At 70.0% G+C, this 45,444-nt stretch carries 39 protein-coding genes and 1 tRNA gene (1 of these 40 running past the window's edge); 26 read left to right on the forward strand and 14 right to left on the reverse strand.

Translation table 11 applies throughout. The annotated features are described in order from the left end of the window. Nucleotides 1-1,952, forward strand: partial view of an ATP-binding cassette domain-containing protein gene (locus ON31_RS33015; RefSeq protein ID WP_039819154.1) — the 3' portion only. It extends 430 nt beyond the left edge of the window; the window shows 1,952 of its 2,382 coding nt (coding positions 431-2,382); the start codon falls outside the window, past its left edge; the stop codon is at nucleotides 1,950-1,952. Between the two features lie 138 nt (nucleotides 1,953-2,090). Here the strand turns inward: ON31_RS33015 and ON31_RS36380 are convergent, their stop codons facing one another. Beyond that, nucleotides 2,091-2,537 (reverse strand): hypothetical protein, encoded by a 447-nt coding sequence (locus ON31_RS36380; protein ID WP_039819155.1) that lies wholly within the window; start codon nucleotides 2,535-2,537, stop codon nucleotides 2,091-2,093. Between the two features lie 424 nt (nucleotides 2,538-2,961). Here ON31_RS36380 and ON31_RS33025 point away from each other — a divergent pair, with 424 nt between their 5' ends. Then, nucleotides 2,962-4,209, forward strand: a complete 1,248-nt coding sequence (locus tag ON31_RS33025) for a TMEM143 family protein (protein ID WP_051038230.1) — start codon at nucleotides 2,962-2,964, stop codon at nucleotides 4,207-4,209. 25 nt (nucleotides 4,210-4,234) lie between these two features. On the opposite strand, the gene ON31_RS33030 is transcribed toward ON31_RS33025, so the two are convergent. From ON31_RS33030 to ON31_RS33045, 4 genes are all read right to left on the reverse strand, one after another. Then, nucleotides 4,235-4,654: a VOC family protein gene (locus ON31_RS33030; protein ID WP_039819156.1), complete on the reverse strand. Its 420-nt coding sequence runs from the start codon at nucleotides 4,652-4,654 to the stop codon at nucleotides 4,235-4,237. Nucleotides 4,655-4,720: 66 nt separating this feature from the next. Next, nucleotides 4,721-5,407, reverse strand: coding sequence for a potassium channel family protein (locus tag ON31_RS33035; RefSeq protein ID WP_228808283.1), 687 nt, complete (start codon nucleotides 5,405-5,407; stop codon nucleotides 4,721-4,723). Beyond that, nucleotides 5,400-6,779, reverse strand: coding sequence for a TrkH family potassium uptake protein (locus ON31_RS33040; RefSeq protein ID WP_039819158.1), 1,380 nt, complete (start codon nucleotides 6,777-6,779; stop codon nucleotides 5,400-5,402). The genes ON31_RS33035 and ON31_RS33040 overlap by 8 nt, the downstream gene beginning before the upstream one ends. 175 nt (nucleotides 6,780-6,954) lie before the next feature. Further along, nucleotides 6,955-7,542, reverse strand: coding sequence for a helix-turn-helix domain-containing protein (locus ON31_RS33045; protein WP_039819159.1), 588 nt, complete (start codon nucleotides 7,540-7,542; stop codon nucleotides 6,955-6,957). An 82-nt stretch (nucleotides 7,543-7,624) separates the two neighbouring features. On the opposite strand from ON31_RS33045, the gene ON31_RS33050 reads away from it, so the two are divergent. Beyond that, the gene (locus tag ON31_RS33050) at nucleotides 7,625-8,569 is read left to right on the forward strand and encodes an NAD(P)/FAD-dependent oxidoreductase (RefSeq protein WP_039819192.1); all 945 of its coding nucleotides are present in this window, start codon (nucleotides 7,625-7,627) and stop codon (nucleotides 8,567-8,569) included. Between the two features lie 240 nt (nucleotides 8,570-8,809). Here the strand turns inward: ON31_RS33050 and ON31_RS33055 are convergent, their stop codons facing one another. Next, nucleotides 8,810-9,442, reverse strand: coding sequence for a DUF8175 domain-containg protein (locus ON31_RS33055; protein ID WP_255222356.1), 633 nt, complete (start codon nucleotides 9,440-9,442; stop codon nucleotides 8,810-8,812). 336 nt (nucleotides 9,443-9,778) lie between these two features. On the opposite strand from ON31_RS33055, the gene ON31_RS33060 reads away from it, so the two are divergent. From ON31_RS33060 to ON31_RS33110, 11 genes are all read left to right on the forward strand, one after another. After that, entirely contained in the window at nucleotides 9,779-11,116 is a 1,338-nt protein-coding gene (locus tag ON31_RS33060) for a hypothetical protein (RefSeq protein ID WP_147287134.1), read from the forward strand. A 28-nt stretch (nucleotides 11,117-11,144) separates the two neighbouring features. Then, nucleotides 11,145-11,951, forward strand: coding sequence for a DUF8176 domain-containing protein (locus ON31_RS35130; RefSeq protein ID WP_147287132.1), 807 nt, complete (start codon nucleotides 11,145-11,147; stop codon nucleotides 11,949-11,951). 6 nt (nucleotides 11,952-11,957) lie between these two features. Then, complete coding sequence (locus ON31_RS33070) at nucleotides 11,958-12,785, forward strand: MinD/ParA family ATP-binding protein (protein ID WP_039819161.1); 828 nt, start codon at nucleotides 11,958-11,960, stop codon at nucleotides 12,783-12,785. After that, nucleotides 12,782-13,408, forward strand: coding sequence for a hypothetical protein (locus tag ON31_RS33075; protein ID WP_147287131.1), 627 nt, complete (start codon nucleotides 12,782-12,784; stop codon nucleotides 13,406-13,408). The genes ON31_RS33070 and ON31_RS33075 overlap by 4 nt, the downstream gene beginning before the upstream one ends. A gap of 44 nt (nucleotides 13,409-13,452) precedes the next feature. Next, nucleotides 13,453-15,111, forward strand: a complete 1,659-nt coding sequence (locus ON31_RS33080) for a cutinase family protein (RefSeq protein ID WP_255222357.1) — start codon at nucleotides 13,453-13,455, stop codon at nucleotides 15,109-15,111. Beyond that, nucleotides 15,108-17,414, forward strand: a complete 2,307-nt coding sequence (locus tag ON31_RS35135) for a DUF8176 domain-containing protein (RefSeq protein ID WP_051038233.1) — start codon at nucleotides 15,108-15,110, stop codon at nucleotides 17,412-17,414. The genes ON31_RS33080 and ON31_RS35135 overlap by 4 nt, the downstream gene beginning before the upstream one ends. Before the next feature lie 114 nt (nucleotides 17,415-17,528). Next, a tRNA-Gly gene (locus ON31_RS33090) sits at nucleotides 17,529-17,601 on the forward strand. A gap of 161 nt (nucleotides 17,602-17,762) precedes the next feature. After that, nucleotides 17,763-18,044 carry a hypothetical protein gene (locus ON31_RS33095; RefSeq protein ID WP_029924149.1) on the forward strand — a complete coding sequence of 94 codons (282 nt, stop codon included), beginning with the start codon at nucleotides 17,763-17,765 and terminating at the stop codon, nucleotides 18,042-18,044. Between the two features lie 127 nt (nucleotides 18,045-18,171). Further along, on the forward strand, nucleotides 18,172-19,341 hold the full coding sequence (locus ON31_RS33100; protein ID WP_244961268.1) for a hypothetical protein: 1,170 nt from the start codon (nucleotides 18,172-18,174) through the stop codon (nucleotides 19,339-19,341). A gap of 107 nt (nucleotides 19,342-19,448) precedes the next feature. After that, entirely contained in the window at nucleotides 19,449-20,264 is an 816-nt protein-coding gene (locus tag ON31_RS35140; RefSeq protein ID WP_051038234.1) for a hypothetical protein, read from the forward strand. Next, nucleotides 20,264-24,865 carry a cation-translocating P-type ATPase gene (locus ON31_RS33110; protein ID WP_051038235.1) on the forward strand — a complete coding sequence of 1,534 codons (4,602 nt, stop codon included), beginning with the start codon at nucleotides 20,264-20,266 and terminating at the stop codon, nucleotides 24,863-24,865. The genes ON31_RS35140 and ON31_RS33110 overlap by 1 nt, the downstream gene beginning before the upstream one ends. A 22-nt stretch (nucleotides 24,866-24,887) precedes the next feature. Here the strand turns inward: ON31_RS33110 and ON31_RS33115 are convergent, their stop codons facing one another. Next, a complete protein-coding gene (locus ON31_RS33115) occupies nucleotides 24,888-25,853 on the reverse strand; it encodes a hypothetical protein (protein WP_244961269.1) in 966 nt (321 codons plus the stop codon). 274 nt (nucleotides 25,854-26,127) lie between these two features. On the opposite strand from ON31_RS33115, the gene ON31_RS33120 reads away from it, so the two are divergent. Next, complete coding sequence (locus tag ON31_RS33120; RefSeq protein ID WP_039819164.1) at nucleotides 26,128-26,670, forward strand: GNAT family N-acetyltransferase; 543 nt, start codon at nucleotides 26,128-26,130, stop codon at nucleotides 26,668-26,670. Between the two features lie 197 nt (nucleotides 26,671-26,867). Here the strand turns inward: ON31_RS33120 and ON31_RS33125 are convergent, their stop codons facing one another. Further along, complete coding sequence (locus ON31_RS33125) at nucleotides 26,868-28,505, reverse strand: TlrC/CarA/OleB/SrmB family ABC-F type ribosomal protection protein (RefSeq protein ID WP_039819165.1); 1,638 nt, start codon at nucleotides 28,503-28,505, stop codon at nucleotides 26,868-26,870. A 254-nt stretch (nucleotides 28,506-28,759) separates the two neighbouring features. On the opposite strand from ON31_RS33125, the gene ON31_RS33130 reads away from it, so the two are divergent. The 3 genes from ON31_RS33130 (at nucleotide 28,760) to ON31_RS33140 (ending at nucleotide 31,033) form a co-directional block, all read left to right on the forward strand. Next, the gene (locus tag ON31_RS33130; RefSeq protein WP_039819198.1) at nucleotides 28,760-29,647 is read left to right on the forward strand and encodes an ABC transporter ATP-binding protein; all 888 of its coding nucleotides are present in this window, start codon (nucleotides 28,760-28,762) and stop codon (nucleotides 29,645-29,647) included. Nucleotides 29,648-29,683: 36 nt separating this feature from the next. Further along, nucleotides 29,684-30,463 (forward strand): DUF2705 family protein, encoded by a 780-nt coding sequence (locus ON31_RS33135; protein ID WP_039819166.1) that lies wholly within the window; start codon nucleotides 29,684-29,686, stop codon nucleotides 30,461-30,463. Between the two features lie 72 nt (nucleotides 30,464-30,535). Then, complete coding sequence (locus tag ON31_RS33140; RefSeq protein ID WP_051038236.1) at nucleotides 30,536-31,033, forward strand: GbsR/MarR family transcriptional regulator; 498 nt, start codon at nucleotides 30,536-30,538, stop codon at nucleotides 31,031-31,033. 15 nt (nucleotides 31,034-31,048) lie between these two features. On the opposite strand, the gene ON31_RS33145 is transcribed toward ON31_RS33140, so the two are convergent. Further along, nucleotides 31,049-31,693, reverse strand: coding sequence for a TetR/AcrR family transcriptional regulator (locus ON31_RS33145; protein ID WP_029924139.1), 645 nt, complete (start codon nucleotides 31,691-31,693; stop codon nucleotides 31,049-31,051). A 159-nt stretch (nucleotides 31,694-31,852) separates the two neighbouring features. Here ON31_RS33145 and ON31_RS33150 point away from each other — a divergent pair, with 159 nt between their 5' ends. Continuing rightward, nucleotides 31,853-32,806, forward strand: a complete 954-nt coding sequence (locus ON31_RS33150; RefSeq protein ID WP_039819167.1) for an oxygenase MpaB family protein — start codon at nucleotides 31,853-31,855, stop codon at nucleotides 32,804-32,806. 78 nt (nucleotides 32,807-32,884) lie between these two features. Here ON31_RS33150 and ON31_RS33155 read toward each other — a convergent pair whose 3' ends face one another. Beyond that, nucleotides 32,885-33,691: a tyrosine-protein phosphatase gene (locus ON31_RS33155; protein ID WP_039819168.1), complete on the reverse strand. Its 807-nt coding sequence runs from the start codon at nucleotides 33,689-33,691 to the stop codon at nucleotides 32,885-32,887. Between the two features lie 90 nt (nucleotides 33,692-33,781). Beyond that, nucleotides 33,782-34,804 (reverse strand): cell division protein ZapE, encoded by a 1,023-nt coding sequence (gene zapE, locus ON31_RS33160; RefSeq protein ID WP_039819170.1) that lies wholly within the window; start codon nucleotides 34,802-34,804, stop codon nucleotides 33,782-33,784. A 53-nt stretch (nucleotides 34,805-34,857) separates the two neighbouring features. Here zapE and ON31_RS33165 point away from each other — a divergent pair, with 53 nt between their 5' ends. From ON31_RS33165 to msrB, 4 genes are all read left to right on the forward strand, one after another. After that, complete coding sequence (locus tag ON31_RS33165; protein WP_306306440.1) at nucleotides 34,858-35,613, forward strand: pyrimidine reductase family protein; 756 nt, start codon at nucleotides 34,858-34,860, stop codon at nucleotides 35,611-35,613. 94 nt (nucleotides 35,614-35,707) lie between these two features. After that, nucleotides 35,708-37,267, forward strand: coding sequence for an alpha/beta hydrolase (locus ON31_RS33170; protein ID WP_039819173.1), 1,560 nt, complete (start codon nucleotides 35,708-35,710; stop codon nucleotides 37,265-37,267). A 145-nt stretch (nucleotides 37,268-37,412) separates the two neighbouring features. Then, nucleotides 37,413-38,702: a glycosyltransferase family 87 protein gene (locus tag ON31_RS33175; RefSeq protein ID WP_051038237.1), complete on the forward strand. Its 1,290-nt coding sequence runs from the start codon at nucleotides 37,413-37,415 to the stop codon at nucleotides 38,700-38,702. Between the two features lie 39 nt (nucleotides 38,703-38,741). Next, complete coding sequence (msrB, locus tag ON31_RS33180) at nucleotides 38,742-39,176, forward strand: peptide-methionine (R)-S-oxide reductase MsrB (protein WP_029924133.1); 435 nt, start codon at nucleotides 38,742-38,744, stop codon at nucleotides 39,174-39,176. Between the two features lie 228 nt (nucleotides 39,177-39,404). Here the strand turns inward: msrB and hemQ are convergent, their stop codons facing one another. After that, entirely contained in the window at nucleotides 39,405-40,100 is a 696-nt protein-coding gene (gene hemQ / locus ON31_RS33185) for a hydrogen peroxide-dependent heme synthase (RefSeq protein ID WP_039819174.1), read from the reverse strand. Nucleotides 40,101-40,547: 447 nt separating this feature from the next. On the opposite strand from hemQ, the gene ON31_RS33190 reads away from it, so the two are divergent. Both ON31_RS33190 and ON31_RS33195 read left to right on the forward strand, forming a co-directional pair. Beyond that, on the forward strand, nucleotides 40,548-41,030 hold the full coding sequence (locus tag ON31_RS33190) for a cation:proton antiporter regulatory subunit (RefSeq protein WP_029924131.1): 483 nt from the start codon (nucleotides 40,548-40,550) through the stop codon (nucleotides 41,028-41,030). A gap of 6 nt (nucleotides 41,031-41,036) precedes the next feature. Then, nucleotides 41,037-42,263, forward strand: coding sequence for a cation:proton antiporter (locus ON31_RS33195; RefSeq protein ID WP_051038238.1), 1,227 nt, complete (start codon nucleotides 41,037-41,039; stop codon nucleotides 42,261-42,263). Nucleotides 42,264-42,290: 27 nt separating this feature from the next. On the opposite strand, the gene ON31_RS33200 is transcribed toward ON31_RS33195, so the two are convergent. Beyond that, nucleotides 42,291-43,928, reverse strand: a complete 1,638-nt coding sequence (locus ON31_RS33200) for a cation:proton antiporter (RefSeq protein WP_306306441.1) — start codon at nucleotides 43,926-43,928, stop codon at nucleotides 42,291-42,293. After that, entirely contained in the window at nucleotides 43,925-44,203 is a 279-nt protein-coding gene (locus ON31_RS38725) for a cation:proton antiporter regulatory subunit (protein ID WP_029924128.1), read from the reverse strand. Before ON31_RS38725 ends, ON31_RS33200 begins: the two co-directional genes overlap by 4 nt. 175 nt (nucleotides 44,204-44,378) lie before the next feature. On the opposite strand from ON31_RS38725, the gene ON31_RS33210 reads away from it, so the two are divergent. Further along, nucleotides 44,379-45,389, forward strand: coding sequence for a sensor histidine kinase (locus ON31_RS33210; protein WP_051038239.1), 1,011 nt, complete (start codon nucleotides 44,379-44,381; stop codon nucleotides 45,387-45,389). Nucleotides 45,390-45,444: the final 55 nt, after the last annotated feature.

Here is a 45,444-nt window from a genome sequence, read left to right on the forward strand (position 1 = left end):
TCAATGTGGCCTCCATCAGCGGGGCGGGCGCGGTCACGGTGGAGAAGGGCGGCCAGAAGGTCCGGGAGCGGCGCAGCTTCAGCATCACCGGCGGGATGTGCCCGCGCTGTGAGGGGCGCGGGTCGGTCAACGACATCGACCTGACCCAGCTCTACGACGACAGCAAATCGCTCAACGGGGGCGCGCTGACCGTGCCGGGCTACAGCATGGACGGCTGGTACGGCCGCATCTTCAGCGGCTCCGGATTCTTCGATATGGACAAGCCGATCAAGAAGTTCACCAAACGTGAACTCAACGATCTGCTCTACAAGGAGCCCACCAAGATCAAGGTCGAGGGCATCAACCTCACCTACGAGGGCATCATCACCAAGATGCGCAAGACCATGCTGGCCAAGGACGTCGACTCCTTGCAGTCGCATGTGCGCGCGTTCGTGGAACGGGCGGTGACCTTCCAGACCTGTCCGGACTGCGACGGCACCCGGCTCAGCGCCGAGGCGCGCTCGTCGAAGATCGGCAAGGTCAATATCGCCGACGCGTGCGCCATGCAGATCAGCGATCTGGCCGAATGGGTCGGCGGACTGCGGGAACCGTCGGTGCAGCCGCTGCTGGACGCGCTGCGGCACACGCTCGACTCGTTCGTGGAGATCGGGCTCGGCTATCTGTCGCTGAACCGGCCCTCGGGCACGCTGTCGGGCGGTGAGGCGCAGCGCGTCAAGATGATCCGCCACCTCGGCTCCTCGCTCACCGATGTCACCTATGTGTTCGACGAACCCACCGCCGGACTGCATCCGCACGATATCCAGCGCATGAACGATCTGCTGCTGCGACTGCGGGACAAGGGTAATACGGTCCTGGTCGTCGAGCACAAGCCGGAGACCATCGCCATCGGCGACCATGTGGTGGACCTCGGTCCGGGCGCGGGCGCGGCGGGCGGCGCCATCTGCTTCGAGGGCACCGTCGACAAGCTGCGCACCAGCGGGACCATCACCGGGCGGCACTTCGACGACCGCGCCACGCTCAAGAGCGAGGTACGGGAACCGAACGGGGCGTGGAAGATTCGCCATGCCAAGACCAACAATCTGCGCGATGTCTCCGTCGATGTCCCGCTCGGTGTGCTGTGCGTGGTCACCGGCGTGGCCGGATCCGGCAAGAGTTCGCTGATCCACGGCTCCATACCCGGTTCCGACGGCGTGGTGGCGGTGGACCAGACGCCCATTCGCGGCTCGCGGCGCAGCAATCCGGCCACCTACACCGGGCTGCTCGAGCCGATCCGCAAGGCGTTCGCGAAGGCCAACGGGGTCAAGCCCGCGCTGTTCAGCTCCAATTCCGAAGGCGCGTGCCCTAATTGCAACGGCGCGGGCGTCGTCTACTCCGATCTGGGCATCATGGCCGGGGTCGCCACCACCTGTGAGGTGTGCGAGGGCAAGCGGTTCATGGCGGAGGTGCTGGAATACACCCTGGGCGGCAAGGACATCAGCGAGGTGCTGGCCATGCCGGTGACCGAGGCCGTGGAGTTCTTCGGCGACGGTGAGGCCAAAACCCCTGCCGCGCATGCGATCCTGCGACGGCTCGCCGATGTCGGGCTCGGCTATCTGACCATCGGGCAGCCGCTGACCACGCTGTCCGGCGGTGAGCGGCAGCGCCTCAAGCTGGCCACCCACATGGCCGACAAGGGCGGGGTGTACGTCCTCGACGAGCCCACCACCGGCCTGCATCTCGCCGATGTGGAGCAGCTGCTCGGACTGCTCGACAAGCTGGTGGAATCCGGCAAGTCGGTGATCGTCATCGAGCATCACCAAGCCGTGATGGCGCACGCCGACTGGATCATCGACCTCGGACCGGGCGCGGGCCACGACGGCGGCACGATCGTCTTCGAGGGCACGCCCGCCGATCTGGTGGCCGACCGCTCCACACTGACCGGTCAGCACCTCGCGGAGTACGTGGGGGCCTGACTCGCCAGGCCAGCTCCGCACCGATCGCACGCCCGAACTCACCAGCGACACCGAGCCGAGCAGGCGGACGGTGAGCTGGGCATGGAGCTGGCCGCTCGGTGCGCCGCCGAACTCGGATTCGATATTCGAGAGGTGGTGCTACGCCTGTCGTTCCGCATTCTGGAGCGGGACCGAGCGGGCGCGCCACCATCGCACCAGCATGGTGGATCCGGTGACGAGGAGAGCTGCCAGCGGGATCAGCGGCAGGTAGGAGACCCATACGATGGGGTCCTCCGGGGCGAGGGCGACGAAGGTGGCGAGCACCGTCACCGTGAAAACGACCGCCGACCAGCGGTGCGCCTGCCGCACCCGCTGTCCCCGCACCCAGCCGACCGGGCGCGGCGCGGCACCGCGACGGGCGCTCGTATACGACGACACCAGCAGGTACAGACCGGAGAACGCCAGTACGGCGAGCGGCGCCAGCGGCAGGTAGGACAGCCATTCGGGGCCGCCCACCGCCAATCCGATCACGGTGACGACGGTGGTCGCCACGAAGGTGACGGCCAGCCACCGGTGCGCCTGCCTGATCCGGATATTCCTGGTCATGGTGGTCTCCTCTCCGTTCGAGCCACGCCGCCGCGGCACTCGCGGGCGGATGTTCCGGAGTCGACGCTAGCTACGGCCCGGAGAGCGGCGCTTCTCGATTCCTGACCGATTGCGGCGGCGGTCGCGGCGCAGGTCGTCACCGCCGTCACGGCGCGGGATCGGGCGCGAGCCGAGCGGGTTCGCCGCCGAGAACGGACACCGCGGGCGTCCACGACAGCTGTTCGGGCACCGGCGCGCCGGAGACGGGGCGAGATTCCGCACAACGGGCGGCGACGCGGCACACCGCCCGCACCCCAGACGGACCCGACGGGTGCGCACACCCGGTGCGCTCGAAGCCGTTTCGCGGTCACCGGTCCCGCACGGGCGGCGGCGGCCGCCCCCTAGGGTTGAAGCCGACGGGTGCGCCCGCCGAGAGGAGTTGCCGATGGAACACTTTCTGCCGTTTCGCAAGAGCGCGGTCATCTCGCTGTGCGCCGACGAGGTGCCCGAGACCGAGCGGGAGTCCTTCCTGGAGTTCGCACGATTACTGGCGGCCCTGGTCCACTACTCGTTCCACGAGCGCGGCGATGCGGTGCTCGACGCGTATCAGCTGGTCGATCCGGCCGAGGATATGCGGGTGATCCGGACCGCGACCCCGCCGGAGCGGGCGGCGGCGCGGCAGCGGGTGGAGCGGGAGCTCATCGCACTGGCGGAGGCGGCCAATTTCACGCGCATCGACGAAGCCGAGATCGAGCGGGCCTTCGCCGAACAGTCGCTGGTGAAGGTGCGGCTGGAGGTGGAGGACGAGAATATCGACACGGTGCTGTTCTTCCGGCGCGGCGAGACACGCAAAACCGAACGGGTGAAGTCGCTGTACGGGTTGCGGCGGCGCACCGTCGAATTCACCAGCTACGCCAAGGTGCTGGTGTATATCGCGTTCACCGAGCGCGAGCAGGCCGACGACGGGCAGCCCGCCGGCGGTGTGCTGTTGAAACTGTTCCAGGATGTGCCGCGCAATGATCTGGAGATGCTGTATCCGAGCGTGCGCGTGCGTATGCGGCCGCTGGACAAACTGCTCATCGGGGTGCCCGCGGTGGTTTCCGGGATCATCGTCGTGGTCACCAAGCTGATCGCCTCGATGGGGCTGCTGGTGCTGCTGCTGGCCTTCTGGCTCGGACTCCGCGACGAATCGGTCACGCTGGATCAGACCGCGCTGGTCACGCTCGGGGCCGGACTGGCGGCCTTCGGCGGGTATCTGGTGCGCCAGTTCTCGAAGTTCAAGAACCGCAAGATCAAGCTCATGAAGACGCTGTCGGAGCACCTCTACTTCCGCAATCTGGACAATGACGCGGGCGTCTTCCACCACCTGCTGGGGGCGGCGGAGGAATCGGAGGTCAAGGAGGCGCTGCTCGCCTATCACTTCCTGCGCACCGCCGAGCACCCGCTGACCGCGGCGGAACTGGACCGGCGCATCGAGGAGTGGTTCCGCAAGCACTGGCGGACCACCTTCGACTACGAGGTCTCCGACGGGCTGCGCAAACTGCGGGAACTGGAGTTGCTCACCGAGGGCGAGGGTGGAGCCCTCGGGGTGGTGTCACTGCCGGAGGCGAAACAGCGGTTGGATCATCGCTGGGACAATCTGTTTCGCTTCCACACGCCAGCGTCGGGCACACCGGGCGCACAGAACCGATAGGCCCCGGAGACCATGGCCGCGGTGTTCAGGCCACGCAGAACTCGTTGCCCTCGGGGTCGGCCATGGTGACCCAGGAGAACGGCCCCTGCCGTCCCTCGTGCAGCGGCTTCGCGCCGAGTTCGGTCAGCCGCTCCACCTCGGCCGCCCGCCGCTCGTCCCCCACCCGGATATCCAGATGTAGTCGGTTCTTCACCGTCTTGGCCTCGGGCACGAGCTGGAACAGCACCCGGGGCCGCTCCGGATGCCGGATGGCCGTCCCGATCTTCCAGACCAGCTTTCCCCGATGCGTCGTGGTGTCGTCCTCCGAGGCGTGCCCCTGCGCGACCATGGTGCGAATGAAGTCCTCGTCCTGGGGTTCGACCTCCCACCCCAGCGCCTCCGCCCACCAGTCGGCCTGGGTGTGCGGATCGGCGCAGTCGACGACCACCTGAAATTCGTATCCCATGGGCCGTACCCTAGCGCCGGGCACCGACAGCCCCGATTTCTTCGGACGGCTCGGCCGTGGAAACGCTCAGACGAGGTCCGCGAACGATTCGACATCGGCGATGCTGCCGGACACGATGAGCTGATCGCCGTCCATCACCACGGTATCCGGCGTGGCATAGGTGAATTCGCCGCCGCGCCGCTTGATGGCGACGACCGTCACGTCGAACTGCTGCCGCAGACCGCTCTCGGTAAGCGTCATCCCGATCGCCGCGCGCGGAGCAGTGGTGCGCACCATGGCGTAGTCCTCGTCGAATTCGATGTAGTCGAGCATGCGCCCGGTCACCAGGTGCGCGATGCGTTCGCCCATATCGAATTCCGGCAGCACCACGTGATGCGCGCCGATGCGCTCGAGGATGCGGCCGTGCTGGCGGCTGGTGGCCTTGGCCCAGATGCGTGGGATCTTGAAGTCGACGAGCAGGGAGGTGGTGAGAATGCTCGCTTCCAGATCGGTGCCGATGCCGACCACCGCGTGTGGGAAGTCCGGTACGCCTAGCTGTTCCAGCGCGGCTATATCGGTGGTGTCGGCGACCGCGACGTGGGTGAGTTCGTCGGAGTAGTTCTGCACCAGGCGAGGATCGGAGTCGATGGCCAGCACCTCGGAGCCGTGCACGACCAGTTCGCGAGCCAGTGAGCCGCCGAACCGGCCCAACCCGATGACGACCACCCTGGTACCGGGGTGTTTGGGGGCCTTGGTGAATGGTGTCCTAGCCAACGATGGGTCGCTCCTCCGGTAGCTCGTAGCGGCGTTCGTGCTCGCGCAGCGCGAGGGCGGACGCCAGGGTGATCGGACCGACACGGCCGATGAACATGAGGCCGATCAGCAGCAGATGCCCGGTGGTCGGCAGATCGGCGGTGATGCCGGTGGACAGGCCTACGGTGCCGAACGCCGAGGTCACCTCGAACAGCACGTCGTCGAGGGGCAGATGCGACAGCCGCAGCAGCGTCATGGTCGAGATCAGAACGACGCCGAGACTCAGCAGCGCCACGGTGATCGCCTGCCGCTGCACGGTCGCGGCCAGCCGCCGCCCCATCACGTGTACGGTCGGCTGGCCGCGCACCTCGGCGTACACCACGAACGCCAGTAGCGCGAAGGTGGTCACCTTGATCCCGCCCGCCGTGCCCGCGCTGCCGCCGCCGATGAACATCAGAGCGTCATTGACAAGCAGCGTGGTGGGGTGCAGGGCACCGACATCCACGGAGTTGAAGCCCGCGGTACGCGGGGACGCGCCGTGAAACACCCCCGCGAGCAGTTTGCCCGGCAGCGCCAGTGGGCCGAGGGTTCGAGGGTTGGTCCATTCCAGTGCTGTCACCAGCACGACACCGACGGCGAGTAGACCGGCGTAGGTCAGCACGGTGATCTTGGTGTGCAGCGACCATCCCGGGATTCGGACGCCCCGCAGCCGCGAGCGCATCGCCCGCGACACCTCGAACACCACCGGGAAGCCGATGCCGCCGAGAACGAACGCGATCATGATCGGCACGATGATCCAGCCGTCGGTGGCGACGCCGACCAGACTGTCGGGGTGCAGCCCGAATCCGGCGTTGTTGTAAGCCGAGATCGAGTGGAACACACCCCAATACAGGGCGGAGGCGAAGGAGTCACCCGTGGTCGCCAGGCGTCGCGCGGTCAGCACCACTGCAACGATCACCTCGATCGACAGGCTCATGGCGAGAACGCCGACCACGACCCGCTTCGTCTCGCCGAGACGCAGCGTCTTGGTCTCGGCTTGGGCGATGAGCTGCATGCGCAGACCCATGCGGCGGGCGACCAGCAGACCGAGCAGCGAGGCCGCGGTCATGATGCCGAGCCCACCGATCTGGATGAGCGCGAGCACCACCGCCTCGCCGAAGCCCGACCAGTAGGTCGCGGTGTCGACCACCACCAGGCCGGTCACGCAGACCGCCGAGGTGGAGGTGAACAATGCCGTCTCCGGTGCCGTCCACGACCCCGATTCGGACGAGATCGGCAGCATCAGAAGCAACATGCCGAGCAGGTTGACCGCGGTGAAACCGACCACCGTCAGGCGGGCCGGATGGCCGAGCGGACCGAGTCGCCGGACCACCGGCAATGCCGTGCGCCCCATAGTGTCAGCGCAACGCGCCCGGCGGCGAACAGACGCTCATTTCCACACGGCCTCCTCCGACATGTCCGGCCTCGCCGGATGCGGTCGGCCGCGAAGAAGTTTATACGCGGTATCGACGGCCCTCGCGCACGACGGCTCCGCGTGGCGCGACTCCCGGAATACGAGCGGGACCAGCCTACTTCGACTCAGCTTTCGGACTCACCCGCAGGTGCGCGCGTTCGCCCTGTTTGCCGAAGAGGCTGAGGAATTCGACCGGATTGTCGTCGGCCGGACCGAACCAGTGCGGGACGCGGGTGTCGAATTCGGCCGCCTCACCGGGGAGCATGACGAAATCGTGTTCGGCGAGGATGACGCGCAGGCGGCCATTGAGTACGTAGAGCCATTCGTAGCCCTCGTGGGTCTTGGGATCCGGATCGCCGCGGTGAGCATCGGGGGCGAGCACGAGCTTGTACGCCTGCACGCCGCCGGGGCGGCGGGTCAGCGGAATCATGGTCATGCCGTGCTGGGTGACCGGACGCAGGTGGACGCGCGGATCGCCGGTGGGTGGGGCGCCGACCAGTTCGTCCAGGGTGACGCGGTGGGCCTTGGCCAGGGGCAGCAGCAGTTCGAGTGTGGGGCGGCGGGCACCGGATTCCAGGCGGGACAGGGTGCTCACCGAGATGCCGGTGGTGGCGGAGAGACCGGTGAGGGTGACATCGCGCTGTTTACGCAGGGCGCGCAGGCGGGGGCCGACCGCTTCCAGGGCCTGATCCAGGTCTTCCATGCCTCCAGTTTGCCATAACGGCAAAGGAGCTTGCCGAAATCGCGGGTTCGGGCGCATGGTCGTCGGCGAGGAGGTGGTCTGGATGACCGAATGGACCGGAAACTATGACGCGGTGGTGATCGGCGGCGGGGCCGCGGGACTGAACGGGGCGCTCATGCTGGCGCGCTCGCGGCGGTCGGTGCTGGTGGTCGACTCGGGAGCGCCGCGCAATGCCCCCGCCCACGCGGTGCACGGGCTGTTCGCGCGCGACGGCGTGCCGCCGCGGGAGCTGCTGCGGCGCGGCCGCGACGAGGTACGCGGCTACGGCGGCGAGATCGTCGACGACGAGGTTACGGCGGTGGCGCGCGTCGACGACGGTCTCGCGGTGACGCTGCGCGACGGCGGGACGGTGCGGGCGCGGCGACTGCTGGTGACCACCGGACTGGTCGACGAACTGCCCGAGATCGCGGGACTGCGCGAACGCTGGGGGCGCGAGGTGGTGCACTGCCCCTACTGCCACGGCTGGGAGGTGCGCGATCAGCCCATCGGTGTCATCGCCACCGGACCGATGTCGGTGCACGGCGCACTGCTGTTCCGGCAGTTGAGCGCCGATGTGGTGTTTCTCGCCAACGATCTGCCGTTGAGCGCGGACCAGCGGGAGGACTTGGCGGCGCGGGGAATCGAGGTCGTCGAGGGGGCGGTGGCCGCACTCGAGATCACCCAGGACCGGCTGACCGGTGTGCGGCTGGCCGATGGCACGCTCATCCCCCGCACCACGGTGGCGGTCGCCTCGCGCATGGTGGCGCGCGCCGAATTCCTCGCGGGCCTGGGCCTGACCGCGGTCGCCCACCCCTCCGGCATGGGCGAGCACATCCCCGCCGACCCGACCGGCCGCACCGAGGTGCCGGGCGTCTGGGCCGCGGGCAATGTCACCGACCTGTCCGCCCAGGTCGGCAGCGCCGCCGCCGCGGGCGCCATGGCCGGTGCGCAGATCAACGCCGATCTGGTGGCCGAGGAGGTCCGCGCAGCCGTGGCCGCCCGCGTCTGACTCGTCGCGGAGGAACGCGGGTCGGACCGCGCCCGGACGGTGCCGCCGCCGTTCGGGCGCGGCGCCCGTGTCCGAACGGCGCGCATCGGCTGGAGATGCGGGTGGTGCACGCGGGACGGACCACCCGATGCGAACCGGCGGGCGTGGAGTCGGCGCGCCGTGGTCGGCATTCCGGGTACGCGACATTGCCGGTGCGCATGTATGCCAGCCGAGTCGCGGCGGCGCAAGTGAGACAGCCGACTAGTCGGGTTGCGGCAATCGCACGGCATCGGCGGGGATGTCCGGGACCGCTTCCACCACCACGGATTTCAGGGCCGGATCGGGCAGGAGCAAACGCCAGTCGCCGTGGGACCAGACGACTGTCTGAGTGTTTGCCGCAATGCTGTTGTCCGAGTAGATGCTGTACACGAGCAACTGCGCGCGATCCTCGGCGTAGGCGGTGAACTTGTAGGCGGCGATGCGGGGAGCCAGTTCCGCGGAGGCGGGTTGGGTGACCGAGATCCGGGCGCGGGCCAGCACCCATTCGTCCTTGCCGGGGCCGGGTACGAGGGTCTGCGCGGCGATCTTCGACCAGGTGGCGTCGGGGGCCAGGGAGATGCGGACGGTGTGGTGGATGGCGGCCAACGCCGCACCCTGCGGGGTGTGCGAATAGCCCAGGGCGGCCTCGGCTACGCGGGTGGGACCGTCCTTGCCGCCGAAGGGAAGTCGCACACCCTGCCAGGTCTCCCAGTGGATGTCGGCCGGTGGCCGGTTCGGGTCGGGGGGCGCCGAGGTGGGTGCGGAGGATGGGGTGTCGGAGAGGCCGCAGGCGGCGGCGGTGACCAGTGTCAGCAGGAGCAGCGCCGTTCGCTGGCGGATTGCTGATAGGCGCACGAGCCTCCCCTTCGCGGATCGGGGCGCTGATGAAAGGTGTTGCGGGGCACGGCTGCCGCGCACTCCCGCCGATCTTATTGTGGCGGATTCGGAGGATGTCGGCTATTCAAGGGAATTCATACCGACTCGTCCGTATTCAGTTGCCGGACCTCAGTTTCGGGTACCATCATCCCGGCAAAACATCATCGCAGGTGACGGGGACTCATCGCGGGGTAATTGCGGCGGGAACCCGATATGTCACCCGGGGTGGTGACGGCCGACCGCAGTGGGCGTCCAGAGGGTTTGGTGTGGGATGTGCGGTCGGTGCGACACCCGCCGCGAACAAGGGGATCCGGAATGACCGCTAGACGCACGTTGACCGCTCTCTCCGTCCTACCCGTGGTCCTCGCCGCGGGACACGGCGTGGCCGGGGCGGCGCCGGGACAACCCGGGCTCGCGGTGCCCGGTGAGGGACAACCGGGACTGACCCAGCCGCCCCAGGCCCCCGCGACACCGCCGACACCCAGCCCGGCCGACTGGATTCCGGACCCGCCCCCACCCCCGGCCCGGCCCCGGCCGCAGCAGCAGGTGCAGCCGAATATCGACACCCTGGTGCAGCCACCGGGCCAGCGCGAACAGCCCTCCGAACCCGAGGCCGAGCCCGCGCAGCCCGCACCGGAAACGCCGTACATTCCGGAGAATCCGCACCAGTTGCGACTCGGCACCGGCATCGTCGACCTGCCCGAATGGGTGGACGTGCGGACGCGCGACAAGGCGCAGGCGTACGCGGACTGGGCGGAATGGCAGATCGCCGCCGCCTACGACGGCATGGGTTTCTCGCGTGAGGAATCCGACCGCATGGCCGCCACCAGCTCGATGGGCGCACTGCTCGGCGCCGGTACGGCGGGCGCACTCGCCCCGGCCGTGCTGGTGCCGATCGGCTGCGGTGTCGGCGCGGCCGTCGGCGCTCTGGCCGGTGCCGCGATCGGCGGCATCCCCACCGCCGGAGTCGGCGCCCCGGCCGGTGCGATCGTCGGCGGTATCGCGGGATGCGTCGGCGGCGGATCGCTCGGCGGCATGGTGAGCGTCCCCCTGGTGGTCGGCGGCGGAGCGCTGGCGGCCCTCGCGGGTGGCGCCCTGAGCGGCGGCGACTCGACCAAACCACAGCCCCCGCTGCCCATCGACCAGCCGGTGGCGACCCAGGTCGCGGCCCCCACCCCGGCACCCCTCATCCACATCCCCGGCGTGCTGACCGTCGCCGCACCGGTCATCCCCGGCATCACCCCCGCTGCCGCACCCGCCGCGCCGGGCGCACAGCCCGCACCTGCTCCGCTCATCGACATCCCCGGCGTCGCGACGATCGCCGCACCGGTCATCCCCGGCATCACCCCCGCTGCCGCACCCGCACCGGCGCCCGCCCCGATCGCGGAGGCCGCACCCGCTCCGATCGCGGAGCCAGCTCCCGTGTGGGAGCCCGCGCCGGTCGCGGCTCCCCAGTACGCGGAGCCCGTCGCGCAGGTGACCGCGCAGGTGGTGGAAACGGCCGCGGCGGTGGAGGAGTCCGGGCCGGTGGGCGCGGCGGTGGTCGGTGGGTTGCGGGATGCGGTGGCGGCCATGCCGCCGCTGGCTCCGGAGCTCGGGCCCGCCGCCGATGTCATCAATGGTGTGGTGTCGGCCTTCCACGCGCCGCGCTGAGTGACGACGACCGATTGGAGTGATGTCGGTGTCCGAGCGGCGTGACCCCTCGATGCCGCGGGCGACGATGCCCGCCCTGTCCCCGGAGAACGCGGGAGCGGATCACCCGGCGAGTCCGGAAGCGGCCCCGTGGTCCCGGTGGCTCGAGACCGATGACGGTGTCCGCGGCGACGTGCGCCGCGCACCGGACCCGGACGACTACGACGGCGAGGATCTGTCGTCGGATCTGCGGGCCGAGGACCCGATGGCCCCGCTCGTCGAGGAGGCGCGGCGGCGCAGCCTCGCCACCCGCCGCCGACAGCGGATGATCATGCGCTCGGCCCTGGCGGCCGCGGCGCTGGCCCTGGTCACCGTGGTCGCGGCCGGAGCCTGGCTGTTCACCGGCAACGAAACGCCTACGGCCGCACCGCCGTCCACACCCCCGGAACCGCCCGCGGCGGCACCGGCCGCCGACGCCACCGACAGCTGGTGCCAGCCGTCGGTCACCCCCGAGCGGGTGGTCGGCGCGGGTGCGGGCGATGCCACCACCGCGCCCGGTGTCATCCTGCGCCTCGAATACGCCTGGTACGTACAGCGGGACCCCGCCGCCGTGCGCGCCCTGCTCGCCCCGGACGCCCGGGTGGCCCCGGAGAGCGCCACCCGCGAGGCCATCGCCGCGGTCCCGGCCGGCACCCGGCACTGCGTCACCGTCTCCCCGCTGCCCGCCGGGCGCTGGCTGGTCGGCGTGGACGAGCGGCATCCCGATGGTGAGCAGGCGTCCTGGCAGCAGATCGTCACCACCGCGCACCGTGACGGACGAGTGCTCATCACCGCGATCGTCGCCGCGGAAGGGTAGTGCCCCATGACCTCCGAGGCGGTGGAGCTGTCGGTCACGGCGACGCCCGGCGCGCCGACCGACCCGGTTCCACTGCGCGGCGGGCAGGGGCGCCTGGTGCGCGCCGCCCTGCCGTCGGTGCTGGTGCTCGGCACGACGGGCTCCTCCGGCGCGTCCACCACCGCGCTCGGACTGGCCGCCGCGGCGGTGGCCGAGAGCGACGGACAGGTGTGGCCGATCGTGGTCGACGCCACCCTCGGCGGCGGTGATGTGGGTCTGCGCGGCTGTGACGCCGCCGCACCCGTGAGCACCCTGCAGGATTGGCTGAACACCCCGCATCCCGAACTCGCCTCCACCGTGCTCGCCTGCACCGGCCACACCGCCACCGGAGTGCGAGTGCTGCCCCGCGGCCCGGACCCGCTGCCGCGCCGGGAAACCCTGGTGTCGGTGACACGCCACCTCGAGACGGCCGGGCTGCTCGCGGTGCTGGACGCGGGCGCGCCGGTCACCAGCCGCCTGGCCGCACCGCTGCTCTCCGACCCCCGGGTGGGGCTGGTGATCACCGTCGCCGCCCGGCCCGACGCGGTGAACCGGCTGCGACCGGCGCTGCGCTGGCTCGACGAGCAGTACAGCGAGTTCCTCATCGGCGACGCGGTGATCGTGCTGACCGAACAGGTGCAGGGCGCGGGAAAAGCGTCCATCGACCATGTGCGCACCTATCTCGGCAAGTGGGTGCGGGAAGTGGTAACGGTGCCGTTCGACGGGCATCTGGCCGCGGGCGACGTGATCTCGTGGCACCGGCTGGCGGCCCCGACGCGTGACGCGTATCTGCGACTGCTGGGGGTGCTGCGGTGAACGACTGGCCGCCCGTACCCATGTGGCACCGCTCGGTGCCGGTCCCGCCGGGACGTCCCCCGCTGGTGTGGCTGGTCGGCGTGCACGGCGGCGCCGGGGTGACCAGTCTGGCCGCCAGTATGAGCTGGGCCGGTGATGCGGGGCGGCGCTGGCCGGGCCGCATCGGGCTGCTGCACGATATGGATTCGCCGCTGGTGGTGCTCGTCGCGCGCACCCATATGAGCGGTGTCAACGCTCTCGAATACGCGCTGCTCTCGCATCAGAACGACGCGACGCCGGCGGGCAGCCGACTCGTCGGAGTGGTCACGGTGGCCGATTCCGCTCGCCCGCTGCCGGAGTCGGTGGCACGCCGACGGCAGGTGGTGGAGGCGCGCGCGGTCGATATGGGCGCGCGGGCGTGGCGGCTGAACTGGATCGAGCCGTGGCGCGAACTCGAACCGCACCGCATGCCGGTCTGGGATCCGGCCGCCGTGCGCAATCCGGTGGACGAGGGCGACGCGACACGCACTCCCCCGCAACCGGTTCGGCATCTCGCCGAACAGATCTTCCTGGCCGCGCGCGCGGCGGGAATAGCTCTCACCGCGCCCGAGGCGCAGCAGACCGGACACCGCGACACCGGCTGAACACCGGTGCGGCACCCACCGCCGAATACGAGGAGGATCGAACATTGCTGTCCTGGGCAAGAATTCGACACTCGGCTGTCCTCGCGACCGCCGTCAGCGTCATCGCGGCGGTGGGGATCGGCGGCGCGTCCGCCGCCCCGACGGACCAACAACCACCCATCGAGACCTGCCCGGCGCTGTTCGCGCTCGGCATCCAGGGCACCGGGCAGTCGTCTCCCGACGCCGCGGTGACCACCGATACCGGCATGCTGTCCACCGTCTTCCGGCCCATGCTGGCCGCCGCGCCCGACGACGGTCTGGTCGCCCGCGCGTACGTGCCCTACGACTCGTCGTTCGGCGGCGCCACCTCGGCCAACGAGACGCCGTACGCGCAATCGGTGAGCGGCGGGCTCGGCACCCTGAAATCCATGGCGCGCTCGGTACTCGACCGCTGCGAGCACACCCGCATCGCCGTCACCGGGTATTCCCAAGGGGCGCATGTGGCCTCGCTGTTCGCCCAGGAGGTGGGCGCGGGGCGGGGCGCGATCCCGGCGGACAAGGTGGCGGCGGTGGCGCTGTTCGGCGACCCCACCCGCAATCCGGGTGCGCCGCTGTTCCCCGGATCGCCGGGCAAGGTGACGCCCGACGCGGTGCCCGGCACCGGTGGGGAGGCGCTGTCGCGGATCACCGCGCAGCCCGCGCAGGTGGCCTACGGCGGCGGGATCGGACCGGAACGGGATGTGGCGGCCAACTTCGGCGCACTCACCGGGCGGGTGGCGAGCTTCTGCACCGCCGGTGATCTCGCCTGCGATGTGCCCGAGGACGCGGCGCTGCTGAAGGTGGTCGCCAATATCGCGGGGCAGGTGAAGCTTTCGGGCGGTGATCCGATCGGGTCGCTCATGTCCATCGGGCAGGCACTGGCGTTCACCTCCATCAAGACCGTGACCAATGTGGTGAACAACGATATTTCGGGCACCTCGCTGAGCAATCTGCGGATCTCCCCACAGAAGTCCATTTCCCAGCGACTGGCCGAAGCGTCCGATCCACGCAATCAGGTGAACATCCCGGACGCCTTCCAGGCACTGCTGAAGCTCGGGACCATCGCCATCAACACCGTGGTGACCGTCGTGCGCACCGTGCTGACGCCGGGCAATATCGCCGAGATCGCCACCGCCGGACTGGCCAATCCGCTGGCGGGGCTGGCGGTGCTGGGCACCAAGGTGGTCGGCGCGGTCACCCAGCTGGTGCCGCCGACCACCATCGACAACCTGGTCACCGAGGCGTTCGAGGCGGTGGTGGAGAACCTGCAGGACAACAAGGACCTGTTCGACGCCAACACCTGGGTGCGGTACTGGCAGACCGCGCAGAAGCACGACTACTCCAACCCGCAGGGCAGCGACTTCGGCGACAGCCCGGCGCAATTCGTGGGCCAGTGGTTCGCGGCGCTCGCCCACGACCTCGCCGGAGTGCACGACTACGGCAGCGCCCCCAAGGGCGGCAGCGACCGGCCCGAGGGCGGTTTCGACTTCGCGCCCAGCACCACGAGCGCGCCGTCCACCGCCCCCGACGGCCAGTTCCCGCTCGGCGGTCCGAGCGACGCGACCACGCCGCCGAGCACCAGCCCCGCGCCGCTCTTCGCGCCCACCACCGCCCCGACCACGAACCCCGCCGGCTCCGGCGGCTTCCCCCTCGCCTCCCCCGCGCAACCACAGGTCATCCCATGAGCACCACCGACACCTCCCCCGCCGACGGCGGGTACTCCGGCAGCTGGGCCGACTGGATCGGCGAAAGCCTCGGCGCGACACCGACTCCGGACCGCCACGGCCCCCGCCGCGAGCGCGGCGCGTCCGCACGCCGCCGCCGACGCGACAGCCAGGCCGCCGAATTCGCGGACGCGCGGGGCGGATACGGCGATGACGGGTTCGACGAAGCAGCGGCCGAGGACGGCGAACCCGCGGCCGACCGCTACTTCCGGCCGGACGACGAATACGACTTCGACGACGAGGACGACTACGCCGACCTACCCGGCTGGGACGACCGCCTGGCGGGCCTGGCACGACAGCGCGCCCGCCTCGTAGACGTCGAGGACGACGACCTCGAGCCTGATCCCGGCGACGGTGCCGACTCCACTGCCGACCGACCCGACGCGAGAACGCACGGGTCCACCACGGCGAGCACCCGCCAGCCGGGCACCGCATTCCGGGATCGCGTGCCGAAGGCGGCGTGCGACGGGGAGACAACCGGTGGACCGAGCGAATACTCCAGCGGTACCGATGATGACGTGGCTCCAAACGCGCACCCGGGCAGCCACGACGCGAACGCGAGCACCCGCGGCAAGCAGGATGACGAGGGTGACCGCGACGGCGGTGGTGCCCCGAACACGCGATCGACAGGCGGCGGCCGGTCCGGCGCGAAGTCGACCGCCACGGCGGGATCCGCGGCGTGGCGGCGGGATCGGACGGCCCGGCCGCACCCGTTCCCCTCATCGGATCCGCACTGGATGCCCGAACCACCGACCGCACCTCCCGCCGTGGCGCATGCGCGCTCCGGCGGTACCGCACGGGCGCACGGGGATTCGGCCGACCGGGAGACCGACACCGGCTCGCGGCCAGCCGCGCACTCGACCGCGGCATTCCGGCAGGACGCCCGGGCGAACCAGGACGCCGGATCACCCGCGCGCGATACTCCAGGTACAGACCCCACCCGCGGCGCGACACCGCGGTCCGATCACGGCCCCACCGGCCGTCCGGACCACAGTGCGGAACGGCGATCGGGCCACGAGGTGAACGCGCGGTCCAACCGTGGCAGGACCACCGCACCGGACTACGACAGGACCGCGCGAGCCGACCACGGCGGAGCCCGGCGATCAGACCACGACAGGACCGCACTACCGGACGACGAGAGGGCCGCACGATCGGTCGGCGACATCACCGCCGGATCGGCGCACGGCACAGACGCTCGGCCGGACCACGACCCCGCCATTCCTCCGGAGCATGACGTCCCGGACCGCGACCCCGACGTCGGAGTTGGGTACGCCGCGGGCGCGACGCAGGACTACGACAACGAAATCCGATCGGGAAGAGGCTCAGCCCCTCGGCCGGGGGATGATCCGGATACACGGTCGGGATACGGCGCGGACGCATATCCGGAAGACGGAACGGGCGCACGGGGATACGACGCGGGCACTCCGTCGGCATACGACGAGGGGGCGCACTCGGCATACCGCCCGGGCACCCGGTCGGCGAATGGACCGAGCGTGCGGTCGGGGTACGGGCCGAGTACGCGGGCCGAGGTCGCCGCGCGGTCGCGGGCGGAGGCGGCGGCGGCCCTGGCTCGGCTGCACCGGAACTCCGGGGGCACGCGGCGGCGGGTGGGGGCGGATCGGGAGCCGTGGTCGGTGCGGGAGCGGATGTGGGATGCGCGGGAGCGGTGGGCCGCGCCGTTGCTCGGGATGCTGGGGGTGTGTGCGGTGGTGGCGGCGGTGCTCGTGCAGGTGAACAAGTCGGGTGAGCCGACGTCCGCCGCGGCGGCGCCGACCGTGGTGCCCGCGACATCGGCGGCTCCGGATGACTCGGCGGCTCCCGAATCACCGGCGGCGGGGAACGGTGCGACCACGCCGGTGGGCGCAGCCACGCCCGAATGTCCGGCGGAGGTCAAGGGTGAGCATGTGCGCGGGAACGGTCCGGGCGGCACCCGGACGGGTCCGGACGCGATTCTGGCGTTGCAGCACGCCTACTACGTGGCGCGGTCGGGGGCGCTGGCCCGGGAACTGGTGGCGGCCGATGCGGCGGTGCCGTCGGCGGCCGACATCCAGGCCGGGATCGACACCATTCCGCCGCTGACCACGCACTGCGTGCAGATCGCACCGGGTGCGTTCGCCGGCCAGTACATCGTGATCGTCACCGAGTTCCGGCCGGACGATTCCCGGCGGATCTGGAGTCCGCAACTGGTCATGACCACCACGGATGCGGACCGCACGGTCATCAACGCCATCATCCCGCTCCCCGACGACGCCACGCCACGCTGAGGGCTGCGCACACGCGCCGGGGGCGCTCCGATCCGGGCGTTTTGGAGTTTCGCCCGGGTGTGGGCTAATGTTCTCTCTCGCACGCCGCAGGGCAAACGCCCCGGTGAGCGAGATGCGGATGTAGCGCAGCTGGTAGCGCATCACCTTGCCAAGGTGAGGGTCGCGGGTTCGAATCCCGTCATCCGCTCCCCCGAGAGCCCCGACACGATCACTCGTGCCGGGGCTTTCGTCATCATCCCCGGATCCGACATTCCGGACATCCCGACACCCCGTGAAAGCCGGTCGCGCACAGTAGATCTCGGGCACATTCACAGCCACTTCGCGACGGATTCGCGGTACCTTCGGAGGGTGACGATCATCAGCGCCCTGGCCGACACCGTGCTCGCCCAGATCGGGAATCCGACTCCCGAGACGCCGCCCGCGGCGGACAAACTCATGAAGCTGGTGCGGTACTTCACCTGGTTCGTGCTGCTGTCCGGCGTACTGGGCATCACCTACGCGGGCGGTCGGTTCGCCTGGGAGAAATGGACCGGTGGCGGACTGGCGTCGCCGAAGATGGTGGCCGGAGCCATGATCGGCGGCATCATCGCCACCAGTGCGGGCACCATCATGAACGCCGCCATCGGCTGATCCGGGACGGATGACCGGACACGGTCCCCGGTCGGCACGGATTGTCGGTGCCCGACGCTAATCTCGTCGAACAGACTGGCGAACAGGTGTCGACAGCACGGACAGTGGGGCCGCGGTGACGAGAAGTGTGAGGAGTGCGAGCGGACTGCTCGACAGCCGGGACAGCGTGACCTTCGGGCTCGAGGACGTCAACGAGGTCGTCGCGGTCATGGTGGACGAACAGGCCGAGGAACGGCCGCGCGACCGGGAACTCGTCACCTGTCGGCTGGGACTCGACGGGGAGAGCCCGGAAACGCTGACCCTGTTGGGCGCGCGGCTCGGGGTGTCGCGGGATCGGGCGCGGCAGTTGTACACCCGCGCCGTCGGGCAGATGGTGCGGCGGGTGCAGGGCACCGGACATCCGGATACGGCCGTCTTCGCCGAACGGTATCCGGTGGGCCTGGGTGACGAGCGGCTGGTGCGCACCCTGCTGGCCGAAACCTATGCCACCGACAGCGATATCGCCGCGCAGGACTGGGCGTATCTGAAGCTGCGGCTGGCCGGGCACGATCTCCAGGATTCGAAACGGCTGGCCGGATTCGTCTTTCAGCGCATCGCGGGCTGGCAGCAGAAGGGGCGCTGGCATCTGCTGCCCGCCGCCAAACCCGAGGAGGTGCCGGCCGGGATCTGGAATCCGTGGCTGCGGCGCGTGGAGTGGGCCGACGGCACGCCCGAGGAGCTACCCGACGGCCCGGCGCGGCGCCTGGACTTCGACGACGACGGACGCGGGACCATGTTCGCCGAGAAACTCGGACGCGAGGTGACCTTCGATACCGGCCTGCAGGCGCGGCTGCTGCGCATGCTGGACGGGAGTGAACGCGTCGAGGAGTTCCAGGAGTATCCCGGCGCGGTCGAGTACGAACTCGACGGAGCCCAGCGGGTGCACCACCCGAGTGTGGCGGTGCGCTTCGCCGACGGGCGGGTGGTGCTCATCGACGTGATTCCGCTCGGGCACGCGGCGGTACACGCCAACCGGGCCAAGGCGACGGCCGGGCGCGGGTACGCGCACGCGCGCGGCTGGGGTTGGCTGGTGTGGACGGGCAGTCAATCCGGGGTCGCCGACCTCATGCGGCGGCAGGTCGACGCGCGCACCGAGAACATTCTCCGCAACCGGCTCGCCGACGGACCGGTCGACTGGGTGGAACTACGCCGGATCCGGGAGGAAACCGGCATGGAACTCCTGGATTTCGCCGCCCTGGTGCTGAAGCACGGATGGCGTTGGGACCGTGGGCCGTTCCGGCTGAGCCGCGAATCCTGATCTTCCGCCGGCACGTTTGCCTTCCCGTTCCCGGGCTACGTCCATGACATCGTCACCAACCATCCTCGGGATCAGTCATGGGTATCGCATCGGGTACGACGAAGGTAGTGAGCAACACGGCCGCCGCGGCCACCTCGGCGGTGACCGCCACGGTCGGTACGGTCGGCGGCGCGGTGGTGGGAGCCACCACCGGCGCGGCGCGCGGCGCGGTCCAGGGGGCGTACTCCGGCGCGAAATCAGGCGTCAGCACGCCCACCGCGGTCGCCCTCGGAGCGACCGCCGCGGGCGTGATCGGACTCGTCGAATGGCCGCTGGCCCTCGGCGCGAGCACCGTCGCGGGCGCTGTCTACCTGGTGAACCGCGCCCGGCGGCACGACGATTCGGGTCGACCGCGGCACCGCGAGCACGCTGGCCCGACCACCGGCAGGCAACACGACAGCGCCGCCTCGACCCGACGCCGCACGTCGACCGGCACGGAGAAGGGCAGTGGCGGCAGCTCCTCGGACGAAGTCATGACCGGCACGACGACCGCCCGCCGACGCACGATCCCGTCCGCCGCGGAGACAACGTCCGAGCGCGAGGCAACGGCCGCTAGCGAAACCGACCAGACCGCCGGTACCCGGCGCAAGTCGGGTACGCGCAAGAGCAAGACCGGCACCAGCACGCGAACCACCGGCATCAAGCACACCCGGCGGGACGACGCGGCGGCGCTGGACGAAGGCGCGGATGCGGAGGGCAGCGCGGCCGCGGCGAGTAAGCCCGAGGGAGCGGCGAATCGGTCCGCCGGTGCCGAAGGCGCGCGCCGGAAGTCGTCCACGACACCGACGCCGCGCAAGCGTTCCACGACCGGCAAGTCCACCACCGGCAAGTCCACCGCCGCCAAGTCCACCACCCGCAAGTCCACGACGGAGACCGCACGCTGATGCCCGGACTGCGCTCGATCGCCACCGCACCGCTGCGGATTCCCGTGCTCGGAGCCGCCGCCGCGGTCACCCTGGTGGGCCGTCCCGCCGCCGCGGCGGCCCGGGGGACCCGCCACCTGCTGGAACCGATACTGCCCGACGCGGTGAACGAGTTCACCGACGATGTCACCCGAGAGTTCGAGGCCCTGTTCGACCCGCGCCCACGGCAGCGGCAACGACATGTGGCCATCCGGGACAACCGGATACACGCCGAGGTCCGGGGGCTGCACTCCGAGCAGACCGACCGCGTCGCGAAGGCGGTGTCCGAACGTCTCGACCGCACCGACGGGGTGCACTGGCACCGGGTGAACGAGGCGCTCGGGCGGGTGACGGTCGCCGTGGACCGGGAAAAGCTCACCACGGCGCGGCTGGAGGAGATCCTCGTCGACGCCGAACGCGCCGCCGGAACCGATAGCGCGGCCTGGAGCCAGGTCGTCGACGACACCTCCGAACGCGAACCCGTACTGGCCGCGGCCGTCCAGTTGGCCGGTGATCTCGTCGGCATCGGGGTGGCGGTGGCGCGCTCGGCGCTGCCCGGCTCCACCCCGGCGCAACTGCTGCGCGCGGGCGTCTCGCTCGCCGACGGCCAGCCATCGGCACGCGCGCTGCTGGAACGACACCTCGGCCGCGACCGCACCGACACCCTGCTCACCACCGGCAGCGCGCTCGGGCAGGCGCTGGACGGGCACCTCGCCAGCCTCGTCGCCGACAGCCTGCAACGCACCGTGCGGCTGGTCGAAGCCGCCGCGCGGTACGCGCAGTGGCAGCGCTGGGACGATCTGATCGCCGGGCCGGACCAACCCGGCGTCCACCACTACCGGCCGCCCGAACTCCGGCCGGTGCCGCTGCCTCCCGGTCCCGTCGAGCGCTGCACCGAGCAGGTGTCGACGGGGTCGGCCCTGGTGTCCTTCACCTCCCTCGCCGGAAGCCGGGGCATGTCGGACGCGGCGGACGCGCTCGCCGCGGGCGTGCCCAAGGCGGCGCGGGCCAGCCGCGAGACCTTCGCGGGCACCCTGGCCACGGTCATGGCCGTGCAGGGGGTGCTGACCATCGACCCGGTGCTCTGGCGGCGGCTCGACCGAGCCTCCGCCCTGGTGGTGGACCGCCATGCGGTGCGCGGTGACCGGCCGGTCGTGCTATCGGCCGATACCGGCAACCCCGACTGGTCCACCGAGCATGTCTGGAGCGCCGCGCAGCGGCTGCTCTGGCGCGACGGCCCCGACCTGCCCATTCCCCCGCCGCGCTCGCGCCATCGCGAACAGCTCACCCTCGTGCCGGAGCAGGGGGCGCCGGGCGAAGATCCCGACGCGGGGCCGATCGGGAAGCACGCGGACACCGATGAGGGCGAACCGGTCTGGTACGAGTTGCGCGACGGGGACAGCGTCGCGGGCCGGGTACTGGTCGGCTGGGAACTGCACCCCGAGGCGATCGGACTGCTGGCCGCCGCACGCAAGGCCGGATTGCGGGTGGTGCTCGTCGGCGACGAGTCGACGGCCGAATTACGACGCAGCGCGGACGAATTCGTGACCGCGGGGGGCTCGGCAACCGCCCTGGTGCGGCGGTTGCAGCGGCAGGGTCACGTAGTCGCCATGCTGAGCGGCAATGCGCACAAGGCATTGGCCGCGGCGGATCTCGGGATCGGACTGGCGCACGGGAACGGCACCCGGTCGCGGGTGCCCTGGCAGGCCGGAGTGGTGTGCCCGAATCTGGCGTGTGCGCGGCGGATCATCGCCGCGGCCGGACCCGCGCGCGCCGCCAGCGAACGCGGGCGGGTGCTGACCCTGTCGGCCTCCACCCTCAGCGGCCTGCTGCTCGCCTCCGGCCCCACCCGGAGGCGCCCGGTGGCGGCCACCGCACCGATTTCGTCGGCGACCCTGCTCGGCTTCGCCACCGGACTGCTTTCGGGCCGCCGCGCCGGGCGCACCGACCAGATCACGCCGGTACCGCTGGTGCCCTGGCACGCCCTGGAACCCGATGAGGTGCTGGCCCGGCTGCCCGCACCCGAACCCCGACAGCCGCGGCACGGAGCCGTCACCACCGAGGCACTGAAGGCGGCGCGCTGGCTGGCGCGTCCCACGGAGACCGTCGCCGATCTGGCGCAGCAGGTGCGCCGGGAGCTCGCGGATCCGCTGACCCCGCTGCTCGCCGTGGGCGCGGTCGCCTCCGCGCTGCTGGGCTCGCCCACCGACGCGGTGCTGGTGGGGTCGGTGCTCGGCCTCAATGCCGTGGTGTCGGCGTTGCAGCGCCGCCGTGCCGGACAGTCCCTGCACCGGCTGCTGGTCGGTGAACGCCTGCTCGCCCGCCTCGTCACCGAGGATGGTGAAACCAGCACTCCCGCCGACGAATTGCGGCCCGGCGACGTGATCGCGCTGCGCTCGGGCGATGTGGTGCCCGCCGACGCCCGGCTGCTGGAGACCGACGGTCTGGAAATGGACGAGTCCGGGCTCACCGGCGAATCGGTGACCGTCGACAAGCAGGTCGGCGCGACTCCCGGTGCGGCCCTGGGGGATCGGTCCTGCATGGTGTTCGAGGGCGGTGTCGTGGTGAACGGCAGCGCCCGCGCGGTGGTGGTGGCGGTCGGCTCCGCCACCGAATCCGGCCGCGCCCTCGCCGTGGCGGGTCCGCCGCGCACCGCCGGGGTGCAGGCGCATCTGCGCTCCCTGTCCGAGCGGGTGCTGCCGCTCACCCTGGGCGGCGGCAGTCTGGTCACCGCGACCAGTTTCCTGCGCGGCCTGCCGCTGCGGCCCGCGCTCGCCGACGGGCTCGCGGTGGCCGTGGCGGCGGTGCCGGAGGGACTGCCGCTGGTCGCCACCGTCGCCCAGCTCTCGGCCACGCGCCGGCTGTCGCGGCGCGGCGTGCTGGTGCGCTCCAGCCGCACCATCGAGGCGCTGGGTCGGCTGGACACCGTCTGCTTCGACAAGACCGGCACCCTGACCGCCGGGAAACTGCATCTGGCCGCGCTCGCCGATCTCGAGGAGTCGTGGGAGACCGACCAGGCCGGGGACACCCCGCAGGCCCGGCGGCTGCTGCGCGCGGCGGCCCGCGCCTGCCCGCACACCGAGGACGGCCCGCTGGTGCACGCCACCGACCGTGCGGTGGTGGCGGCCGCGGATGCCACCCTCGGGCCGGACGCGGCGCACACCTGGGACCCCATCGAGGAGATCCCGTTCGAGAGCAATCGCGGCTACGCGGCGGCGGTCGGACACACCGCCCACCACATCCGGCTCTCGGTCAAGGGTGCGCCCGAAGTGCTGCTGCCGCGCTGCACCCAGGTGCTGCGCGCCAACGGCAGCAGCGGCGGACGGCGTCGGGTCGAGTTCACCGCCGACGAACGGTCCGCCGCCGAGGCCCGCATCCAGCGGCTCGCCGAACGCGGCCTGCGCGTCCTGGTGGTGGCGCGACGCGACTTCCCGCGCACCCCCGACGATGTGGCCGACGAGATCGAACAGCTGACCCTGCTCGGCTTCATCGGACTGGCCGACACCCCGCGCCCGCAAACTCGCGACCTGGTGCGGCAATTGGACCGCACCGGCATCAGCGTGCGCATGATCACCGGCGACCACCCGGTCACCGCCCGCGCCGTGGCCGCACAGCTCGGCATTCCCGCCGACACCGTGGCCACCGGGGCCGATCTCGACCAGCTGGACGAGGACGCCCAGGCCGAACTCATCGACCGCGCCACCGTCTTCGCCCGAGTGAGCCCGGAACACAAGGTGCGCATCGTGACCGCGCTGCAGCGGCGCGATCATGTGGTGGCCATGACCGGGGACGGCAGCAATGACGCCGCCGCCATCCGCACCGCCGATATCGGCATCGGCCTCGCCGCCCGCGGCTCGGTCGCGGCCCGCGAGGCCGCCGACCTCATCATCACCGGCTCCGATGAGGACCGCGACGACGAGCGATCGCGCGGCATCGACCTCACGGTCCTGCTCACCGCCCTGGTGGAGGGACGCGGTATGTGGCAGCGGGTCCGCGACGCCATCGGCGTGCTGGTCGGCGGCAATGCCGGTGAGGTGACCTTCACCATGCTGGGCACCCTGCTGTCCGGGCGCGCCCCCATCGGCACCCGAAAGTTCCTGCTGGTCAACCTGCTGACCGATCTCGGCCCGGCCATGGCGGTGGCACTGTCGGGCACCCGTACCGCCAACGACCCCCTGGCACCCGACGACGCCGGGCACCAACTGCGCCAGCTGCCGAAACCCGAACTCGGCGGCGACTTCCTGCGCGCCGTCGCGGTGCGCGGCGCGTACACCACGGCGGGGGCGGGCGCGGCCTGGATACTGGGCCGCGCCACCGGTCGCCCGAAGCGCGCCGCCACCATGGCACTGGCCGCCCTGGTCACCACCCAGCTCGGCCAGACCCTCATGATCGGCCGGGACAGCCCGCTGGTCTGGGCCACGGCCGCGGGCAGCACCGCGCTGCTGGCCGCCATCATCATGACGCCCGGGGTGAACTACTTCTTCGGCTGCACCCCGCTGGGGCCGCTGGCGTGGACCATCGTCGCCGGATGCGCCGTCGCCGGAACCGTCGGCGCGGCGTACACGGGCCGCTCACTGCGCTGAGCGGCCCGCCCGGTGGGTCCGGTCAGTCCAGCACCACGAAGGCCGCCACCAGGAACGTCATGATCACCATGAGCGCGAACCAGGAGATCAGCTGCCAGTGCACCAGGGCCTGCCGCTGGCTGCGCACGGTCAGCCGCAGGGTGGCGTCCACGCGGTCGTGGTCGGCGATGCGGCGCTGCGCGAGGGCCAGCTCGTCGGCGTGCTGCTGTGCGGACGACTCGGCGCGTTCCAGCCGGTGGGTGAGTTTGGACAGCAGCTTGGACCTGTCACGGGCGGCCTTGCGGGACAGTGCCAGCGCGGTGCGCTGATTCATCAGCTCGCGGCGCTGGCGTGCGATGACCGCCGCCTGTGTGCGCGTGTGACGTTCCCAATCGGCCACCGTGGCCCACCCTCCCGTATGTTCGTCGCGGTAGCCGTAGGCCACCTCGCCCGCGACCCAGTTCTCGATGAAATCCCGTATCTCCCAGGGCTTGTCACCCGGAGTCACCAAACCGCCCGGTCCGGGCGTCAGCTGTCCGCCGACCGCGCGGTAGTCACAGTCCGCGGGCGCGAAGTCCGACAGTGCCAGGGCGGGCAGATGTGCGATCTGCCAGCCGGGCGGGCACAGCCACAGCACCTCGGTGCAGCCCGCCGCCTTCAGCGCGGCGGTGCGGTGACGAGCGCGGGTGAGGTCCGGCACGGCGCCGCACACCTGGATCGCGCACACCCGATCCCCCTGCCGCCACAGCACATCCGGGTCCAATGGGCCGACCGTGCCGTCCACATGGGCGGTCTCGGCCCCGGCGGCCAGCAGGCGGCCGCGCAGCCAGTACTTGAGCCGCTGTTCGTCCCAGCGGCAGTCGGCGCAGCCCGGGGTGAAGCACGCCTCCCCCGGACGATGACCCCGCGCATCGGGTTCGGTTCTTCGTGGTGCGACCGGTTCGGGGAGCACGGGGTCGGCCAAGACCACCGACCGCCCGTGCGGAACCTCTACTCGCCTCGTGCTCACACGATCACCGCCCCAAACCACTGCGCCGTGAGCCGCTTCCCATCGGTACGGGAAACCACCAGCCCACGCCGTCTACTTCCAGAGTGCCGCAGGCAGCAGGGGACTACCCATGACAGTGACCGCATTCGTTACCCAACCGCTAGGAGTACGTGATCATCGAAGGCCCGAAAAGTAACACCCGGGGCCGATGCCCGACATCGCCTGCGTACAAATCCCTTTCGCGACACCCCCGGGCGCGCCGCCGCGCCGCTCGCACCCGTGCTTCACTGGTCGGGTGAGCAGCAATCCCACCGTGACCGTCGAACTCGCCGCCCCCGCGGACGCCGCCGCGCTCGGCGAGGTCGCCGCCGTCACCTTCCCGCTGGCCTGCCCGCCGGGTGCGGGTGCCGCCGATATCGCGGCCTTCATCGCCGACGTGCTGTCCCCGCGGCGGTTCACCGACTATCTCGCCGATCCGGCGCGCACCGTCCTCAAGGCGGTCGCGGACGGCCGCGTCATCGGCTACAGCCTGCTCGTCGCCGCCGAACCGACCGATCCGGATGTGGCGGCCGCGGTCACCCTGCGGCCGGTGACCGAGCTGAGCAAGATGTACGTGCTGCCCGGCCACCACGGCAACGGTGTCGCCGCCGCCCTCATGGCCGCCTCCCTCGACCGGGCCCGTACCGCCGACAGCGCGGGCGTCTGGCTCGGAGTCAACCAGGAGAACCAGCGCGCCCAGAGCTTCTACGCCAAGCACGGCTTTCAGGTGGTCGGCACCAAGACCTTCCTCGTCGGCGCCCAGCTGCACAGCGATTTCGTCATGCAGCGGGTGTTCTGACCGTTCTCAGCGCCGCGTCAACAGCGTCTCCGGAATCGGGCCCGCACGGGTCCACAGCAGTGCGCGACCCGCGTCCGGCTCGAGGTGGACGGCGGACCCGGACCTCACTCCGACCAGGTCGGCACCCGGCCGTCCGGCAGTGTCGTCGCACCGGGCCGGTCGGCTTCGAGCAGCGGCACGTATCGGTCCCTTCATGGTCAGGCAGCCACCGCCGGGGTATGGACGGCGCCGGAGCACAGCTCGAGGTGACGGCCGGTGAAGCGGTCGCGCATGCGGCGGTCGTGAGTGACCAGGACAACCGCGCCCGGATAGTCCGTCAACGCCTGTTCCAGATCCTCCACCAGCGCCGGCGAGAGGTGATTGGTGGGTTCGTCCAGCAGCAGCAGGTCGGCGGGATCGGTGGCCAGCCGGGCCAATTCGACGCGGCGACGCTGGCCGTAGGAGAGTTCGCCGATGCGCAGTCGCAATTCCGATGGGCGGAAGAGTCCTAGGGACAGCAGTGATTCGGCGTGCTCGTCGGGGTAGCCGGGCCGGTTCGCGGCGTAGGCGTCGAGCACCGTCATCCGGGACGGCCAGGGCGATTCCCGCTGTCGCAGATGGCCGACTCGGGCGGGCACCGTGACCGTGCCCGCATCGGGACGATGTTCAGCGGCAAGCAGTTTCAGCAGTGTGGTCTTTCCCGCGCCGTTGGGCCCCGTGATCAGCACCCGCTCGCCCGCCGCGATGCGCAGCTCGTCCACCCGGAGGCGGTCGGCCACGACCACCTCCGACAGCGTCGCGATCGGACCGCTGTCCGCCGCACCGGCCGTCGCGAACGCGGCGGTGAAGCGCAGCGGATCCGGTGGCGGGGCGAGCGGATCGGCGGTCAGCCGGGCCACCCGCTCCTTGGCATTGCGAATGCGGGACATGGCGCCGTGCCCGCGCCCGCGCGACCGGAACGGTCCGGCCGCGAAGACCGCGAGCGGCAACTTGCGCGGAATCGCCTCCAGCCGTGCGATATTCGAGTCGGCCAGGCGCTGATTGCGGGCCAGCTCCCGCTGCCACCGTTCGAATTCGCGCCGCTGACGGCGACGGGCGGCCGCCACGGCCGCCAGGTAGCCGTCGTAGCCGTCGCCGTGGCGGCGCACCGTGCCCGCGTCCACATCGAGCACGACCGAGGTGATGCGCTCCAGGAACACCCGGTCGTGGGTGACCGCGACAACGGTGCCGCGATGGTCGCGCAACCACTGCTCCAGCCAGGCGATGGCGGCATCGTCCAGATCGTTGGTCGGCTCATCCAGTAGCAGCAGTTCCGGTGCGGCGGCGAGGGTTCCCGCCAGGGCGAGGCGGCGGCGCTCGCCACCGGAGAGCGTTCCCAGCGGACGGTCGCGGTCCAGCTCCGGTAGACCGAGACCGTGCAGCGCGGCCGCCACCCGAGCGTCGGCCTGATAACCGCCGCGCACCTCGAACCGGGCTACCAGGTCGGTGTACGCGTCGAGACGGCGGCCGAGCGGACCGGGCGCGACCATGGCTCGTTCGGCCGCGCGCATCTCGGCTTCGAGCTCTCGCAGGTCGGCCAGGGCCAGATCTATCGCATCGGCCACGGTGGCGCTATCGGGCAGGTCCAGGACCTGCGCGAGATATCCGACTCCACCCGGAAAGTGCACGGTCACCTCGCCGTTGTCCGGCGATTCGCATCCGGCCAGCAGCCGCAGCAGCGTCGATTTGCCACTTCCGTTGTCGCCGACCACGCCGACCTTCTCACCGGGCCGAATGGTAACGCTCACGCGGTCGAGGATGACGCGCTCGTCGTAGCGCTTGGTGACGTCGGAGAGCGTGAGTTGGGCAGTGCGCACAGGTATCCCCTGTTCTGGCCGCGAACGGCCGGTTCGAAGTGGTTCGAGTGGGATCGCCGCGGAGCGGAGCTCAACGCGGCCGGGTGATTACAGGAAGAGGAAACCCATGAGGCTCACCAAGATATCGCCGGGCCGAACAGCCGTCAACGCCCAATTTCGCGAGCATCGAGGCTTGACATGTTCACAATGTTCAGCGTTTACTGAACACACCGCACATGCAGAACAAGGTGTCGAGCGGCAACCAAGGAGTGAAGATGACCGTCCCCGCCATTCGCGTCGCCGGGCTGACCAAGCACTACGGCAAGCATGTCGCCCTCACCGACCTGACGCTCGACGTCGCGCCGGGCGAGGTGTTCGGCTTTCTCGGACCCAACGGCGCGGGCAAATCCACCACCATCCGCATCCTGCTCGACCTGATCCGGCCCACCGCGGGACACGTCGAGATCTTCGGCACCGACCCCCGCGCCGGCGGCGCGGAGCTGCGGCGGCGCATCGGCTACCTGCCCGGCGAACTCGCCCTGGAGGGCCGCAATACCGCGCGCGAGCTGCTGGCGTTCTTCGCCGATCAGCGCGGCACCGTGCCCGCGGGGCGGATCGAGGAGCTGGCCGGACTGCTGGATCTGGACCTGTCCAAGCGGGTGGGCTCGATGAGCAAGGGCAACAAGCAGAAGGTCGGCATTGTCGCCGCCTTCATGCACTCCCCCGATCTGCTGATCCTCGACGAGCCGACCTCGGGACTGGATCCGCTTCTGCAGCAACGGTTTCTGGAACTGGTCGGCGAGGCCAAGCGCAACGGGCAGACGGTGTTCATGTCCTCGCACATCCTCAGCGAGGTGCAGCAGACCGCCGATCGCGCCGTCATCATGCGCGCCGGACAGCTGCTCGGCACCGAGAACGTGGAGGAGCTGCGCCGCCGCGCCCCGCGCAGCGTCGAGATGGTCTTCGCCGCAGACGTTTTCGCCGATGATTTCGAGCGACTGCCGGGGGTGCGCGACCTCGAGATCTCCGGCCGCAGCCTGCGCTGCACCACCGAGGGCGAGGTGGACGCGCTGTTCAAAACCGCCGCCAAGTATCCGCTGGTCAGCGTGCTGTCCACCGAACCCGACCTGGAGCAGATGTTCTTCAGCCTGTACGGCCGCTGAACTCTCCGCGCACGTTCTCACACAAAGGAATTCGATATGACCCGCTCGGTGTTCACCCAGACCCTCACGGAGCAGCGGCGCGGCCTGATCGGCTGGTCGATCGCGCTGTTCGCGGTGCCGATGATCTACGTGCCCTCCTACTCCACCTTCAAGGAGCAGGGTGCGCTCGACATCGAGGGCGGCGGCTTCTACGACGCACTCGGCATGGGCGACTTCGGCACGGCCACCGGCTATCTGGAGTCGACCATGTTCGCGCTGATGGGGCCGCTGCTGCTGCTCATCTTCGCGATCACCTTCGCGACCCGCACGGCCGCCCAGGAGGACAGCGGCACCCTGGACCTGCTGTTGGCCCAGCCCATCGACCGCGCCGACCTGCTGCTGCAGCGGTGTGCGGCGTTCGCGGCGCAGACCGCCGTGGTGGTCACCGTCTTCGGCCTCGCGGTCCTGGCCGGGGCGGCCAGCGCCGACATGGGGATTCCGGCGGGCAATATCCTCGCCGCCGTCGCCGGACTCGGGCTGCTGACCCTGGCGGTGGGCGCCATCACGCTGCTCGCCGGAGCCGCCACCGGGCACCGCGGGACCGCTCTGGCGGTCGCGACGCTGGTCGCGGTGCTCGGATATCTCGCCAACAATCTGGGCGGGATGATCGACGGCGCGCAGTGGCTGCGCAGGCTGTCGCCCTTCTACTACGCGGGCGGTGACTCGCCGCTGGTGAACGGCTGGAACATCGGATATCTCGCGGCACTGGCGGTGCTCGTCGCCATCGCGGTGGGACTGTCGCTGGCCGCCTTCGATCGCCGCGACCTCGCGGTCTAACCCGCCGAACGCGGGGTGGGTTCGGCGAACCCACCCCGCACAGCCGCGTCCTACGGAAGGAATACTCATCCCATGACTAGCGCAGCCGAACCGAACACCGCCCCCACCGACGCCCAGCTGGCCTTCGTGGAGGATTACGCGCTCGTCCTCGAACAGATGGGGCTCGTCCGCATGGTCGGCCGGACCGTCGGCTGGTTGTTGGTCTGCGACCCTCCGGAGCAGACGTTCAATCAGATCACCGAGGCGCTGCAAGCGTCCAAGGGTTCCATCTCCGGCGCTCTCAAGACACTGACGACGATGCGGTGGGTGGACAAGACCAGCAAGCCCGGCGACCGCCGAGACTACTACTACATCCGACCGGGCATCCTGCCCGAGCTGACACGGCAGCAGTCCGGCATCTACGACAGCCTCACGGCCGTCACCGCACGCGGTCTCGCCTTGTTCGACGATCCCGAGGGCGGGGACGCGGCTCGGATACGGGATACCCATGGTTTCTTCGCGTGGATGGGCAAGGAGCTGCCCGCGCTGATCGACCGGTGGGAGGCCGAACACGGCGGCGGCGCACGATGATTCGGCGCGAGCCGCTCACGCCCCGCCGCTGAGCAGACCGACGATGGAGCGTACGAACTCGTCGAGGCGCTCCCTCGGATACTCGGCCGGTTCGCTCACCGCGAGGCGGCCCAGCATTTCGGCGATGGTGAGCAGGGAGTTGGCGAGCAGTCCGGAATCGATTGTCGCCCAGCGGGAGTCGAGCGCCGCACCCATACGGATCAGCGCCTCCGCCTGATCGAAGATCCCCGTGCGCGAACTGCGCAGGGCCGCACGGTATTCCTCGGGCGCGCTCCCCGGGGAGGTGAGGATCAGCCGCCAGCGGGTCGGATCCTCCAGCACCACGCCGATGAAGGCGGCCACCGTCGAGGAGGCCGCCAGCACCGGATCCGCACCGACCAGATCGGTGGGCAGGGTGTCGGCGACCTGTTCGAGGCCGCGTTCGCGTTCCCGCTCCAGCAGGGCCGCCACCAGTTCGGCGCGGGTCTTGAAGACCGTGTAGAGCACCGGTTTGGCCACGCCCGCCTGCTGCGCGACGGCCTCCATGCTGAGTTCGTGCAGTTCGGCTCGGCCGAGGACCGCGTAGGCGGCGTCGAGCAGTTGGGCGCGACGCTGTTCGGGAGGCAGGCGCGGCGCGTAGCGGCGGCGCGGGCGGTCGGTCCCGGTGCGGGATTTCGTCACGGCCAGCTCACCTCCATTCGACCATCGTGTCAGTCCCGGGCCGGAATGGGAAAACGATCGACGACGCAAATACTACGGGACCGTTGTATTCAACGCCCGCAATTGCTACGGTGGCGTTGTATTCGCCGTCCGGCGCAGCACGCACCGAGGGAGCAGCCCATGGCCTTCGATCCGACCACCCTCCGCAGGGACGATTACGGGTTCTTCGGCCCCGATTCGCTGAGCTGGAAGATCTGGACCGCTCCCACCGCGGTCATCGGCTTCCAGCGGGCGGTCGTCCTGGAACACTTCGATCCGTTCCTGACCGCGGCCGTAGCCGACGCCCGGGGCATCTACACCGATCCGCGCAGTCGCCTGGACAATACGTTCTCCTACTTCCTCATCGCGGCCATCGGGGACGGACGCACCGCCATCCAGGCATCCGAACATCTCATGCGGGTGCACACGCCCATGACCGGCATCGAACCGATCAGCGGGCAGCGCTACAGCGCCAACAGTCCCGAGACCCAGCTGTGGATCCACATCACCGGCTGGCATTCGGTGCTCAAGGCCTACGAGGTGTACGGTCCTGGCCCGCTCACCCCCGAGGAGGACGAACGGTACTGGGCCGAATGCGCCATCGCGGCCGAACTCCAGACCTGCAAGCCGGAGGACGTCCCGCGCAACCGCGCCGAGGTGCGCGAGTACTACGCGCGGGTGCGCCCGCGGCTGTGCGTCTCCGAGGCCGCCGCCGAGGGAATGCGGCATCTGCTGTGGACATCCCGGAAGAACGGCGCGGGCATCACCTACGCGCTGGGCAGCAGGCTGCTGTCGCTCGCCTCCGCGCCCATCACTCCGAAGTGGATGCGCCGCCTCGGCGGGTACGACTACCCGGTGCTGGTGGATCTGGCGGTCCGCCCCGCCGCGAAGATCCTGGTCTGGCTGTTCGCGCTGTTCAATTCGTTCGGCCTGATCAAGGCCGCCCCGCTCATCGCGCCGATGGCCGGACAGATCCTGGCCCAGCACGTGAAATACGAACCGCCGACCACACCGGAGACCATCACCCCGGCCCGCGCGCGGGAGCTGTACAGCTCGCGCGGAGATCGGATGCGCGCGGTGGCAGACGCCGGTTAGGCAGCGGTGACAGCCGCCGGCCCGGGATTCCCGCGTCCGGGCACGGCACCGGGTATCAGGCGAGCGGTTTCGCTTGTCTCAGGCGAGCAGTTTCGCCTTCAGAGCCGCGATGTCGGCATCGGTCAGCCGCAGGCCGTCACGGACGTAGCCGTCGAAGCTGCCGTAGCTCCGCTCGACCTGGTCGAATGCCGCGTCCAGCGCCGCTGGGACCACACCGTTGAGGGCGTCGTTCTCCGCCGCCCCGCGATAGTGGTTCGACAGCAGGTAGTCGTAGGTGACGGTGTCGCGGTCCACGCCGAGGAGGGTGAGCAGCACCGCGGCGGTCCACCCGGTGCGGTCCTTGCCCGCGGTGCAGTGGAACAGCATCGAACCGTCGGAGTGGGCGATATCGCGCAAGACACTCGCGAAGCCCTCGTTCGCGCCGGGGGCGGTGATGAAGGCGCGGTAGAGATCCGCGCCCGCCGACAGCGTGGAGACCAGCACCTGCGGCGGAGCCCCGCCGATGACGTCGTCGTGGTTCAGCGTCGCGCCGACCGGCACCCGATCGGGGGCGGCGGCGCGCTCGAAGGAGGTGCGCAGGTCGTCGACGACGGTCAGGCCGCGGGAGGTGAGCGCGGCCAGATCGGCGTCGGTGGCCTTGCTCAGATCCCCGCTGCGGAACACCAGACCGGTGCGCACGGTATGCCCGTCCGTGGTGCGGTAGCCGCCCGCGTCACGAGCGTTGGCGACGCCCCGCAACCCGAGGGACCGATCGTCGGTGCTCACCACCACGGCGGTGGTCGCGCCGGACGGATCGGCCGCCGCGGCGGTGCCCGCCGCGCCGACGACGGGGGCGAAACAGAGGGCGGCCGCCACGACGGCCCGGACAGCGCGGTCGCGCACCATGAGTACCTCTTTCCGTCGGCCGGACTCCACGGTCCGGCGATCCCCCGGCAAATTACCGGACGGAAGTATCGCGGCAGGGGCCCGCCCGCCTCAGGACGCGGCCGGGGCCTCGAAACGCGACAGCGCCAGCAGGCGCGAAATGGCGCGCAGGTACTTCTTGCGGTAGCCGCCGTCCAACATCTCCTGGGAGAAGATCCGGTCCAGTTTGGCGCCGGAGACGGTCACCGGGATACCGGCGTCGTAGAGCCGGTCGGCCAGCACCACGATGCGCAGCGCCACCGCCTGATCGGTCACCGTGTGCACACCGGAGATGTAGACCGCCGAGATGCCGTGGATCAGCGCGCCGTATCGCGACGGGTGCAGGGTGCTCAGGTGCTTGCACAGCTGGTCGAACTCGTCGAGGGTGGAATCCGGTGTGGCGGCGGCCTTCTCGGCCAGCAGCTCGGGCGCGGTGGGTTCGGGGGCGGGCGGCAGGTCGCGGTGCCGGTAGTCGGGTCCGTCCACGCGCACGGCCTCGAACAGCGAACCCAGCTTCTTGATCTCGCGCAGGAAGTCCTGGGCGGCGAAGCGGCCCTCGCCCAACTGCCCCGGCAGGGTGTTGGAGGTGGCGGCCACCGAGACGCCGCGTGCGGTCAGCTCGGTCAGCAGGCGCGAGACCAGCATGGTGTCGCCCGGATCGTCGAGTTCGAACTCGTCGATGCACAGCACGCTGTTGGCGGCGAGCCGCTCCACGGCGTTGTTGAAGCCGAGCGCGCCGACCAGATTGGTGACCTCACCGAAGGTGCCGAAGGACTTCGGGGCGGGCACGCTGTGGAAGATCGAGGCCAGCAGGTGGGTCTTGCCGACACCGAAGCCGCCGTCCAGGTACAGGCCCACGCCCTGCACCGGCTTCTTCTTGCCGAACAGGCCCTTCTTGTCGGCGGCCTTGCGCACCTTGGTGACCTGGGTGGCGAACTCCTCGGCCGTGCGCACGGCGGCGGCCTGGGTCGGCTCCTTGGGATCGGGGATGTAGGAGGCGAAGCTCACCTCGTCGAAGGTGGGCGGCGGCACCATCTGGGCGACGAGCTGATCTGCCGGAACCTCCGGGTGGCGATCGACGAGGCGTTGTTGCACCCGCGTAGCGTACTGACGTGGTGTGATGGACAGTCATGCAGCGTATCCCCAATGTGACCCAGCTCGCAGCCATCGGTGACGATCACCTGGTTGGGATGTACGCCTATCCGGCGCGACCGGATCGGCCGTGGATACGCGTCAACTTCGTCACCAGCATCGACGGGGCGGCCACCCTGGACGGACGATCCGGCGGACTGGCCACCCCCGCCGACAAGAGGGTCTTCCATCTGCTGCGTGACCTCGCCGACGTGGTGCTCGTCGGTGCGGGCACCGCCCGCGCCGAGAACTACGGGGCCGCCCACACCGACGAGCGCCTGCGAATCCGGCTGCACCACCACGGGTTCGGCGGCCACCCGGACGGCGCACCGCCCCGCATCGCGGTGGTCACCGCCAGTGCGGCACTCGATCCCACCAGCCGCCTGTTCACCGATACCGGCGCGCATCCGCTCATCCTCACCACCGCCGACGCGCCCGCCGACCGCAAGAAGGCGCTCACCGACGCCGGAGCCGAGATCGTCGAAGCGGGCGAGACCGCCTGCACCGCAGACGGAATCCGCACCGCCCTGAGCGAACGCGGCTTCCGCCGGGTGCTGTGCGAGGGCGGCCCCGCGCTGTTCGGCGACCTCATCGAGGCCGAGGCCGTCGACGACCTGTGCCTCACCGTGACACCCCTGCTGGTGGGTGGAACCGGACGGCGGATCGCATTGTCCCCCAATGCCATGCCGACCCCCATGTGCTGTCGGCACCTGCTGCTCGCGGACGACGGCACCATGCTCACCCGCTGGGAACGCGCCCACCCGCACGGCTGACGCCACCCCCGCGACCTCGTCCGCCGGGTCGGCGGCGCACCGGCCGCCCCACCCATTGCTGAAACCGGCCGCCGGACCTGGCAGGCTGTAGCGCATGCGCTGGACTCGGGCCGCTCTGCTGGCGTCGACACTTTCGATCCTGGTGACCACCGGCTGCGGGGCCGGACCGTCGGACCGCCCCGACGTCGCCGTCGAACGGCCGCGCCAGGCCGGGGAGGTGCAGACCTCCACCGAACCCACCCCGCCCCCGGCTCCCGAAGTGCCGAAAACCGAGCTGGCATGGCGGGATTGCACCGTCCCCACCTTCAATCTGCTGTCACTGGGCACGCCGCCCGCCGGACTCGTCCTGGAGTGCGCCGAATACACCACGCAGGTGGACGCCACCGGCGGTGTGGGCGGCAACTTCCAGACCGCGGCCCTGCGCGCCCGCTACGACCGCACCCCCGCCGACGCCGCACCGCTGGTGCTGACGTCCGGCTCCGACCGGGCCTCCACCGCCACGCTGGCGGCCTTCGCGGCGGGCGGAGCGGGAGCGCTGCTGAGCGAGCGGCCCGTGGTGGCCGTGGACCGGCGCGGCATCGGCAGCTCCGAACCCATCGACTGCGTGGGCGGCGATATCCGGCAGCGACTGCTCGACCAGGCCCAATTCGGTCCCGGGGCAAGCGATCCGGTGGCGGCGGTCGCCGGGCTTAGCCAGGACGCCACCATCTCCTGCCAGGACTACCTGCAACCCGGACAGGGCACCTTCGACGCCGCGCACGCCGCCGACGACATCGAACAGCTGCGACGGCAGTGGCAGGTCGAGCACATCGCGCTGCTCGGCAGCGGCAGCGGGTCGAATATCGCGCTGGCCTACGCCCGCAAGTACGGCGACCACCTCGCCCGCCTGGTGCTCGACTCCCCCGAACCGGTCGACACCGATGCCGTCGGACGGGCCGAACAGCGGGTCAAGGGCGCCGAGGCCGCGCTCACCGCCTTCGCACAGCGCTGCCGGGCCCTGAACTGCGCCCTGGGTGACGATCCGCGCACCGCCATCGCCGATCTGGTGGCGCGGGCCGAGCGCGGGGATTTCGGGGAGCTGTCGGCGTCGGCGCTGGTGACCACGCTCAGCGACTTCCTCGGCGATCCGCGCGGACTGCCGAATCCCGTCGTCACCGAATTCGCCGACGCCCTGGCCGCACTCGGACGCGGCGATCGCGGACCCATCACGCCGCGGGTGCAGCGGGCCGCCGCGGCCATCGCCAACGACGGCGCGTTCGTGAACCGGTGCAGCGACAGCCAGGTGCCCGCCACCCCGGTGCAGGCCCGGGAGCTGATGGGCACCTGGGGCGGCGAATACCCGGTGTTCGGGCGGGTGGCGGCGATCGACCTCATGGTGTGTTCGGCCTGGCCGGTCGCCGCACCGCAGGCCATGCCGGAGAAGTTCGAACTCGACACGCTGGTGCTGGGCGCGAAGGCCGACCCGGTGGTGGGCGACGAAGGACGGCCCACGGTGACCGGGGCGCTGGCCGCGGCGGGAGCGCGCACCTCCACCGTGGAATGGCAGGGGTGGGGCCATCCGGTCGTATCGCATTCCGGCTGTGCGCAGCGGGCCGTCGTGGACTACCTGCGGCAGGGCACCCTGCCCGAGAACGGCACCGCCTGCCCGGCCTGAGCCCGATCGGTCGGTCGGATGACCGGTAGGCGGGAGTCGCGCCGGTCAGCGCGGCCACGCCGATGCCCCGGGAGATTGTGCGCTATCGCACGCTTTCGGCGGGTCCGCGCACCCATGACCGTACGTTCCGGTGTACCGTGCCCCAGTGTTCCTTCGCCAGCTCGAGCCCCGAACAGCTCGTACCACCGCCGAGGTCCTGAACTTCGCACTGTGGCCATTCGCGATCCTGACCGTACTGAACCGAGTGTTCATCAAGGCCGTCAACGGATTCATCACCGACGACTTCCGACCGGTCTACAACGCGTCGCTGGCGTTCTTGAACCACCAGCCGATCTACACCGCGAACTTCGGCTCGACCGACCCGCACTACCTGTACCCGCCGAGCGGGACACTGCTCATCGCGCCGCTGGCGATTCTCGATCCGGAGAAGTCGCGCTGGTGCTTCATCCTGCTCAACGCGGTCGCGATTCTGCTCGCCTGGTATCTGCTGCTGCGGCTGTTCAAGTTCACGCTCTCCTCGGTGGCCGCGCCCGCGCTGCTGCTGGCCATGTTCATGTCCGAGACTGTGATCAACACACTGGTTTTCACCAATATCAACGGCTGCATCCTGCTGATCGAGGTGGTGTTCATCCACCTGCTGCTGCAACGGCGGGATCTGTGGGCGGGTGTGGCCATGGGGTTGGCGATCGCGGTGAAGGGGCCGATTCTCGCGCCGCTTCTGCTCGTCGCGGTGGCACGCGGCCAGTGGAAGACGCTCGTCCCGGCGATCAGCGTCCCGGTGGTGCTCAACCTGGCGGCCTGGCCGCTCATCGTGGACTGGATGGACTTCTGGACCCACACCTACCCGTACCTGTCGGAGGCGCGGGACTACTTCAACAGCTCCATCGTCGGCAACGGCATGTACTACGGCGTCGCGGACTGGCTGACCTGGATCATCCGGCTCAGCATCGGCGTACTGGTCCTGCTCTCGCTGTGGCTGCTGTACCGCTACTACCGCCAGGACGAGCTGTTCTTCATCTGCACCAGCTCCGGTGTGCTGCTCACCGCGGTATTCGTGCTGGGGCCGCTCGGGCAGATGTACTACTCCATGCTGCTGTTCCCGTTCCTCATGACGGTGGTGCTGCGCAATTCGGTGCTGCGGAACTGGCCCGCCTGGCTGGCCATCTTCGGCTTCATGACCTACGACAAGTGGCTGTCGGACCGCTGGCAGAGCGCCGGTCGCACCCTGGAGTACCTGCGCACCACCTTCGGCTGGGGTTTGCTGCTCATCGTGGTGTTCTGTGTCCTGGGCGACCGTTATCTGGCCGCCAGGCGCGAGGGTCGGCTGCATGTCGGCCTCACCCTCGATCCGCCGTGGATGCATCCGGAGACCGCGGTGACGCGCGAGCGGTTGAACGGGCGGCCTCGCGAGGCCGTCGAAACCGCCAAGCCGTAGGACGCTGCGAGCGCCGAAGCGACGTATTAGCGTGGGGGCATGAGTTCCGATGCTGATACCTCGCTTCCGGCACCGCGCATTCAGCTGACGCCACAGGAGTGGCGGGCCAAACTCTCCCCCGAGGAGTACCGAGTGCTGCGGGAGGCCGGCACCGAACGGGCCTTCACCGGCGAGTACACCGACACCGAGACCGAGGGCGTGTACTCCTGCCGCGCCTGCGGGGCCGAATTGTTCCGCAGCGGCGAGAAATTCCACTCGCACTGCGGCTGGCCGTCGTTCTTCGATCCGGCGAACTCCGACGCGGTCATCCTGCGCCCGGACGATTCACTGGGCATGCGCCGGGTCGAGGTGCTGTGCGCCACCTGCCACAGCCATCTGGGGCATGTCTTCGAGGGTGAGGGCTATCCGACACCCACAGACAAGCGCTACTGCATCAACTCCATCTCGCTGCGGCTGACGCCCACCGAGCGGTAGCGCGGGCAGCGGCGGAGGACGACGAACGGACCCACGCCACGTCGGTGTCACCGCCCATGCGACACCTCGGTGGTCGTGGTCCGATCGACTGAACAACCAGTCTTCCTGCGGTCGCACCCCTCGGACTCCGCAGACGAACGAGTCGCAGAAACCCTACGGAGAGCGAGGGATTCCGCGCATGCCCCGAATTCCTGGGGCAGTCGGCTGGCTATCGGTCGGCGATCGCGTTCAGGGCAGCGCGTGGACCAGTTGCTCCACCTCGACGCGCGGGCCGGTGAAGAACGGGATCTCCTCGCGGACGTGCAGGCGGGCCTCGGTGGCGCGCAGGTCGCGCATGAGGTCGACGATGCGGTGCAGTTCGGGGGCCTCGAAGGCGAGCAGCCACTCGTAGTCACCGAGAGCGAAGGAGGCCACGGTGTTGGCGCGTACGTCCGGGTAGCCGCGGGCGGCCTTGCCGTGGTCGGCCAGCATCTTGCGGCGCTCCTCGTCGGGGAGCAGATACCACTCGTAGGAGCGGACGAACGGGTACACGCAGATGTACCTGCCCGGCTCCTCACCGGCGAGGAAGGCCGGGATGTGGCTCTTGTTGAACTCGGCCGGGCGGTGCAGGGCGGCATTGCTCCACACCGGGGCGCTCGCGCGGCCCAGTTCGGTGGTGCGGCGGAAATCGGCGTAGGCGGCCTGCAACTCCTCGATCTGCTCGGCATGCCACCAGATCATGAAATCGGCGTCGGCGCGCATCCCGGCCACGTCGTAGAGGCCGCGCACCACCACCCCGCGCTCCTCCAGCGAATCGAAGAAGGCCCTCGCCTCCTTGACGATCGCCTCGCGCTCGTCCCCCAGCGCCCCGGGCTCCACCTGGAACACCGAGAACATGAGGTAGCGGATGGTGTCGTTGAGGGCCTTGTAGTCGAGTCGCGCCATACCCCCATCGTGCCATTCGCCCGGATCGTATCCGCACGCCGGGCGCGGTGTCGGAGCGCGAATACGAACACACCCGCCACCGGTGAGATACGGCTCACGTGGCCCAGCGCGCACGGTCGACCGGCAGGGCGCACGCGGCCCGGCCATGCATTCGAAATATGCCCGATACCACTATGTTTCGGGTCACGACCGCGCCATCTCGCCAGCGCGCGATTTGCCAGCGCCGATACCTTACGGAATCATTACGAAGCACGGAGAGCCGGGCGACCGGCCGGCACATGACTCCACGAGTCCGTTTCGTGTGAATCGAACCGAAAGGAGCCGCCCCATGGCATACACGCATACCGCGTATCCGATGCCGTGCCTCTCTCCCCGAACCAGGTCGCGGTAGTCGCATCCCATCTCGTGACACCCCATCCCCCATATCGCGGGGCTAGGGTGGGGCGCGTGAACGTCGAAGTTACACAGCTGCCCGGAATCGGTGTGCGCAAGGACTTTCCGCTGTCGGGTAGCCGCCGCACCGTCGGAGTCATCGATCACAAGGACGGCACGATCGACCTGATCGTCAGCAAGCCCGGCAATCCCGACGCGACCGATCAGATTCCGCTCACCGCCCACGAAGCGACCGTGCTCGCCAATCTGCTGGGCGCCCCGCAACTGGTGGCCCAGCTGCAGGATGAGCACCGAGACTTCAGCGGCCTCACCACCCGGCAATTGCCGGTCCGATCGGGGTCGCCCTATGACGGACATCTGCTCGGGGACACCCGGATGCGGACGCGCACCTCGGTATCGATCGTGGCCGTGATGCGATCCGGCCACGCGATCCCCTCGCCCGGCCCCGAGTTCCTCTTCACCGAGGGCGATGTCCTGGTTGTTGTCGGCACGGCGGAGGGCCTGGTGGCCGCCGCCAGAATCATGACGGATGGCTGAACGTAGATGGTGGCACACGAAACCGCGCTCGCGCTGATACAGCTGGGCGCGGTCTTTTTCGGTCTGGGTCTGTTGGGGCGGGTCGCCGCGCGCATCGGCATGTCGCCGATTCCGCTCTATCTGGTCGGCGGCCTGGTATTCGGTACCGGCGGGTTGGTCGAGCTGCATCACGTCGACGAGTTCATCCATCTGGCCAGCGAGATCGGCGTGGTGCTGCTGCTGTTGCTCCTGGGATTGGAGTACTCGGCAAAGGAACTCGTCACCGGGTTGCGGAACTCGTGGGCGGCCGGTGTGCTCGACATCGTCTTGAACGCCACCCCGGGTGTGGTGGTGGCGCTCATGCTGGGCTGGGGCGTCACCGGCGCGGTGGCGATGGCGGGGGTCACCTACATCTCCTCGTCGGGAATCATCGCGAAGGTGCTGGGTGACCTCGGGCGGTTGGGCAACCGGGAGACACCGACGATCCTGTCCATCCTGGTGTTCGAGGATCTGGTCATGGCCGGGTACCTGCCGGTGTTGACCGCGGTGCTGGCCGGGCTGGGCTTCGCGGCCGGATTGCAGACCGTCGGCATCGCGCTCACCGCGGTCACCGTCGTCCTGGTGGTCGCGCTGCGCTACGGCAAATACGTGTCGATGCTCGTCGACAGCCAGGACCGGGAGATCTTCCTGCTCAAGCTCCTCGGTTCCGCACTGCTGGTCGCGGGTGTCGCCTCCGCCCTGCAGGTATCGGCCGCCGTCGGTGCGTTTCTGCTCGGTATCGCCATCTCCGGATCGACCGCCCACACCGCCACCAAGGTGCTCGAACCGCTGCGCGATCTGTTCGCGGCCCTGTTCTTCGTACTGTTCGGGCTCAGCACCGATCCGCGCAGCATTCCGCCGGTGCTGGGCTGGGCCGTCGTGCTGGTGGTGGTGACGACCGCGACCAAAGTGGCGACCGGCTGGTGGGCCGCCAAGCGCGCCGGGGCCTCCAGGTACGGCCGCGCCCGCGCGGGCACCGCGCTCATCGCGCGCGGTGAGTTCTCGATCGTCATCGCGGGTCTGGCCGTCAGCGCCGGTGCGGTGCCCGGAGAATTCGCCGCCCTGGCCACCACCTACGTGCTGCTGATGGCCGTGCTGGGGCCGATCGCCGCCCGTGTGGTCGAACCCCTGTTGCGCTGGAAGGACCAGCGTGGCCGACCCGAACCCCGTGATCACGACGGGACGCCGGCGGGAGTAGAGATCGCGAAGTCATGACCCGGCCGTCGGATGCGCACCGCCGCTTCAGGTCGACATGCCGAGCAGCTCGGTGAATTCGGCCGCCGACGCCTCCGCCGCCATCGCGAAAGGCTCCAGAACGAGATCCACGTCGGCGGCGCGGAGCCGTTCGGCGTCGTGCGCGGTGAAGGCCGTCAGCGCGATCCCGCCGCTGTACTCGCGGTGCCGCAGCGCGTGCAGCAGCGCCTGATTGGTGTCGACCGCGGGAATCGTGCTGATCACGGCGCGGGCACCGGCCAACGGCAGGGTCTCGAGCACATGGGTGTCCTCGGCGCTGCCGAAGATCGCGGTGACGCCGGGCGGCTGTGCGGCGGCCACTCGACCGGGGTCGAAGTCCACGGCGAGGACGCGGTATCCGGCATCGCTCAAACTCCGAGCCATATGGCTGCCGAACCGTCCCAGGCCGTACAGCACGACATCGGCGGATTCGGAATCCTCGGCGGTGGCGGCGGACTCTGCGACACGGTCACCGGTGCGGTCGAAGACGGTGAGGAATCGCCCGATGCGACGGTAGATCTGATGCGAGTACAGGATCAGATAGGTTGACCCGCCGATGGTCATCAGGCCGACGACGGTGATCAGGCTGACCGTGGCATTGGTGATGTGGCCCAGGCTCAGTCCGAGCGCTGCGAGAATGAGCGAGAACTCCGAGATCTGAGCGACCGTGAGCCCGGCCAGGAAGCCCACCTTCACCGGATAGCGCATGAGCGCCATGATCACGATGACGATGAGTGGATTGCCGATCAGCACGAACAGCGAGAAGACCACCGCCTCGGCGATCTGCTGTCCGGCATGGGTGAATTCGAGTTTCGCACCGAGGTCGAGGAAGAAGAACAGCAGCAGGAAGTCACGCAGGCTGACCAGCCGAGCGCCGAGCGCGTCGCGGTACTCGGTGCTGGCCAGCGACACCCCGGCGAGGAACGCGCCGACCTCGGAACTGAAGCCGAGCCATTCGCTCAGCGCCGCCAGCGACACCGCGTACGAAACACCGAACAGCACCAGCAGTTCCTGCGAGCGCGCGACACGGCGCAGCAGCCACGGCATCACCCGCATCACCAGCGCCACACCGATCAGCAGTCCGACGCCCTTGCCCGCCACCATATTGAGCGCGACGTTGTCGCCGGTCTGCCGTCCCCACGCGGTGAGCGCGATCATGACCAGCACCACCACGATGTCCTGCACAATGAGGAATCCGACCGCGATTCGGCCGTGCAGATGGTCCAGTTCCCGCTTGTCGGACAGCAGTTTGACGATGATGATCGTCGATGAGAAGGTCAGCGCCACCGCGACGTAGATGGCGGTGACGGTGACCATGCCGAGCGCGATGGCGATCAGGTAGCCGATCACCGAGGTGAACACCACCTGCCCCAGACCCGTCGCCAGCGCCACCGGTCCGGTATCGCGAATCATGTGGATGTCCAGGCGCAATCCCACCAGGAACAGCAGAATCGCGATACCGAGGCGGGCCAGCAGCTCGATGGCTCCGTCGGAGGTCACCCATCCGGTACCGACCGGCCCGACGACCACGCCGACACCGATGAACGCCACGATCATCGGCTGCCGCAGCCGGGTGGCCAGCATGCCCACCACCGCGGCGATCGCCAGCACGGCCGCGATCATGGGGAAGCCGTTGAACTCCGTCACGCCGGACCGCGCTCGCCGCTGAGTTCGTCGATCCGGCGTTCCAGCTCGGCCACCCGATCTCGAATCGGCGCGCTGTGCAACAGCTCCGCCAGCCGGTCGGCCTCATCCGGTTCGAGGGTCAGCGTCTGCAACGGAGCATCGTGACCGACCCGATGGTAGACGACGATCTGCCGCGTACCATCGGCTCGAACGATCAGAGCGAACCGCGAACCGTCACGAGTGCGGCAATGATGCAGCACCGCCCTGCCCGGAACGGTTGACAGATCGATTTCCATCCGCGACTCCCTTCACCACCGGCCGACGCCTGCCAACCCCAGTCTCGATGGGGCGGCGAGAGGCGGGCTATGGGCGACAGCACCCATTTGTCGGATCCATCGCCCGCTACCGCGATCAGCGAATGAGAGTCGCGCCCCATGGACACCGACGCACCCACCGGACAGACTGGGGCCCATGAGCGGTCGGGCCGTCGCTGCCATCGGCCGGTGGGCACGGACACCGATCCCCGCCGGCGCGCTGTTCCGCCGCGTCGTGATCATCAACGGCCTGGTGTTCACCCTCGGCACGCTCGTGCTCGCACTGTCACCGGCCTCGGTGTCCTCGCGCGTGCGGCTCACCGAGATCCCGGTACTGGTCATCGGCCTGGCGGTCATCCTCGCGGCCAACGCCTTCCTGCTGCGCTCCAGCCTGGCGCCCATCGACGAACTGATCACCTCCATGCACCGGGTGGACCCGCTGCGCGGCAGCACCCGCCTGCACGACCGCGGCAACGGCGACTGGAACCACCTCATCGACACCTTCAACGCCATGGCCGAGCGACTCGAAACCGAACGCAGCGCCGCCAGCACCTCCGCCCTGGCCGCCCAGGAGAACGAACGCCAGCGCATCGCCCGCGAACTGCACGACGAGATCGGCCAAAGCCTCACCGTGGCGCTGCTGCGGCTGCGCCGCACCCACGACCGCGCCCCGGCCGAACTCCACGACGACCTGCACGCGGTCCAGGAGACCGTCCGCGCCTGCCTGGACGAGGTGCGCGGGATAGCCCGCCGCCTGCGCCCCGACGTGCTCGAGGACCTCGGATTGCCCAGTGCGCTCGCGGCCCTGTGCAATGAGTTCGCCACCACCGCGGGCATCACCGTCACCCGCGACATCGACCCAGATCTGGGCCGCCTCGACCCCGACACCGAGCTGGTCTGCTATCGAGTCGCCCAGGAATGCCTCACCAATATCGCCCGCCACGCGCACGCCACCCGGGCCCGGCTGCTGCTCACCACCGACGATCACACGCTGCTGCTGCGCATCCGCGACGACGGCACCGGCACCGTCGCCCGCGAGGGCGCGGGCATGCGCGGCATGCGCGAGCGCGCCCTGCACGTCAACGCCACCCTCACCATCGACGCCCGGCCCGGGCACGGTACCGACATCCAGCTCACCATCCCGACCGATCAGCGGAGGTCGTCGTGAACGCGCCCGCCCCGACCCGCATCCTGCTCGCCGACGACCACGCCCTGGTGCGCAG

It is taken from the genome of Nocardia otitidiscaviarum NBRC 14405 (genome assembly GCF_000308635.1).
Taxonomy (GTDB): Bacteria; Actinomycetota; Actinomycetes; order Mycobacteriales; family Mycobacteriaceae; genus Nocardia; species Nocardia otitidiscaviarum.

Bases quoted from the DNA above. Each gene is read 5' to 3' on its own strand.
- ON31_RS36380 (WP_039819155.1), bottom strand. From the start codon at position 2,537: ATGACCAGGAATATCCGGATCAGGCAGGCGCACCGGTGGCTGGCCGTC.
- ON31_RS33025 (WP_051038230.1), top strand. From the start codon at position 2,962: ATGGAACACTTTCTGCCGTTTCGCAAGAGCGCGGTCATCTCGCTGTGC.
- ON31_RS33030 (WP_039819156.1), bottom strand. From the start codon at position 4,654: ATGGGATACGAATTTCAGGTGGTCGTCGACTGCGCCGATCCGCACACC.
- ON31_RS33040 (WP_039819158.1), bottom strand. From the start codon at position 6,779: ATGGGGCGCACGGCATTGCCGGTGGTCCGGCGACTCGGTCCGCTCGGC.
- ON31_RS33045 (WP_039819159.1), bottom strand. From the start codon at position 7,542: ATGGAAGACCTGGATCAGGCCCTGGAAGCGGTCGGCCCCCGCCTGCGC.
- ON31_RS33050 (WP_039819192.1), top strand. From the start codon at position 7,625: ATGACCGAATGGACCGGAAACTATGACGCGGTGGTGATCGGCGGCGGG.
- ON31_RS33060 (WP_147287134.1), top strand. From the start codon at position 9,779: ATGACCGCTAGACGCACGTTGACCGCTCTCTCCGTCCTACCCGTGGTC.
- ON31_RS33070 (WP_039819161.1), top strand. From the start codon at position 11,958: ATGACCTCCGAGGCGGTGGAGCTGTCGGTCACGGCGACGCCCGGCGCG.
- ON31_RS35135 (WP_051038233.1), top strand. From the start codon at position 15,108: ATGAGCACCACCGACACCTCCCCCGCCGACGGCGGGTACTCCGGCAGC.
- ON31_RS33110 (WP_051038235.1), top strand. From the start codon at position 20,264: ATGCCCGGACTGCGCTCGATCGCCACCGCACCGCTGCGGATTCCCGTG.
- ON31_RS33130 (WP_039819198.1), top strand. From the start codon at position 28,760: ATGACCGTCCCCGCCATTCGCGTCGCCGGGCTGACCAAGCACTACGGC.
- ON31_RS33135 (WP_039819166.1), top strand. From the start codon at position 29,684: ATGACCCGCTCGGTGTTCACCCAGACCCTCACGGAGCAGCGGCGCGGC.
- ON31_RS33140 (WP_051038236.1), top strand. From the start codon at position 30,536: ATGACTAGCGCAGCCGAACCGAACACCGCCCCCACCGACGCCCAGCTG.
- ON31_RS33150 (WP_039819167.1), top strand. From the start codon at position 31,853: ATGGCCTTCGATCCGACCACCCTCCGCAGGGACGATTACGGGTTCTTC.
- ON31_RS33155 (WP_039819168.1), bottom strand. From the start codon at position 33,691: ATGGTGCGCGACCGCGCTGTCCGGGCCGTCGTGGCGGCCGCCCTCTGT.
- ON31_RS33170 (WP_039819173.1), top strand. From the start codon at position 35,708: ATGCGCTGGACTCGGGCCGCTCTGCTGGCGTCGACACTTTCGATCCTG.
- msrB (WP_029924133.1), top strand. From the start codon at position 38,742: ATGAGTTCCGATGCTGATACCTCGCTTCCGGCACCGCGCATTCAGCTG.
- hemQ (WP_039819174.1), bottom strand. From the start codon at position 40,100: ATGGCGCGACTCGACTACAAGGCCCTCAACGACACCATCCGCTACCTC.
- ON31_RS33195 (WP_051038238.1), top strand. From the start codon at position 41,037: ATGGTGGCACACGAAACCGCGCTCGCGCTGATACAGCTGGGCGCGGTC.
- ON31_RS38725 (WP_029924128.1), bottom strand. From the start codon at position 44,203: ATGGAAATCGATCTGTCAACCGTTCCGGGCAGGGCGGTGCTGCATCAT.
- ON31_RS33210 (WP_051038239.1), top strand. From the start codon at position 44,379: ATGAGCGGTCGGGCCGTCGCTGCCATCGGCCGGTGGGCACGGACACCG.